This window comes from Psychrobacter sp. CX16 (assembly GCF_057396245.1).
On sequence record NZ_JBXYJF010000004.1, the window covers coordinates 115,343 to 158,398 of the forward strand.

Consider the following 43,056-nt stretch of genomic DNA (forward strand, 5'->3'; position numbering starts at 1 on the left):
GTGCAGTGACCATTGGTATTTTGGCTGTGACCCTTATTGCTGTATTAACCGGTCATGTGCCCTTCGATGGCGTGATGTCTATGCCGCCTGCAATTGCACCTACCTTTATGCAATTAGATATCGCCGGTGCATTTGATGTGGGCATGATTAGTGTGATTTTTGCTTTTTTATTCGTTGACTTATTTGATACCTCAGGCACGCTTATCGGGGTAACTAATAAAGCTAACTTAGTCGATGACAAAGGCAATATCCCAAACTTAGACAAAGCCTTATTGGCAGACTCTACTGCAACGGTAGCCGGTTCTTTATTGGGTACATCATCGACTACTAGCTTTGTTGAGAGTACAGCCGGTGTGGCTGCAGGCGGTCGTACCGGTCTAATGGCTGTAACTGTGGGTGTTTTATTCTTATTAAGCATCTTCTTTGCACCGCTGGCGGGCATGATTCCCGCTTATGCCACCGCAGGGGCTATCTTCTACGTGTCTGTTTTGATGTTATACACACTAAAAGATATCGACTGGGAGGATTTAACCGAAGCGGCACCGGTAGCGGTGGTTCTGTTATTAACCCCATTAACCTACTCAATTGCTGATGGTATTTCACTTGGATTTATTACCTACACTGTGGTGAAAGTGTTAACCGGAAAATTTGACCAAGTCAGCCCTGCGGTATGGGTATTGACCGCGATATTATTGGCCAAAATCATATTTTTATAAACTATAGCTTAGAGCTTGATAGTTGTGATAACATTTAGTTATCAAGCTCATAACCTCAAGCAACGCCGTAGAGGTTTTTCTTTTCAGGCTGACGTGTTAACTTCCTGTTAATGTTTCAGCCTGAATCTATAAAGAAGAAGGCATTAGTGAGTTTGTCGTTATGTATTTAGACCGCTATCTTTACGGGCGGTAACACTATAAGACGATTGCTTGTACTCACTACTGTTTGACCGTCTTAAATAGTATGTCTATATCAATCGAACTTTTATTAAATCCAGGCCCATCTTAAGCGGCCAGTGTGGTGCTTTTTTATAGTCTTTGTCGAACGACACCTAAACGGCTTACCATTCAGCTTGTTACTTATATTTATCGACTAATATAACTAGAGAATAATCGCCTTCTTACTTTATTTTAAAAGAAAGTGTTCTTAGTAACATAGCGAAAACAGGGATGCTTTAAAGGCTGTTATATGACGCTGACAATAGCAATGCAAACAACACTGTATTGACTTGAACCGGTGCGCTGTAATCACATCCTTTTTTTTATCCATGGAGTTGATATGAGTTTAACGAATCCGTTTTATCCGGAAAATCCTATTCAGTTTTCACCTCAAGAGGTCCTAGACCCTGCTTATATTGAGCAGTCTCCGAGCGAGCTATTTAAACGTATTTCTCCCCTTTATAGTATTGATGAAGATAAATGGCTAGGCGCGTTATTGCCGCTGGCTGAACCTGCCACTATGGAAGATGGCAGTAATGAGCGTGAAGCCATTGCATCGCAAACCGCAAGTTTGGTTGAGAATGTCCGCAATAATAATAAAGCGGTAAAAATGGTGGACTCGCTATTATTAGAATATAGCTTAGACACCCAAGAGGGCATCTTGCTGATGAGCTTGGCAGAAGCTTTGATCCGTGTGCCAGATAATGCCACGGCAGACGCGCTGATTCGCGACAAAATGAGCGTGGCGGACTGGAAAAAGCATTTAAAAGATGACAACGGATTTATCGTCAATGCCTCGACCTGGGGTTTGATGATGACTGGACGTGTGGTCAGTATTGATAAAAAAACTACCGCAGCCGGTTTCTTGGACCGTATGACCAAAAAAATGGGTGAGCCTGTCATTCGTAGCGCCATGCAACGCGCGATGAAGATTATGGGTCATCAGTTTGTGCTTGGTGAAACCATCGAAGAGGCGAGCCGTAACAGTCAACCGTATCGTCAAAAAGGCTATACCTATTCATTTGATATGTTAGGTGAAGCGGCAGTGACGCACAGAGATGCTGAAAAGTATTTTAGTGATTATCTACATGCCATTAAATCAGCGGCGCATATTCGTGTGAAAGAGGGTATGCCAAAGCCATCAGTATCTATTAAGCTGTCTGCTTTGCATCCGCGCTACGAAGCAACACAGATTGATCAAGTGTTGGGATTATTGCGTCAGCGCTGTGTTTTATTGATTGAAGCGGCACGTGATGTAAACGTCGATATCAGCATTGATGCTGAAGAAGCCGACCGTTTAGAGGTGTCATTAAAGCTATTTGAATCGCTATACCGAGACACCATTACCCAAGATTGGGATGGTCTAGGTCTTGTGGTTCAAGGCTATTCAAAACGTGGTCTTGCTGTATTGGCTTGGCTGGCAAGTTTGGCCAAAGAGGTTGGCGACCGGATTCCTGTGCGTCTGGTAAAAGGCGCGTACTGGGACTATGAGATCAAACTGGCGCAGCAAAAAGGCATTACCGGTTATCCTGTGTGGACACGTAAAGAGGGTACCGATGTTGCCTATCTGGCCTGTGCTCGCTTCTTATTAACCGAGCAAATCCGTGGTGTGTTATGGCCACAGTTTGCGACTCATAACGCCCATACATTATCGTCTGTAATGACCATGAGTCCGCATAGAGACTTCGAATTCCAGCGTCTGCATGGTATGGGCGATGCCTTATATGACCATATTTTACAGCAGTACAATATTCCTGTTCGTATCTATGCTCCAGTGGGCGCACATAAAGACTTGCTACCATACTTGGTGCGCCGTCTACTTGAAAACGGTGCCAACAGCTCGTTTGTGCATCAACTGTTAGATAAAACTTACCCAGTTAGCGAATTGACGGTACACCCATATGACACATTAACCAGCCATGCTACCTTGCATAACGAGCGCATTCCAATGCCGCTTGATATCTACAATGGTAGAAAGGCAAGTTTTGGTCCAAATATCTTTGTTGATTCTCAGTGGCGTCCTTTTAAAGCCGCCATTGATGCGCATTTACCAAACATATGGAAGGCCAACTCAATCATCAAGGGTCAGCAAATCACCCAAACGCTTAATGCTCAAGGTGAGCCTAGTGGTGAGGATTTAGAACGCTCGCCAGTGATTGCCCCTTGGAACCATGATGTGACTGCTGGTGAAGTGGTTTACGCCGATGCTGATATCGCTAAATTTGCGATTAAAGCGGCCAAAGAGGGCCAACAGCAATGGCAGGCGGTCAGTGCTGCTGAACGTGCTGCTATTTTGCGCCGTATTGCAGGCTTATATGAAGAACACTTTGCACAGCTTGTGGCCATGTGTCACAAAGAGGCGGGTAAAACGATGCAAGACAGCATTGATGAGGTGCGTGAAGCGGTTGATTTCTGTCGTTTCTATGCCGATGAAGCTGAGCGTCTTAGCACCCAAACCAATAGCTTTACTGATTTAAATGGCAATACTGTTACTCAAAAACGCACTGCACGCGGTACCTTTGTATGTATCAGCCCTTGGAACTTCCCATTGGCCATTTACACCGGTCAGATTACAGGTGCATTGGCTGCGGGTAACACCGTTGTCGCCAAGCCCGCTGAACAAACCAGCTTAATCGCTTATTTTGCGGTTCAACTTATGTACCAAGCTGGTGTACCTGATTATGCACTACAGTTCGTGACGGGTGCTGGTGAAGTGGGCGGCGCATTAACCTCATCAAATGAAATTGATGGTGTGGTATTTACCGGTTCTACTCATACCGCGCAGCTGATTAACCGTGCGCTATATGCTGACAAAGACAACAATCAAAACACGTCAGGCAAATTGCCGGTATTAATCGCAGAAACGGGCGGTCAAAACGCTATGATTGTTGACTCGACTGCATTGCCAGAACAAGTGGTGAAAGATGCGGTATTGTCCGCCTTTGGTTCAGCAGGTCAGCGCTGTTCGGCATGTCGTATATTGTGTCTACAAGAAGACGTTGCAGATACGGTGATTGAGCTTTTAAAAGGCAACATGGCAGAGCTGGTTGTGGGTAGCCCTGTGAATGTCTCTACCGATGTGGGTCCTGTTATTGACAAAGATGCCCAAAAAGGATTACGTGCGCACATTGAGGCGATGCGTCAAGACAGCCGTGCTCGCGTGATCGCTCAAACGCCTATCAGTTCTGAATTTGCAGATAAATTAGGCAACAGCACCTTTGTATTACCAACGGCTATTGAAGTTGATAGCATCGGCGCAATTGGTGGTGAGCACTTCGGTCCTATCTTACATATCTTGCGCTATAAAGCCGGCAAGCTTGATGACTTAATTGATGAGATTAATGCCACCGGCTATGGTCTAACATTAGGTATTCATAGCCGTATTGAGCACATCGCTGATCATATCGAGCGCCGTGCTAAAGTGGGTAATACCTATATTAACCGTAACCAGATTGGTGCTGTGGTTGATGAACAGCCATTCGGCGGTAGTGGACTGTCAGGCACCGGTCCAAAAGCGGGTGGTCCTCATTACGTGGCACGATTAACACAGTGGCAAGCTGTGTAAGCCCCTTATTGTCATGACTATGAGTCAAGTTGCCCAAGTTTATTAACCTATTATAGGGTGCGGGCAACTCGATCAACATCAAACCAATATTAAGATTAAGGACAGCTCATGAGTGATATATATAAAAAGAATCAGGCCAAGCAGAGTGAAGCATGGGCCCTAATGGGTGCGATTAATCGTGCTGCCTATTTAGAGAAAGCCAGTGCTGATTTAGCACAATTGACCAGTCACAGTGACAAAGCCAATCGTTTGTTTCAACACTTGACTGCCCAAGCAGAACGCTTAGATGAAGTGATTCATCTGACCGGTGCCACAGGTGAGTCAAACGATTTGTATTTAGCCCCTCGCGGTAAAGTAATGATTGTTGGTACTGAGCAATCGGACCCTATTCCAGTACTTGGTCAACTTGTTGCCGCTTTGCTGGCGGGTAATGAAGTGATTTTACGTTATCCAAGTCAACAAGCATTGTGCGAGCAAGCCATTGCCGCATTGCAAAACGCTGGTATCTATCCTGGTGTGATGAGTATTGCTAATGACTCACAATTAACCACCTTGCTTCATATCAATGGTCTGGCAGTGGTTGGCGTGGTCGGCACAGTCGCTGAAGCACGCGCTATTGGCCAAGACTTAGCCGAAACAGACGGTATCTTAACGCAACTTGTTGCAGTGACTGACATGCAGGGCTGCCAAGAGATGTTTGAACCTGAGTATGTTGAGCGTTTTACCACAGAGCGTGTGAAGACAGTGAATACCACGGCCATTGGTGGTAACGCTAGCTTGATTGAACTGGGTATGGGTTAGGTTAATATTGATCGTTCGATAATTAATTCCTATCTCTATACAAAAGAAAGCCCTCAAATTTGGGGGCTTTCTTTTGTGATAAGGCGAATGGACTAGCTGTTATAAACAAATATCTATTAGGGTCTGTTGAACATTCAAATGTGGAACTGGCGGAGGCTGTTTTTTAGGCAATATGCAGGGAAATTTTTGACGCTTAGTCATTCTAAGTTAAAAAATTTCGCAATATATTGACAAAAAACAGCCCTGCCCCTGAGAAAGGATTAAGCAAAGCACTGCTTTGCCCGTTCGCAAGGCGAGAGCTGTGCTCGAGAGAGGGCTGTTGCTAAAAATGCCCCAAACGTTGTTATAAACCTAGCTAAGGTCTAGACATTATCGTCGGTTTACACCTAGTTTGGAACAATTTTAGCTATCAGCAGTTCTAATATTTGAATGTTCAACAGACCCTAGTCTAACTGTTTGATTGCTATCTGGTTCTGCCTGAATAAATGCACTACTGTGCCTATTAAAGACTGTTTTAGTATAACCAATGCGGTCAGAGTAATAGACTGTGCTAATGAACAGTGTGCTAATATAAAGCGAGAAATTGTATATAAAATGGACTGTTAAGTATTAATAAGGATGTTCAATGAGCTTAAAAGAAATCGTCCAGCTTGAAGGTCATATCCAGACTATCTATCTAGCTGTATATGAGGACAAACTATTATTGCTTGATGGCTGCTGTCGACCTGATGTGGAACTGGTTTTAGATTATATTAAACACACATTATGTCGCCCAATTACAGACTTAAAGATAGTGATTGTGACTCATATGCATGCCGATCACGCCGGCGGTGCGACCTTCTTTAAACAAGCGACAGGCTGTCAGATTGTGTCCGCTGCCAAAAGCACGCAGTGGTATGCCCATATCGGCGGACGAATGATGCATACTATTTACATCTCATTGGCTTATTATGTGGCCAATAGGCTCGGCAAACCCGCCAAAAATCTCTGGTATCCTGCGCATCTAGACCCTGATATTACCGTCGGTGAGGGCGATACAGTGCCTTTGTTTGAGGATTGGCAAGTATTGGAGACGCCTGGGCATACCGATCGGGATTTATCTTTATACCATCCTGATACTGAGCAAGTTTACACTGCAGATTTAATAATTAAACTGCGTCATAAATTTGTCTCACCTGTGCCGATATATTTGCCAGAGACGTATCGACAGTCGCTAAATAAAATAAAACAGCTCGAGCCAAAACAAGTAATGATGGCGCATGGTGGGGCAATGTATGTCGACCCTGAAGTATTTGATATGCTGATTGAAAAATCGCCCCGCACGCCATTAACCATCAAAAGTACGATAGAGCATAAATTGTTCTGGTGGTTTAAAAAGGACGGTAAACGTCAGAGTAGTGCGCCTCAGAATAATGATACGCATAAAAAAGCCAAACACAGAGCGCTGCGTTTGGCTTTTAAATCAAAGCGACAGGGGTAATAAGTACTTACTTATTGATAGTTGGTCGCTATGACGACATTTAAGTCGCGGATGTAGCTAGCTTGGAAGTCAATTTCACTCTCCGCGCCATCAAGCGCATGAAAGCGATCTAGCCAGTGTTGCTCATCTTTTTGACGTTCCTCCAAGTCAGGTAATTCAATTCTACCTAGAATAACGTCACGGGCGTACCATGCCTGCGCATCAAACATATTAAAGGTGAAATACTGGTCTTGCATACCCAAGTAAATCAGCTGTGGATGTGACTGCCAGAAAATACCTTTACCACAATTTATAATTAAATAGTATTTAACAAAAAATACTTATTCCGATAATCGGTTTAAATAATATTGATAAGCCACACTAATTATTTACTATCGAATTGCACATTAATAGACATTAATAGATATGTAGATGAGTTTAGTCTGATACTAGAAATTCAGTTATTTTGAAAAATGGAATAGGGGTCACTGTACAACGACATTAACTGACGTATATAACCAATGTTAACGTTTATCATCTTGTATAGTGAGACGAAATTGCTTAATCTGCTTAACAAATATGAAGAAGGAAATAGCTAAACTATGGAACCAACCTCGTTAATACCCGTAACTTTAGCCTCAATTTTAGCCTCGTTTTCTGGCAATAATGGCGTTGTCGAAGAAGCTGTTATTAGTACTCATGTTAGCCCTGAGATAGCAGGCTTGTGGGAGTTAGAGCTGCAAAGCACTCCAGATTTTGTGCAAAAAGCACGTACGGCAAGTACCAATAAAAAAGGTGAGATGAGCCCTGAATTAAGCGAGCTTATCAGTGCCATCGAAGCGTCAGAGAAGTTATCTCAACTAAAGAGCGTTGAGCGAGACAATATTTATCTTGGCAACGCTCAAGACAATGACAAAGACAGTACTCAAGATAAGCCAGTTTTGACTGTCAATGCTGCAGCGCCTAATAGTCGTTGCCGTGAGCGCTATAACTTCGGCGCTGATAATGAAGTACTAACCACCAGCGGTGAAGAGTGGACTTTTGGTAAATATATCTATCAGCATCAAGCAGAAGGTTTGCCAGTTATTGCCATTAATACCACCTATGACAATAACAAAATGGATTGTTCAGGCGTGCAAATCGACCAAACTGGTGATTCTATTCTGGCCTTCGTTGATTATCAGCCAAAAGAGAATAAAATGTGTTGGTGTGTCGATAAAGACGGCGAAAACTGCTTTATGACCTTTACTAAGCTATTGCCATAATTGGCTTTGTTTGAAGGATGTCGACAGTCAGTGACGCATTGCTTGATAAAGTCGCCCACTTTATTTGCCTGTAATGATATGATAAAAAGCCACACACCTTTGTTGTGGCTTTTTATATTGTCGGTTTAATCTATCAGACGATATTGCAGTATTTAACCCTTAAAACTCCGATTATGGCAGCGCAAAGTAGGTAATCAACCTGCTTGTGACAAGGATTGAACCGCTGCCTGTTAATGACTCACCTTATTAAATAAAAGATACCATCCCTATGAAACAAGCGACTGCGTTGGATATTCTAAAAACCGGTAGTAATGTCTTTTTGACCGGCTCTGCAGGCTCAGGAAAAACCTATACTTTAAATGAATACATACATTATCTAAGAGCGCGGCGTGTGCCTGTGGCAACGACGGCCAGTACGGGTATTGCAGCGACGCATATGAACGGGGTGACCATTCATAGCTGGTCAGGGATTGGTATTAAAGATGAATTAACCGAACGTGATTTGGCCAATTTATCGCGTAAGAAGATTCTTAAGGACCGTCTCAAAGATACCTCAGTATTGATTATTGATGAGATATCTATGCTGCACGCCAAGCAGCTTAATCTGGTCGATCAAGTGCTCAAACACATGCGCAGTAGCGATAAGCCATTTGGTGGTATCCAAGTGGTGGTAGCCGGTGATTTCTTCCAGTTACCGCCTGTGGGTAGCCGCGGTGAGAGTAATCGTGAGAAGTTTGCGTTTATGTCACAGGCGTGGCTAGATGCTAAATTTAAGATTTGTTATCTGACCGAGCAGCATCGCCAAGAGGTTGATGAGGGTGATGATCAAAAGATGACTCTAGATACTATTTTAAACCAGATTCGCGGAGAGGGGGGTGTGAGTGCAGAGGCCATTGCTGCCCTACAAAATACCTTCTATCAAGACGTCGATATCAATCGTACGCGCTTATATACCCATAATGTGAACGTCAACAAAATCAATGAAAATGAACTGGCGTTATTAGATGGTGAGACGGTGACATATAATGCCATTGCTCATGGTGATAACAAATTGGTCGAAACGCTTAAAAAATCAGTACGTACCAGCGATGATCTGACCCTAAAAGTCGGCGCTAAAGTCATGTTTATTAAGAACAATAATGAGCTTGGTGTATCAAACGGTAGTATGGGGGAGTTGATTGGGTTTACCACCATCAAGCCGCTTAAATCTAGAACCAATAGTGATGAGACTGTATCGGATGATGATTCTGATGATATAGATACGGATTTGGATCATATTGATAATGAAGATGCTCTGATTGATATCGAGGAAGATGATTCAGAAGATAAGCTGCCAGTATCAACAGACAGATTCCCTATTATTAAGCTTAATACTGGTAGGCAGGTGATTGCCGAAGGTGAAGAGTGGGTAGTAGAAGACGAAAGCGGTGAGATATTGGCCAGTTATATGCAAATTCCGCTGACTTTGGCTTGGGCAATTACTATTCATAAATCTCAAGGCATGACCTTGGATGCTGCTGAAATTGATTTGTCGAAGACATTTGAGCTGGGGCAAGGCTATGTGGCTTTATCACGCCTGAAATCGCTTGAGGGTCTAAAGCTGCTTGGTATGAACGATTTGAGTCTACGCTTAGATCCGCTAGCGCGCGGTGCAGATTCGCGCTTTAAAGAGTTGTCGATTGAGGCAGAAGAAGCCTTTGCTAAGATGGAGCGTGAGATATTAGAGGAGTCGCATGAGCGATTTATCTTAACCTCAGGCGGTACATTAAGTAAGGCCAGTATTGCAGCATTTGAGGCACAGTATAAGAACCGTAAAAAACGTATGGCCAAAAACCAAGCATTAAAAGATAAGCTGAGTAATCAGCTCAATGACCGCTCAGATGATACCTTAATTGCGACCAAAATTTTATTAGAGGAAAGCCTAAGTATTGCAGAGGTGGCGGAGAGTCGCGGGCTGGCTCAATCAACCATTATGGGGCACGTGGCACGTTTGAAACGTCAAGACCCCAATTTAAGCATTGAGCATCTGCGTCCAGATGAGCAAATTGTTGAGAAGGTCAGTAAAGCGGTTGAGGTCATTGTTGCTGCTGCAGATCCTAATGATTTTAGCGATACGGCTGGCAGTGATAGTAAGGATGCCACTGAGCTGTTCACCAAAGAGCGTATCAAGCTGCGTCCTATCTATGAGTATTTAAAAGAACAAATAGATTATAATACGATTCGATTGGCACTCATCTTTGTGGATTAGATTAATCATCATGTCCCTTTAGTGTCTGACTCTTTTAATCTACCCTTATTAAGCTGTATTTATGTCATTACCTGATTTTACTGCACCTGTTTTAAATTCAACTGATAATCCACCATTGCGCATTGCTATCAATGGCTTCGGTCGTATTGGGCGCAATGTGCTACGCGCGCTTATTGAGCGATTTGAGGTGCTGGGTAAATTGGTACACATCGTTGCTATTAATGATATTGCCGATGTCGACACCCTATTGCATCTGCTTAAATATGACAGTACCCATGGTCGATTAAGTCGTCTTGGAGTGACGGCTACGATTGAACAGCGTGCAGCGTCGAGTGATGCGAGTCTTACCGATGTTGAAGGAATTGCGGATACTCAGCTGTATCTGGACAAAGAGGGCAGGCGTTACTGTATCAATTTATTAGGTATAGATAAACCAGAAGATTTGCCATGGGAGAGGTTAAATGTCGATGTGGTATTAGAATGTACCGGACATTTCCGCTCTTATGATGATGCCAGCCGTCATCTACAAGCGGGTGCAAAGCAGGTTATCGTGGGTGCAGCACCTTTTGATAAAGTTGATGCCAGTATTGTGATGGGCGTTAATGACAATGAGCTGACACGTGACTTACCTATCATCTCCAGCGTATCTTGTACCACACAGGCGTTAGTCCCGCTTATTTATGTATTGGACAAAGCCTTTGGTACGCAGTCGGTTATGATGACCGAAATCCATGCAGTTACTGCCGATCAAAACGTACTTGATCAGCCTCATCGTGATAAGCGCCGTGCTCGTGCATCAGGGCATAACTTTATTCCGACTACCTCAAGTAGTATTGCCGCCACTGAGCGCACTTTGCCGCATATGCTTGGTAAAGTAGACGGTCATTCTATCCGCGTACCGACCATTGACGTGGCAGCTATTGACGTAAATTTTGTGTTTGATAGAGTAGTGACACTAGATGAGGTACGAGAGGTGGTTCAAGCAGCTTGTCAGCCCAATAGCCGCTTAAATGGCATCATGGGCTACACAGAGGAGCCACTCGTCTCTAGCGACTTCATACATCAATCTGAGTCGCTGATTGTTGATGGTCAGCAATTGATGCAAGTGGGTTCGCAAGTGAAGGTGTTTGCATGGTATGACAACGAGTGGGGCTATGCCAATCGCTTATTAGATATGTGTTTGCATCTGCAGCGTATTTAATCCGTCATTCTATTAAGGGCTAGTCTTAAAATATAACGTAGTCTATAACGCATAGCACTCAATATAAATTGAAGACATAAAAAAGGTCAGCTTATTTAATAAGCTGACCTTTTTAGTATCTGGCGGAGTCGGAGAGATTCGAACTCTCGAAGGGCTATGAACCCTTGCCGGTTTTCAAGACCGGTGCATTCAACCGCTCTGCCACGACTCCAGTAGGTGGACTATTATAGAGAAAAATGATTCAAATGCAAGGCCTGTGGTAAATAATTCTTTTAAATTTATGGGCATGAATTTTGAGCACAAAAAAAGACCCACTTAATCAATAAGTAGGTCTTTTCAATATCTGGCGGAGTCGGAGAGATTCGAACTCTCGAAGGGCTATGAACCCTTGCCGGTTTTCAAGACCGGTGCATTCAACCGCTCTGCCACGACTCCGTAGGTGCAGTATTATAGAGATTTTGATTTCTAATGCAAGTACTATTTTTAATTTTTCGCAAAAAAGTTAGTAAGTCGCTTTTTGTCAGTGTTTGTTGCGTACTGAGAACAATCAGAGTAGAGCTGCTGGCAGCCCAAAAAGCCAATCAAAGTAAAAAGATAATGCTTATTTTTTAGGCTCAATTTGCTCTTCAAGCAAGCCTTTGGTGGCATAGCTGCTGTGAGTATCAATGATTGATTTTTCAATGATAGAGGTGCTTACACCGTTGGCACGTAATTTCTCAATAAATACTTCATCGTCGGCTAGGGTATAGCCATCATTGTCTCTATCTAACCCTTGACGGATATATAGACGAATAAGGCCCTGGATGCGCTTAAATCCATGCTCCTGAGCGGTCTCTGTTAGCAAGGTGATCATCTCTTCAGAGAGTCGAATGCTAATAGGGCGGGTAATCTTTTGAGGATGGTCCGAAAATTTATTACGTATGTGCGGAGGAATCATAGCCATATCAAGTTTTTAGTAAATTTAATCTATTATAGGTGAATTAGGGGATAACTTAAACCGCTAAGTAAGATGTAAAACACATACACAAAAAAGCCCTAATCACTGATTAGGGCTTTTTTAGGTTTTAATAAAATGTGCTGTAAGGGTATTAAAACCTTTTAGAATTTGGCTCCCTAACCTGGGCTCGAACCAGGGACACACGGATTAACAGTCCGATGCTCTACCAACTGAGCTATTAGGGAATAACTTATCGACTCATCTTTGCAGAAGCAGTCTTAACTAAGTGATGCGTATTCTAGCCAAGGTTAGGGTAGGTGTCAAGCCTTTGTATGATAAATATCGGTAATTAATGCGTTTTATTTATTATTAGGGCTGATTTCTATTTTAGTCGGCTGATTTCCTGTGGTTAATTTGCTCCCTTTATCCGCATAGGAGGTAGCGCTAGTATCTGCTTTATTAATGGCTTTCTCCACACGGTTATTGACCCCTGTTGGCAAATCTAATTGATGCAAGTTCGCTGTGGCTGGACTCGATTGCAACGTCTCAGTGTTTTTTGCCGAGGCGTGGGTCGATCCTGAAGGGCTAGCGTGTTCACTAGATGAGCTTGAGTTTTTATTATCGCGAGTGGCAGGCTCAAACTGCGAATCGACCAAGGTGCGAGTTAGGGCATTGATATCACCGCCTCCAGATAGCCCAAGCTCACCTAATAGATGGTCAATCAAAGGCGCTTGGCTACGATAGCGTAGCGCTGAGCTGACGACTTCATCTGCCAACGAGCCACCACCGTTGCCGCTATTTGAGGCGTTATTATCGCCGTTTGATCCGCCTAGCATATTATGACCATTGCCACCGACTTGTAAAATTTTAATACCATCGATGTTTTCAATAGGCTTAACCGATTCTGCAATGATAGAAGGCAGACGCTCAAGTAGTGATAGTCTTACTTGCATATCAATTTGATCTGGCGATAAAACGTTAGCCGCATTATTGATCGCTTCTTGACCTTCAGCTTCTACTCTATACTGTTCAGCTTTGGCTTTGGCAATTACTAATTGGGCATCAGCCTCACCTTGGGCTATTAAGCGTTGTTTATCAGCTTGTGCTTGTGCTTCGATACGTACCGCTTCAGCTTTATCAGTGGCCGCAATCTTCTCTGCTTGGGCAGCAACTTTGATCTCGATGGCCTCTTTTTCCGCCTCTTCGGTGGCTTTAATAAGTTGGACAGCTTTGGCACGTTCCGCAATTTCACGCTCACGAACGGTGGTTACATTTTCCGCTTGTTGAACGGCTAAAGCTCTTGCTTTATCCGCTTCTGCTTTGGCAACCGACTCTGCACGTGACTTCTCTGCAACAGCGATTTGACGCTCTTGTTCTGCCAGCTCAATCGCTTTTTGACGTTCAATATTGGCTTGTTCAAGCGCTTGTTCCTTAATGATATCTTGATTTTTGATATCACGTTCGGCATTAATGCGCTGTAAGTCAATTTCACGTTGTGCCGCAATCTTAGCTTCTTCCGCTTCTCGCTCTTTCATACTCTCTTCAGAAGCGATGTTTGATGATTGTTCAGCACGGCGAATAGAGATCTCACGTTGCTGCTCAAGCTTGGCATACTCTTCTTCACGAACGATATCGATACGGCTACGTTCGGCTTCCAAGTTTTTGGTTTTAATTGCTAAGTCTGTTTCTTGCTCGATATCATTACGTAGCTTTAATCTATCTTGAATGGTCTTAGTCAAGCGCGTCATACCCTCGGCATCGAACGCATTTTGCGGATTGAAGTATTCAAATTTAGTTTGATCCAGACCTGTTAACGATACCGTTTCGAGCTCTAGTCCGTTTTTTGATAAATCCTCTGACACGGCGCGCTGGACACGTTGCACAAAATCAACCCGCTTTTCGTGCAACTCTTCCATTTGCATTTCAGCAGCGACAGCACGTAGGGCATCAACAAACTTACCTTCTACCAGATTTTTTAGCTCATCAGGTGCCATGGTTTTCATACCCAGTGTCTGGGCGGCGGTGGCGATGGACTCTTTGAGAGGACTAACACGCACATAAAACTCAGCTTTGACATCGACCCGCATACGATCTTTGGTAATGAGTGCCTCTTCATTGGCACGACGAACTTCTAACCGTAAGGTATTCATATTAACGGGGATAACTTCATGCAGCACAGGTAGCACGAATGCACCACCGTTTAATATCACGCGCTCACCACCCATACCAGTACGTACGAAAGAGACTTCTTTGCTGGCGCGTGTATAAAGTCGAGTGAGTATAAAACCGATCAGTAACAGTAATACAAAAATGATGCCAGCAATGATGGCGTAGGTGATTAAGCCTGACATAAAACGTCCTTATATATTTCTTATGATACCTTTTCTATTAATTAACCTATCTTTGTGTCGCGTTTGCATTCGCCTTGTTTGATAGGTTGATTTTAAATGAGGTGTTATTGTAGGTGTAATAGTATTTTAAATTTTCAAAAATAATAGGGGGATACTGTAGCTGACTCTTGCAAACTTTAACTAAACCAAATTTCAGCTCAGCCGTTAAAAGAGTCATAAGTTCATTCATATTTTTTTGACCCAATAGCGATCACCAATTTTCTTAGTAATCACCAGCGTATCTTCATCCGTAATTTTATAAATAGTTTTCTCACTATTCTTATCAGTAGTTTGATCAGCAGCAGACATAGACACAGTAGGTTCTATTTTGGCTGTTGTTAAAGTGTCTAGTTCAGTAACTTCAGTCGCAACAGAAGGGTCAGGCTCGACCATAATATAATGAATCTGACCATGGATATCTTGTGTTTTGGCCTGGGCAGGTTTGTCTGCGCTTGCATACCCAATCACTATTTTTGCCGATTGACCTACCAATGAGTCGCCACTGACGGCCGTCGTTTCATCTTTAGGAAATATCGGATATAGCAGAGCAGCAGTGACTTTTAATGAGGGAATACTAATCACGAAAGCGTCTAAGCTTGCTAGCCAAGGCGCTATGTAATGTCCCAAAACTGATAAAGAGATCTGTTGCAATATAATGCCACTAATACAAAAGCTGCCTATAAATAGTATCAGCAGAATCATCGTGGGAATACGACCAACGTATAACCAATCTAAGGCTTTTAACCCCAAACTGATATCACTGTTAATATCCATATCAATATCGGCATCAAAATCAGCTTCAAGCAGCGAGTCAGGTACCAAATTATCTAAGAAACCACTTAAGCCACCAAATAAAAAGCCAACGATTTCTACCAGTAATAATATGATTAAAACGAAACCTGCGATGACAAAAGGGGCGAAAGCAGGTGTATCAAAAAGTGGCCACATGTTTTACCAAATAAAAGTTATGAAGAGGAAGGTGGGTAAAAAATTAAAAACAGTCTTATTAGAAAATTTAACAGTAGTTTACCGTAATTTCAATCAAAAGGTGTGAATTTAAAACAAGAAGAGAGGGTTAATTGCGGGAATGCAAATTTAAAGCGGCCCTTAGGGTAAGCTATAAGGTAGGACAAATGAAATGACAAGACAAAAAAATCCCTTATCAATCGATAAGGGATTTGGCATTTGCCATAAGGGAATTACTGTGTTGCTAAGGTAGTACTGTGTACTAGAATATGGCTCCCTAACCTGGGCTCGAACCAGGGACACACGGATTAACAGTCCGATGCTCTACCAACTGAGCTATTAGGGAATAACTTAAAAAACACACTAAGAACTAAGTGCTGTTTGCGTTAAGTGGGGCGTATTCTAGCAGATAAATTTTAAGCGTCAACCCTTTTTTGAAAAAAAATCGAAAATAATCGATTTTTTTTCAATTTAATCGGTTTATAGGTCGAGAAAAACAGATAATGAGCCAAAATCTCTCACTAATAATTTCACTAATTAACTTGTAAACACCAAAACACAGACGATAAGTGTTAAGTTAAATTGCTAAGCCAATTGAGGTTACGCTAAACTAAGGTTACTCTCACCATCATAAGCGTGTTTTTTACACTTATTTTGATTGTTATTGCAATAAGAGCACTTTTTTAGCCATACGATAGCCAAAATGAGTCTGTTATCGATCGATTATTTAAAATTTAAAGGAAGACTATGCCACAGCTTAACACCTCTAGCACCGCTGTTAGAGCGCCGCTAAAACACGAACTCTATATGTCCGTATTAATGACCCCAGATATGGCCAACTTTATTGGAAATGTCCATGGTGGTGACTTATTAAAAATGCTTGATCAGGTCGCTTATGCTTGCGCTAGTCGGTATAGCGGCAGCTATGTTGTAACGTTATCTGTTGATCAGGTGATGTTTTTAGAGCCTATTTATGTGGGCGAATTGGTCACCTTTGCAGCTAATATTAACCATGTCGGCCGTACCTCAATGGAAGTCGGCATCCGTGTTGAAGCTGAGAATATCCAAGAGCGTACAGTGCGCCATACCAATAGCTGTTACTTTACTATGGTAGCGGTCGATAAAAATGGTAAACCAACGCCAGTGCCGCCATTAGAGATTAAAGATTATCTGCAGCAGTGCCGATTTGATGCGGCAATTGAGCGTAAAAAAATGCGTATGGAGCAAGCGAATCGTCCAGGTTGTGAGATTGATAATGCCCCTCCTGGTAATCTTGAGGGTGCGTGCAAACCGAGTGATGACCTTAAGAAGTAATTAGTATGAACGTACTAATTTAACGTGCTTGATATAACAAAAAAATCGCCCTTAAATATTTAAGGGCGATTTTTTGTACGAGTTGTTCTATATACGAGCCAAATAGCTGATTAATCTATTCTCTATTATTTGTTTTCAGGCACATTTGCACCGATAAACCAAGCATCTTTATCTACAATACGGCTAACTTCTGTAAATAAATCTGCAGTGTCTTCATCGCCCGCTTCACCGGCTTTTTCAATCGCTTTACGAAGTTCTTCAGCGACTATTTTATAACGATTAGTCAGCTCACGAACGTGTTGATCGATTTTAGTAATCTCAGTAGGATAAGGCTCTAAAATAGAGTCGTCCGTCACACGGCGAGAAATACCATTTGCCTTACCACCTAAAATAACAATACGTTCAGCGACCGTGTCATAGGCTTCAGTAAGACGCTCATAGGTTTCATCAAGTAGCGTGTGAACACCGATAAAGCCTTTGCCTTGAAGATTCCAATGGCATTGTTTACTGTCCATACTTAGGTCAATCAGATTCGCTAGGTTATAGTTTAATAGCTCAATCATTTTTTTAGCAGTTTTGTCATCGATACCACTTGCGTAACGTTCTCTCATAATTTTATCCTTATAATTTAATTATTTATAATTTGAACTGAATTTGAATTGAATTTGAATTGTCGTAATAATAGATTTTATAACGGTGTAAACAACGATCTAAATAAATAACTAATTGAAGACAGTTTGAATGAACGACCATCTTGTTTGGCTTATTTATTATGCTGTCTATATTAACAGAGACAATGAGCAATAACTTCTAAGGTTTATAGTGTTTCGTCATACAGTTTGTAAGACAATGTAATAAATTGAAGAAAGCCCAAACCTAGGATCTTAAATCCTTTAAAACTTGCCTTAGTGCCCCCATAAATAGAGCATCAAGTGACATCCCTTAATACACCATTTAATACGAAAATTCCTATTTAATAAATTGTTCATCAGATTAAAAAGATTAATTATAAAAGACTCTATCTATGCGAATGCCCGAACCCAGATCCTCACGACAGTTAAACCAACTTGCCACCCAATTGCAAGGTGAAGCCGAAATTACCGGTGTTAACGTATCCGGCACCTTAATTTCCAGCCGTGCCTTTGAAATGGTGACAGACTTTGAACCCGCAGGCGACCAACCACAAGCCATTAAAAAGCTAGTCAAGGGCATCAATGCTGGCATGGATGCGCAGCTATTGTTGGGTGTTACTGGCTCTGGTAAGACCTATACGATGGCCAAGGTTATCAGTGAGACGCAGCGACCGACTATCATCATGGCGCACAACAAAACCTTAGCCGCCCAGCTATATGGTGAGTTTAAATCCTTTTTTCCAAATAATGCGGTTGAATACTTCGTCAGTTATTACGACTATTATCAGCCCGAAGCCTATGTCGCGGCCAGTGATACCTTTATTGAAAAAGACAGTGCCATTAATGATCACATTGACCAAATGCGTCTGTCAGCCACCCGTGCGTTACTTGAGCGCCGTGATGCCATTATCATCTCTTCGGTGTCCTCAATTTATGGTCTAGGTGATCCAGAGAGTTATTTAAAGATGCTATTGCACATTGTGGTCGGTGATATGATTGACCGCAATGCACTAATTAAGCGCTTGGTGGCGCTGCAATATACCCGAAACGAGCTAGACTTCGAGCGTGGGACGTACCGATTACGCGGTGAGCTATTAGATATTTATCCTGCGGAATCAGAACAGCTGGCGGTACGTATCAGCATGTTTGATGATGAAGTGGAAAAGATCAGCTGGTTTGATCCGCTAACCGGTAAAACGGTGCGTAGTGTGCCGCGTATTACGATATATCCAAAGTCGCACTATGTGACGCCACGTGAGAAGCTTGAGGCTGCCAGCAAGACCATTCGCGCCGAGCTTGATGAGCGTCTGGAGTACTTTCGGGAACATGACAAACTTATTGAGGCGCAGCGCATCAAAGAGCGTACCCAGTATGACCTTGAGATGATTCAGCAGCTTGGCTACTGTAACGGTATTGAGAACTACTCACAGCATTTATCAGGTCGCCCAGCCGGTGTAGCGCCTCCGACTTTGTTCGATTATATCCCTCCTGATGCGTTGCTGTTCATTGACGAATCTCACGTAACTGTGCCTCAAATCGGTGCCATGTATAAAGGGGACCGCTCACGAAAAGAGAACCTAGTCAATTACGGCTTCCGTCTGCCGAGTGCGATGGACAACCGTCCAATGAAGTTTGAGGAGTGGGAGAAAATCAAACCCACCACTATATTTGTCTCTGCGACGCCGGCGCTTTATGAGCTTGAGCACAGTGAGCAAGTGGTCGAGCAGGTGGTGCGTCCGACTGGTCTGATTGACCCTGAGATTGAGATTCGCCCGGTATTGACCCAAGTTGATGATGTGCTGTCTGAGATTACCAAGCGCCGTGAGGTCAATGAGCGGGTGCTTATCACCACGTTGACCAAACGCATGTCCGAGGACTTAACCGATTATCTGAAAGAATATGATGTCAAAGTGGCGTATCTGCATTCGGATATTGATACGGTTGAGCGTATGCAGATTATCCATGAGCTGCGCACTGGTGTGCATGATGTGTTAGTCGGTATTAACTTGCTGCGTGAGGGTCTCGATATGCCGGAGGTGTCCTTGGTGGCAATATTTGACGCTGACAAAGAGGGTTTTTTGCGCTCAGAGCGATCCTTGATTCAGACCATTGGTCGTGCTGCGCGTAACTTAAATGGTAAGGCCATTTTGTACGCTGATCGCATTACGCCAAGTATGCAAAAGGCGATTGAAGAGACGGATCGCCGCCGTGAAAAGCAAATTGCCTTTAACCTTGAGCATGGCATTACGCCGAAGTCTGCGACCCGCAGTATTACCGATAAGATTGATACCGGTGAGGTCGAGGAAGATCTCAATGACAATCAGGCCATACCGAGCAGTAGTGGCCTGCCCGATGTTGATATTGAAATACTGCGTAGTCCAGACTTACTCGCTAAAGAGATTAACCGCTTAGAGAAACAAATGAAGCAATTCTCTCGCGTGCTTAAGTTTGAGGATGCGGCGAAAACGCGTGATAAAGTGATGGAACTTAAAGCGTATATCGTTCAATAACTATTGGCCTATAAAAGCGCTAATTGTGTAAATCAAAGCTTGAACTGTCTCAATGAAAAGGTGCGTCATTTAAATGACGCATCTTTTTTGTTTTTAACCATCAGTGTATATAACTATAGCGACTTGCTTTAAAAGTAGAGTAGGGCGCAACGTATGTTATTTAAGATGCTCTTTTGCTTATACGTATTTTCATAGGCTATGAAAGTTATAGATAACCCGCGTCTACAGTAGCTTTACTTTACTGCTAGTTGACTATACGGCTTGAATTTAAGAGAAATGCCACTTAAGATAGCCGAATTAATTCACCACTTTAACCAATAGGTGTCCTTTATTTTGCAGACCTCAAGCTTATTAGAATTAAACTCAAACGAAAACTCTTTGGGCATGGCGCAGTCCGCCAGAGACGCGATTATGAATTCTCTAGATGTCGGTTTTCGTTATCCTGACGATCAACGTGCGGCACTGATTACTAAGATAGCTAAGCTTCAGCAGGTCGCAGAAAATCAGATATCGCTGAGTAACGGATCGAGTGAGAATATCCGAACCGTCGTGCAGATGCTGTTATTTAAAGCCTTAAAACAGGGCAGGGCGCTGCAAGTCATCGTACCTGATCCGACTTTTGCTTATGCGGAGAACTATGCCAATCGCTTAGATGTACCAGTGATGAAAGTGCCGCTGACTGAGTCAAGTTATGATTTGGATTTGGCGAATCTTAAAAAGGTAGCTGATGAGTTTGACGGATTAAGTCTACTTTATCTGTGTAATCCAAATAACCCAACAGCGACGATTACTGATACTCAAAAGCTAAAAGATTGGGTGGCGACTGCGTCTAAAGACCATTACTTCTTGTTAGATGAAGCTTATGCAGAGTATGTCACTGATCCAAGCTATGAGACCGGTATCGAATGGGTCAGAGAGGGGCTGTCAGATAATCTTATTGTGATTCGCACCTTTTCTAAATTGTGCGCGCTGGCAAGTATGCGTGTCGGATATGCGGTTGCCATGGCAGACACCATTACCGAACTTGAAGCGGTTATGACGGTAGATAATACCAACCTTGCCGGTGCAGTAGCAGTACTCGCCACGCTAGAGGACGAGGCATTCTTGCAGCATAGCCTACAGACTACCAAACAATCACGCCAGATGGTAGAGGAGGTACTTGATGAGCTGGGTCTACGTTATCTGCCATCACAAGCCAACTTTATTTTTCATGAAATAAAAGGTAATGTGCAGACCTATATTGATAGAATGAAAGAGCATGGCATTGTGGTGGGGCGTGCCTTTCCGCCCATTACCGGTTATAACCGTCTGACGTTAGGTACCCCTGAGGAAATGCGTGAGTTTATCAGTGTATTAAAGCAATTTCGTGAAAACGGCTGGGTGTGATTTCATACGTACCCAACCGCACTCGGATTAAAAGGCGTATTTAAACGCCCGTTAATAACTTAGACTTTTTCATGCCTACCGCTTTGTCATTCGGTGATAACGTAGAGACTTGAGCAATCGGTCTAGACTGCTCAGCATCGACTAAATGGTTGGTGTTCACCTGAGTCAGCAAGCCCTTAGCATAACGGCAATTGGGATCACGGCGCAGTAAGGTGTTGACGTAATACCATTCGCATTGACAAGCCTCTTGGGTGACATCAAGCAGCATATAACCATGATCAAATTGGTTATTAAACTTCTGATGTGGATTCAACCAAGGTCCAGCAATCTCTGGGAAAGTGCCAGAAGTTAGGGCAGGGCAGACAAACTCTACCGCAATAGCACCTTCACCGGTCTCTGGGTTATAGCTCTTTTTATCAAAGGGGTCCTGAGCAATATCGAAGGCAAAAGAGGCATGATAATCACCGGTTAATACCACGGTATTATTAATCTCATTTTCTTCAATAAAGTTGAGCAGGCGGGTACGCGCACTGGCATAACCATTCCATAAGTCACTAGAGCCAGTTGCTGAACTGCCTTTAAATGGCGCAAGAATCACTTGTTGACCCAGTAGTTGCCAAGTGGCCTCTCGGCGTTTGCCTTCTAAAAGATTTAAATAAAGCCAATTTTCCTGCTCTAATCCTAGTAGCTGTCTTCCGGGCTCGTTGCTTGCTGACGCATCGGGCTTTTGACGACCAAAAATACGTGTGTCTAGCAGCGTTAAATCAAATAATTTACCAAACTCGAAACGTCTGTAAATACGCAGATGGCTGTCTAGTGAGTTGCTGTCATTGCTACGAATGGGCATCCATTCATGGTAGGCACGTACGGCTGCCATTTTTCGATCAATATAACTGCCTTCACTGGGTTGGTGATTTTGCGCCCCTTCCATCCACGAATCATTGGCAATCTCATGATCGTCCCAAATAACGATAAACGGATGCTGTCGGTGGCATTCTTGCAAATCAATATCGGTACGATAACAGGCATAACGGCGGCGATAATCCTCTAAGCTGACGATTTCATGTTTTGGGTCAAGTTGGCGTTTATGCAGCAGTAACGGTTCACTATAAAAGCCTTGTGGGTGCTCGTAAATATAGTCGCCGAGATGAATGACCGCTGAAATATCTGGTTGTCTCGCAATATCAGCATAGCCATTAAAATAGCCAAAGCCGTAATTGGAGCAAGAAACCACAGCTAAGCGGACTCTATTAACATCGATGGCGGCGGTATCGGGATGCGGAATGGTTTTGGTGCGCCCAACTGGTGAGATGTACCCAAGCGCTTCAAAAGCGTAATAGTAGGTGCTATCGGCAAGCGGTAGGATAGGGTCGACTTTAACGGTAAAGTCGGTCTCCGCAGTGGCTTGGCTCGTTCCTTTTGCCACAATATTTTTGAAATCAGGGTCACTGGCGACCACGTAGCTGACTGGGATGATAGGTGCTTCGATACTGCCGTCATTAGTGATGCGCGTCCATAAAATAACTCTGTCATGGAGTGGGTCACCGCTGGCCACACCGTGTAAAAATGGCATTTCTCCATCATAACCTAAGTCATCTACTTCAGGCAGGCAAGCGGTGAGCTGCGACAGCATGATACTGGTTATGCCAATTTGTCCACCAAGTTTTAAAAAGTCACGTCTTTTCATTTGCAATCATCCTTATAATCTTTGAATCTCCATATAGTAGCGAGTGTATATCACATTAAGATGACAGTAATCAGATAGTTAGGTCGATTAATCTTGTCTATCTTAGAGTATTGAATACTAACGACTAAAGCGCAAACTAACCATTAACGAAAGCTAATTTGCTTAATACACTTTTATTTAGCCGAAAATTAAACTACTCTGTTAACCATACACTTATATTTGCACCAATATGGAAATATTAAATTTTAAACAAGGATGTCATTATGCCCCGCTCCATCTCTGATGCTGTATCGCAGCGTCGCCGTACCTCGCTTACCAAAAAAACACTATTGGCTTCGGTTATTGCAACGGCTATTGCCGCTACTGCTGTATTAACTCCGTTGTCTCTGCCGGCAAATGCCCAAAGCCAAGGCACACTAGAAACAGCGCCGGATAATGCCAAACAGGTATTCTTTGTGGGTAATAACTGGGATGGCACGGTCACTGTGATTCGTCCAGATGGTGACTATGGTCAGATTGGTACCATCAATGCGATACCAGATAAGCAACAGCGCTTACAGGAAATTTACTGGAATCCGATTAAGTGGATTGCCTTTTTCTATATTCGCAATAGCGCGGGTGAGGGTAATGATCAGTTGGTTGATGACATGTATTCCACCCCAGATGGTAAGTCGTTGGTGGTGTCTCGTCCAAGCTTTGCCGATGTGGTGTCTATTGATATCGAGTCTGGGAAGATTAACTGGCGCTTTGCGGTAAAAGGTCTGCGCGCTGATCACATGGCTGTATCACCGGATGGTCAGAGAGTTGCAGTATCTGCATCAACCGGCAATATCGTGCATGTATTAGACATTAATACAGGTAAAGAGCTTGGTAATTTTTCAACCGGTGATAAGCCTCATGAAAATATTTTCTTTGCCGGCGGTACTAAAATACTAAACTCATCTATCGGTAATGTAACCAGCAGTATGGATGCCCCGTGGCAAGATTTTACTAAGGGTAATCGCGTATTAACCATTGCCGATACCAAGAACGATTATAAAGTCATTAAAACCATTGATTTGCGTCCCGCCCTTGATGCGTATGGCCGTGATGATTTATCTAATGCGGTGCGCCCTGCGGTATTAAGCCCAGATGAGACTAAGCTATATGGTCAGGTGTCTTTCTTTAATGGTTTATTTGAATATGATTTAAACAGCGATAGTATTAACAAAATTGTTGAACTGCCCGGTAGCGATACGATTCCAGCTAAGCGTAAAGACTGGGTAAATGACTCTCGTCACCATGGCTTATCAATTAATTTGGATGGCAGCAAGCTTTGTGTGGCAGGCACGATGGATGATTATGTCACTATTGTAGATACGAAGACGTACGAACACACACCTGTGGTCTCGGCCAGTAAACCGTATTGGGCAACGATTACGCCAGATGGTCAAAATTGCCTGATATCAGAAAGTGAAGGCGATAGCGTAACGGTTATTGATTTTGAAACCGGTTCAAAAGTTGCCACAGTGCCCGTCGGTAACCATCCGCAGCGTGTGCGTGTGGGCTATGTGCCGCAAACATGGGTAAATGGCCAGTAAAATCTACCTATAAACAATCGCTGGGCAATATGGCGACTAAAAGACATAGTAAATAGATAGTATTCGCTTTGTCTTTTCAGGACTCAATAGCCGGTAATATCTTAATAAAAAGTGATTCAAAATGTTAGCAACAATAATAAAAAGTGTGTGATATGAAAAATAAACTAGGGGTGGTAATTGGACTGATTGTCGCTGTGGTTATCGCCCTATGGCTATACAACAGTGGCTTTAATAACAGTCCAGCCGATAGAAATAGTATTGATTTAAATCAAGAAAATACGTCTGAGCAAACAGAATCTGTCGTTATACCCGAATCTAATAATTCGGATAGTAGCCTGATAACGCAGCCGCTTAACTCAGAAATGAGCGATACAAGTGCAAATCAGCAGGCGATGCTGAACAAAGGTCAGGGCGCAGGCGATAATGATTCTGTGTATAGTACCGGTCTGCCTGCTGATAAGAACGATCCTGTCAAGCTGGCCGAGCGCCGAGAAGTTTATGAGTCGATTAATAAGGTGGTAAACGGTCTAGGTACAGGCGAGCTGCCTGAACTTGATGAGGTGCAGCATATTGGCAGTGAATTGGTTAGATTGACCAAAGAGGGGTATATCCCAGTTGAAGATGCGCAAAATACCTTAGAGTATCTAGAGCAAAGCATCCCTGTTATGGGGCAAGAATTAAACTTTTATGCGCGTCAGATTCAATAGTAAGATTTGATTCGAATAGAGGTAATGATTTAAATAAAAAAGGGTAAGTCGTCATGACTTACCCTTTTTCTGTTCAAAAACCCCTTAAAATAATTATGGATTTATTTAACAGACTTATTTAAACTATTTTAAAGTGTAGAGCTCTTAACTCAAATAAGCGGTTGTATTTTAAAATATAAAAAATCAGATGAAAACTATACTAAAGAAGAGAAGGTAATTTTAGATAGGCTGTGTAAGACAGATAAAACCGATGGACTTCGACCTAAAGTATATTATAAATGTAGCCATAGATTAATGGGACAGATTTATAAAAGCCGACCTACTGACAAACCCAATTATTCGTTGTCAAAAGGTCGTAAAGTCGAAATTAGAAAAGGTGGGACAAAAACTTACCGAGAGTATGGGAACCTTTTGTATTTACCGATGGCTGTTGCTGTCGATGTCGTAACTCTACCGTTGCAGTTGCTTTGGTTGGGCTATGCAGCGGTAGTATATAGTTCTAAAGGTGATGCCGATAATTATTAGTTCAGGCTTATACCTTACTTATTATTATCCCCCAAAAACTAAGCAGCAGCGTTATCAGCTAGTTTGATGACCACTTGATCGCCTTCTAAAGCGACCTCGTAGCTGTTTAACTTAACGGTTTCATCGTCTAAGCATTGACCTGTGGCTAAGTCAAAGCGCTGCTTGTAAATAGGGGAGGCGACATAGATGACTTCTCGCTGAGCACTGCTAGCATCATTGCTGTCGTTGGTGCTGTCCTCTTCTGACTCACTTTTGATGATTGTGCCACCAATAAGACCGCGCGATAGCACATTGGCTTTGCTAAAGGGATCAAAGTTGTCAATAGCGAATAGTTCGTCGTTTTTGGTGCGAAATACGGCGATTTGTTTGCCCTCAATGAGTGCGCAAACACCGCCCTCAGGGATAATATCGTCAAGTTTGCAAATAGGCTGGGTTATCATAGGGTATTCCTGTGTTTATTAAAATGGTGAGTAGTGTCGTCGTTTGCGCTATCCGGCAGTCGGCTCTAAGACCTTTTTCTCTTCTTCAGTCGCTGGACGGATTTGCTCACGTTCGGTCACAAACACCACATTGTCATCACCAAGCTCACTGTTTACGAAATGACGGAAACGTTTGAGTTTTTCTTTATCGGTGATGGTTTCTTTCCATTCGCAAACATAATTATCCACCAATAGCTGCATTTGATCTTCAAGCTCTTTGGCGATGCCTAGACTATCATTGATAATCACATCTTGTAAGTACTCTAGACCGCCTTCTAAGCTTTCACGCCACTTTGAGGTGCGCTGTAATTTGTCCGCTGTTTTAATATAGAACATGGTAATGCGGTCGATATATTTAATCAGGGTCTCGGTATCAAGATCTTTGGCGAATAACTCTGCATGACGTGGCACCATACCACCATTACCTGCAACATATAAGTTCCAGCCATTTTCGGTGGCGATCACACCAAAGTCTTTCGATTGTGCTTCGGCACATTCGCGCGTACAGCCTGAGACGCCCATTTTGATTTTGTGCGGTGAGCGCACGCCTTTATAGCGGTTCTCTAAGGTCAATGCTAAACCAACACTGTCTGCGACCCCGTAACGACACCAGTTGTTACCGACGCAAGATTTTACGGTACGTAGAGACTTGCCATAGGCATGACCGGTTTCAAAACCAGCCTCCACTAAGCGCTCCCAAATATCGGGCAATTGCTCAAGACGTGCACCAAATAAGTCAACACGCTGTCCGCCGGTTATTTTGGTATACAAATTAAAGTCTTTGGCAACTTGACCCAGTACTATTAATTTGTCCGCGGTAATTTCACCACCCGCCACACGCGGTACAACAGAGTAGGTACCATCTTTTTGGATATTACCTAAGTAATAGTCATTGGTTTCTTGAAGAGGGGCAAGTTCCGTTTTTAAGACATAATCATTCCAGCATGAGGATAAGATAGAGGCCACAGCAGGCTTACAAATCTCACAACCACGTCCAGAGCCATGTTGCGTTAATAGCTCATCGAAGGTCTTGATTTCATGGACACGAACTAAGCTGTATAGCTCTTGACGCGAATAAGCGAAATGCTCACATAAGTCATTATTCACCTCAAAGCCAAGTTCGGTCAGCTGATAAGCAAGTACATCTTTTACCATAGGGGCGCAGCCACCACAGCCTGTCCCTGCTTTGGTGCAACTTTTGACCTCAGCAAGCGAATAAGCACCCTCTTCAACAGCACCGCAAATAGCGCCTTTGGTCACATTAAAGCATGAACAAATCGTCGCTGTGTCGGGTAGATTTTCGACACCCATTGATGGTTTTTCGACATTGGGTAAGATAAGGCTTTCGGGATGGGCGGGCAGGTCGATGTCGTTTAAGAATAGCTGTAGTAAATTGTTATAGTCTTCGGTGTCACCGACCATAACGGCGCCCAGTAACTTCTTATTATCGCTACTGGTGACCAGTTTCTTATAAATACCCTCAGCAGGGTTCTGATAGACATAGCTTAAGCTGCCTTCAGTTTTACCATGTGCATCACCGATACTGCCGACATCTACGCCCATAAGCTTAAGCTTGGTGCTCATATCTGCACCGGTAAAGGTCTTATCTGTATCGCCCGCTATCTGTGCAGCACAAATGCTTGCCATCGTATAGCCTGGTGCTACCAGTCCAAAGACCTTGTTGTCCCAAACGGCGCACTCACCGATAGCATATATATCGCTATCGTTAGTTTGACACTGATCGTTAATCAAAATACCACCACGACCGCCAAGCTCAACACCACATTCTGGATTTTGTTTCATAATGCCATCTTGAGGACGGATACCCGCACTAAAGACGATAAGATCAGTATCAAGCTGAGTGTCGTCAGTGAACTGCATGGTTAAATAGGTATCTTTGTCTAGATGAATGTCTTGTTCATCTTTTTGATGAATATCATGATTGAGTGATACGCGGCGGTTATGAATGATCTCTTTGGTGTTTTTGCCGGTGAGAACCTTGACGCCTAATGATTCAATTTTTTTCTTAAGTATTTCACCGCCTGCTGCGTCTAGCTGCACGCCCATGAGCTGAGGGGCAAACTCTACCACATAGGTGTCAAGGCCCAATGTCACTAATGCTTTTGCTGCTTCCAGCCCAAGTAAACCACCACCGACAACCACGCCTTTTTTGACATTGGGTTTATCAGCAACTTTTAAAATACTATCTAAGTCAGCAATGGTGCGATAGACCTGACAATGCGAATGACCACCCCCTTCAATAGGCGGCACAAAAGGATAAGAGCCTGTGGCTAATACCAGCTTAGCGTAGGTTATTGTGTGACCTTCTTCGGTGGTAATGGTGTGACTGTCACTATCAATATCGGTGATGCGTTGGTTTAAATGCAACTTAACACCCGCAGCATCATAATCGGCGAGATCGACAAGGTTGAGTTTACTGGCATCTTTATGTTCAAAGTAACTAGACAGATAGACGCGGTCATAGGCGGGACGGTCTTCTTCGCCAAACACATGAATGTCGTATACATGATTTAGTCCAAGCTCGATGGCTTTTTCTACAAAATGATGACCGACCATTCCGTTACCGACGACGACTAAATTTGCTTTTGGCGTTTCGTTATTCTTTGTATTACTCATAGATGCCTTGCTCGTTGTTATTTATAAAGTGGGAGTCTGGTAAAGGAAGCGACTTATTTAAATGATGCACTTTACCAATTGCCTACCCTAATACATTCAATAATCGTGCCACTCTTAAACAATACAGCTAAATAAACTTTAAATATTACATTGAAATCTCATTTCAGCCGTTTCTGACTCCTTTACGAGCGCTTATTGAATTTTATAGCCTTTTAATTAACTCATTTTTCTTTAACACATTTTTATTGCGTATTTTATTTGGTCTTATTTGAACGTTATCGAGCGGTTTCTATAGAGCGGTATCTATAAAGGTATTTATTAATATTAAGAAAGTTTAAGTTTAATTTAATAATTTTTAAAGGTAATAACGGATGGATGGCATGGGGATTGCAACGACAGGGATAATAGAACCGTTTACTGAATAGCCTTCTAATCAATGCATAACTATTTAGTTAATTAAGACATTTGATAAATACTCGATGTTAAACGTTAACTTAATTTCTTAAAAATTTAATAGCTAGCTTAATAACGGGCTTAACAATAAGCATTTGAATAACCGTGTTATTGCAAGCAACCCATCCTAATTAAGGAAATCAAATATGTCTTCAGCCACTCCCGTACCCCCGTCGAAGGGAAAACTTAACCTCTTATCCTTTGCAGGGAAAAATAAAATTCTGCATTTAGGTTGGATGGCATTTTTCTTGACCTTCTTTGTCTGGTTTAACCATGCGCCATTTCTAACGGCCATCGGCGAAACCCTAAACCTAACCTCACAACAAGTTAAAACGTTATTGATCCTAAATGTTGCGTTAACCATCCCTGCACGTGTCATTATCGGCATGCTAACGGATAGATTCGGCCCTCGTATCGTTTATACCTGTATTTTAGCGCTGGGTGCCATACCTTGTTTTACCTTCGCATTTGCTCAGGACTATACGACGCTAGCCTTATCACGTTTCGTATTAGGTTTCGTTGGTGCAGGCTTTGTAGTGGGTATTCGCTTGATTAGTGACTGGTTTCCTGCCAATGAATTGGGAACGGCTGAAGGCGTCTATGGCGGTTGGGGTAACTTTGGTTCAGCAGCAGCGGCTATGATACTGCCTACCTTGGCGATTGGCTTTGCCGCTTGGTTCGGTGGAGATGAAGGCTGGCGATATGCTTGTGCGACCTCTGGCGTTGTTATGGGGTTATACAGTATTTTATTCTATGTCAAAGTGCGCGATACGCCAAAAGGGCATACCTATTTTAAACCTAAGAAACATGGCGCGATGACCGTAACCTCATCAGGTGACTTCTGGTTAATGATGATCTTTAAAGTGCCTATGTATCTAGCATTAGCACTACTTGCATGGAAACTCTCGCCAGCAGGTGTCAGTTTATTAAGTCAGTTTTGGGTTAATATTATCTATGTTGTGTTAGCTTTATTGTATGTTTACGAGTTTGTCAGTAGCTATCGCTTTAATAAAGAAGTGTTTACCACGCCAGTACCCGAAGCACAGCGTTATGACTTTAAACAAGTAGGTGTATTAAATATTTTATACTTCGCCACGTTTGGGTCTGAGTTAGCAGTAGTATCAATGCTACCGTTATTCTACCTTGAGACCTTTGAGGTGTCTGTGGTGGCTGCAGGGTTATTGGCGTCATCGTATGCCTTTATGAACTTAATGTCTCGCCCAGGTGGGGGTTGGTTAAGTGATCGGTTTGGACGTAAAAGCACGCTACTCATCTTAACGGCAGGGCTTGCGATTGGGTATTTCTTGATGGGACTGGTTGACTCTACTTGGCCAATTGCTTTAGCGTTATTGATTACTATGTTTTGCTCATTCTTTGTGCAAGCGGGTGAGGGTGCCGTATTCGCCGTCATTCCCCTTATTAAGCGCAGTATGACAGGTCAGTTCGCGGGTATGGCAGGCGCCTATGGTAACGTGGGCTCAGTGGTGTATCTTACTGTGTTAAGTTTGGTGTCTTATCAGATCTTCTTTATGGTCATTGCTGCTACGGCAGTCGTCGGATTCTTAGCTTTATTCTTACTAAAAGAGCCTTCAGGTGTTATTCTTGAAGAGATGCCAGACGGGTCGTTTGCTGAAATTAAAGTGAGCCATTAAGCCAACCGAAAACGAATAATTTAATTTTAATTTTTTAAGCGTTATATATAGAAGTTTAAGGGTTATTACGCATCAGGACATGTCCAAGGAGTAACAGTTGAATATTAGGAACAGTCGTCCTGATCAGCGTCATAAGACAGAAAACCAGTCTAACAATACATCAAGCCACCAATTTGCTTCGCAGGCAAGTTGGTGGCTTGATTTTTGGTCAATGGCAGGACGTAAGACTGAGAATCAGGACAGTTTGCTGATTACCAATTGTATGATGAATGAAGATTGGCAAGGTCCAGCGCCTCTTTTAGTACTATTATCAGATGGAGTGAGTGCTTGCCAATTTCCAAAGCAGGCCAGTAGACTAGCGGTACAAACGGTTGCAGAAACCGTGGTCAATCAGCTTCCTAATATTATTGAGCAAATTAATCATTCGACCAGTTCTGTACAAAGTGGAACCGGATTATTAAATGATGAATATGTCGCTATTATGCTAAAGAAGGCCGTCAATAACGCCAATGATGCGATGTATTTCTCACAGGTCTATCAACGCGTGCCACCCCTGTTATCAACCTTGTCAGGTTTACTGTGTATCAATGACCGTATACATCTATTTCACACAGGTGATTCTCGAATATATCGTCTCGGTGTCAATGAGCTGACTGCATTGAGCCATGACCATCGTATTCATAAAGGACAAGATAAAGGGGCATTATCGGCGGCTTTGGGTGCCGATACGACGGTGCATTTACAACAAGATGTGTTTACCTTACATCAAAATGAATACCTCGCCATTATGACGGATGGGGTCTACGAATTTATCGAGTCATCGGAGCTACAGTATGAAGTCAGTCAGTCCCTTTCGAGTTTAGAAACAACCTTAAACAATGGCGAGTTTGCATATAGCACTGATTCATTTGATCACTATATTCAACATTGGCAATTAAGTCGTCGATTATGTGAGCATGCGTTAAAAGAGGGCAGTAATGATAATCTGAGTATGATTATCCTGGGTATGCTCACTCCAGCCGCCACTTATCCATTGATAACAACCCCGAAGAATCAACCGCTTAATAACTTTATGGCTACTGATGTTAAACAGACAGTGGCTGCTAACAGGACGTTGGAGGATAATGTGGGTAATAACAGTGAGGATAAGATAAGTACCAATGATAGCAATAACGAAAGTGCTTACATAGCAATGCCAACTCAAATAGCAACATCTCCACAAGCCTCTAGCTTTAAGTTACCGAGCGGTTTTGAGGTAGGTGAATCGATTGACGGGTTCACAGTCACTAAAATTATCGCACGTACCGCTCGCAGTGAAGTGTATTTGGTGGTAGATAGTGAGGGGCATGAATATGTGCTTAAGTCGCCCAGTATTAATACGGTTGACGATGGAAACTATATTCGTGATTTCTTAAAAGAACGCAAAATTGGTCTTAGCTTATCCAAAAATCGCCGAGCAGGGGAGTCTTCTTATAACCAAATTGATCCTAATAGCCCTGTTATTAATAATGTGCACACTAAAGAGACAAAGGAGGGTCAGCAGTCAAACTCAACATTCAGTGACTCAGGATTACTTCGCTATTATCCAGTTCCCGCAAGTACCTTATATTTATATCACTTGACCGAATACGTTGAAGGCGAGAGTCTGAGGATGTTTATTGAGCGCAATGCGCCTTGTGATATTTGGCAAACTCATGACTTATTGACCAAGATTGGCATGGCAGTTCGGGTGATGCACCGAAACTACTTATTGCACCAAGATTTAAAACCAGAAAATATATTATTGACCAAAAGCGGAGCGGTTAAGTTGATCGACTTTGGCTCAGTAAGTTCTTCAATTTTAAAAGACAGTACCCGTCCGCCTGTTGGCGATTTGCATTACGCTGCACCTGAATACTACACGGATGCACCAAAAGGGGTGCATTCAGATTTATTTTCCATAGCGGTTATCGGCTTTGAGTTATTAACGGGCGAGTTGCCTTTTACCTCGCAACAGCTTATGTCGCCAACCAGTGCTCTGAAAGTGCCTACAGAATTACTACGTAAGCAAAACGTACCGTTTTCTAGCCAGCAAGCGCTATTGCGAGCTATGCACCGTAATACCAATGTTCGTTACCAAGCAATCGGTGAGTTTCTGCAAGAGTTCAATCCAGATAATATGGCCTCAGTAAATGATCCTGAACCGTTGATCAAACGTCATCCCTTAATGGTATGGCATGGCATTTGCTTGATACAAAGTGTCATTATTGTTTTTTTAATATTTAAGGTTTTAGGAACTCATTAATATTGCTAACTGTACTTTTTAAAATCACAAATTTTAATTAGCGAACGTTTTTCTAACCGAAGCTTTGTTAATTCGCGCTTTTCATAACCATTTTTTAATTGTAATTTCAATCGCTTATTTTATGTCTGCACACATCGCCACCACAATGGCTAAGGTCATCCCATGCCAGCTCAAGTAACTGCTAGCTCAAATTCGCAACTTTCTGATAACTCACTCAGTATTAATACTATCCCCAATGCTATCTCTAGTGGCATTGTGATTGTGGGTGCGGGTATGGCAGGCAGTCGTTTGGCTATTAAACTGGCAACTTTATGGCAGGAGTGTAAAGGGGTACACCCAGAAATTACCTTAATTAGTAAAGAGCCTCAAGTGGGGTATAACCGTATTATGCTGTCTCCAGTGCTGGCAGGAGAAACCTTATTTGAAGACACTTATTTGTATGATAAAAGCGAATACGAGCGTTTAGGAATCAAAGTATTAGCGGGGGTTAGTGTGGATACTATAGACACTGCAAGCCAGCAGTTAACTTTGGATAATAAGGATACTTTGAGTTATGACACGCTTGTTATTGCCACCGGCTCTACTGCTCGGGTGATTCCCTTTCCGAATCATGACGCCAAAGGGGTGCATGTGTTTCGAGATGTGGCAGATGTGACTCTACTCAATGAATATGCAAAGCAGGGTAAAAAAGGTTTGGTCATTGGCGGGGGTGTATTGGGATTAGAGGCGGCCTGTGCATTGGCATCTCAAGGTGCGCGTATGAGCGTCGTTCATGTAGATAGTTATGTCTTAAATCGACAGTTGGATCAGCCCGCTGCCTTAATGCTACAAAATGAACTTACCTTACGTAACGTCGGACTAGAAGTGTCAGCGATGTCTACGACTATTGAAAAAAATGATGTCGGAGAAGTTACAGGGTTAAGCCTAAAAGATGGTCGAACCTTACCGGCTGACTTTATTGTGATGGCAGTGGGTATTATTCCTAATACTAAGCTCGCCAAAGACAGTGGGATTTTGGTCAATCGTGGCATAGTGGTTGATGAGTATATGCAGACCAACTGCAACAACGTTTATGCCATTGGTGAATGTGTTGAAATTAATGAAGAACTCTTTGGCATGGTGTCCTCGGTCAATCAACATGTCGATACGCTTATCAGCGTTTTATGTTATCCAGATAATCAAAAAAAGTGGCAACCGTTTGTCAGTGTGCCATTATCCTTAAAGCTAAAAGTTTCTGGTATAGCCGTATTCTCAGCAGGACAAATTGAATTTGCAGATGATGAGATTAATGAGATTGAGCGTGTTATCTATCGGGACTTAGCGCAAAATCATTATCATTGTTTGTACATTGAGGACAATATGTTGATAGGGGTGGTGCTTTATGGAGAAACCAGTGATGGAAATTTTTACAGTCAGTTAATTAATGATAAAACGGACATATCTGGCTTTAAAGACTCATTAATATACGGCGCTGCTTATTGTCAACCTATGTTAGATGAGTCCACGGGTGAGCCGTTAACAAAAAACATGAATGATAATTCAGTAGTAAACCAAGAAGATAATCATTTAAACAGGAAGGCCACAACAAAAACTGACGCTTCAAGCAGTCATGCTGCACGGGAGCCTGCATAGGTATGAGTAACACTACCCATAGCGATACTATTGATGATTTAAATAACAATCTACACACCTATACCACCAGTCCGAAGCATATCTCTATACTAGTTGATAATGAGAGCACCAACCTTAGCGAGAATACTATTAATACCAGCCAACACAATCTAGCCAGTTTAATTCCCATAAAGCTTATCAATGAAGATAATCCATCTTTAAGTGCTCATTCAACAAGCGCGGAGCCAAGCAGCACAAAAACAATAAATGTAAAAACAAGAAACGAAAGGACAAGAAACGATAAGACGGATAAGTTGAAAACAGTGAAAACCACGTGCCCATACTGCGGCGTTGGCTGTGGCGTATTAGCCTCCATTAACACTGCAAATGGCGAGGTGAGTGTTGAGGGTGATCCTGATCATCCTGCCAATTACGGTAAACTGTGTTCGAAGGGTAATAACTTAGCCCAAACTTTAGGTACTGAACGACGTTTGATGACGCCTTATTACCAAAATAAAAAATTAAGTATGCAGTCGCCTGATGCCGCTACAGATTTATTAAGTGAGCCATTGGATGGGCGTTTAAATGAACATTCAAATGTGCCTATAAATAAGTCATTAATGACGACTCAAGAAAATAGCCTAAGCAAAGAAATCCAACCCTCTAATTGGGAGCCTATCCTAGACGATATTGCAGATCGCTTATCAAAAACCATCGAACAACATGGCCGTGATAGTGTGATGCTATATGTCTCAGGCCAGCTATTAACTGAAGATTATTACGTCGCTAATAAGTTTATTAAAGGCTTTATAGGCAACAACAATATCGATTCCAACTCACGATTATGTATGTCCTCCGCAGTGGCTGGGCATAAACGAGCTTTTGGCGCAGACTTAGTACCCGGTAGCTATACCGATTTTGAAACTTGTGATTTATTAGTACTAGTCGGCTCAAACATGGCGTGGTGTCATCCAATCTTATTTGGGCGTTTTTTAAAAGCGAAACAAGACAACCCTCATAAGAAGCTGATTGTGATTGATCCCCGGCGTACAGATTCGTGTGAGTTTGCAGATTTACACCTGCCTTTAGCACCAGGTACAGACACGCATCTGTTTAATGGTCTACTCAATTATCTAGAGACAAATGGATATCAAGATGCTGCCTATGCAAAGCAGTGTCTAGGCTTGAATGAGGCATTGGCCTCCGCAAGGTCATGGGATATTGAGTCCGTCGCCAAAGCTACCCAGCTTGATACTGACACTATCGAGCAGTTTTATGATCTATTTGCGAATAATGCCAAAACGGTTACTGCCTTTAGCATGGGGGTGAATCAGTCAAGCTCAGGTACCGACAAAGTTAATGCCATTATTAATACACATTTGCTGACTGGTCGGGTGGGAAAAGAGGGCGCCAGTCCATTTTCATTGACCGGTCAGCCTAATGCAATGGGCGGGCGAGAAGTAGGCGCTTTAGCCAATCTATTGGCAGGACATCTAGAGCTTGAAAATGCGGATCACCGTCACGCCGTAGCCGACTTTTGGCAAGCCCCTCAAGCTATCGCACCCAATGTGGGCATTAAAGCGTGCGATGCTGCTGATGCCATATTAGATGGACGTATCAAAGCCATTTGGATTATGGCAACCAATCCAGTGGTCAGCTTACCTGAAGCGGATAAATTCCGTCGAGCGCTTGCGGAGTGTGAGCTAGTCATTGTCTCTGAATGCTCTAAAGACAATGATACTATTAAGTGTGCCGATATCGTTTTGCCGGCTCAAGGTTGGGGCGAGAAGTCAGGGACGGTTACTAATTCTGAACGACAGATTTCACGTCAGCGTTCGTTAATGCCTGCCGTTGGAGAGTCTAAGCCTGATTGGTGGATACTCTCGCAAGTTGCCAAACACATGGGATATGCAGGGTTTGACTACCAGCATCCTAGTGAGATATTTAGTGAACATGCGGCACTGACCAGCTATCAACAGGATAACCATCCCAGACAGTTGGATCTATTGAGTGAGATCTCATCTAAACTTGAGGCCAATAACGAAAGCAGTTTTTTAAATAACGAGAGCCCTGTTTTAAGCGTAGACCAATATGATGCCATGCTACCGTTTCAATGGGGTGGTGCGCGTATTAATGTGGTGGATGAACACTTTAAGCATAATGCCCCTCGATTTATTACTATCAAACCGCCTGAGAAAGCAGGGGCAATAAATAGATTTACCCCTAAACAGGGCAGTTTGAGTCCTACCAAAATCAAAGCTGAAGCACAGACCACTAACAGCACTCAGACCCGCAAACAGACCCGCAAAGATATAGACCAGTTAACTACGTCTTCGAATAGATCCGCTAATGATGCCATCAATCTACGTCTGATTACCGGTCGTCTACGCGATCAATGGCATACAATGACCCGCACTGGTCTGGCACCAAAGCTTAACCAACAACAAACCATCCCAACCATAACCTTACATCCTAAGGACGCAGAAACTCTAGGCGTTGTTGATCAACAATTTGTGTCAATTTCTCCTGAGTCTCCTTTTGAGTATGAGGTACAGCCGTCAACTGAATCGAATGCTTCCAGTGTTGCTATTGCCCAAGTTGAGGTGAGTGATGAAATGCGCAGCGGCGATGCCTTTATGCCGATGCATTGGAGCAATGCATTTGCCAATCTTGCCAGAGTAGGCGTACTGATACCCACAAAAGTTGACCCAATATCCGCGCAGCCTGAACTTAAGAACTCAGCTATAACGGTCAAACCCTTAATCATGAAAACGGTTGGACGTTTACTGGTGCATCCAGATTGGTTAGACGCTGTTTTGGTGCAATTACGCGGTTTATCAGCTTCGATTAACTCTACTGATCAGGGTGTGTCTTCAACTGAATTACCCAATATAGTCTGGAGCCTGAGTCGCCAGCAGGACAGCATTTTAATTAATATCGCCACTTCAAAAGAGTCGGTCAGTTCAGCTTGGTTAACCTTACCATTTTGGCAACAGTTTGTCGCCTCAGTTGAAGAATTAGCAAACGGTGAATCTTCTGACTTAGAGAATAGCTCAATTGGTAATAACAGCTCGATTGCTAACGATATCTTTATTAAAAATGCCAGTTTTATAGCAAATATTAAGGCCAAACAATTTCGTATGGTAGTTATTAATGAGGCCAATCAGCATAGCAAACATGGACTACCTGACCAACCGCAATTAATGCTAGCGGTATATATCGCGCCAGAGTATGATCAGATGCCAAGTACGCATTGGTTAAACGAGTGCTTTGTCGATATGAGTACTGTACCTTCAACGAAGTGGTTGCTGGCTGGTCGTCCGGCAAGTGGTTATGTTGATCCCGGCCCTATCGTCTGCGCGTGTATGGGAGTCGGGGAAAATATCATTATTAATGCCATAAAAAGTGATAAGGCGACAGATGCGATTACTGTTGGCAAATTATGTCAAGCAGGCACCAATTGTGGCTCATGTGTGGGTCAAATCAATGAGCTTATTAAAGAATATGCGTAGCCTTAATAGATTTGGAGGGTGTTATGACCGGTTGGCATATCAATTGCAGCTTATAAGTACTGACACTGAAATGACGCTCAAATGTAATTAACTGATTCAAATGTTTATTTTCTCCATATGAATTAACTTGTAGCGTCAGTGTTCAGCCATTTATATGTTATACGCCAGGAGCGCCACCCAGCATGACCGACTCAATTCTATCAGCACTATCACATTTAGTCCCTTTATCAGACATATCATCATCGTCTAATTCATCTTCTTATACCCCAAATAATTTGCTACAGAGCTACAACGCTAAGACTTCGCAAAAACAGGCTCAAAAAGGGGCAGTGTATTTAGTTGGTGCAGGATCGGGTGATCCAGAGCTATTGACTCTAAAGGCGTATCGGGTGATGCAGCAAGCCGACGTCGTACTTTACGATAGCTTAGCGTCGCAAGATATCCTAGACATGTGTTCATTACAGGCAAAAAAAATATTTGTTGGAAAAAGACGGGACAATCACGCCCTGCCTCAGCAAGATATTAATCAGCTGTTAGTCACTCATGCTCAAGCTGGCAAATGTGTCGTGCGTCTAAAAGGCGGCGATCCCTTTATATTTGGTCGTGGTGGCGAAGAGCTACAAACGGTAGTTAAGCATGGGATTTGCTTTGAATCTATTCCGGGTATTACCGCTGCAAGTGCTGCCGCCAGTAGCACTGGCATTCCGCTGACCCACCGTGACTGCGCACAGTCGGTTAAATTTGTCACCGCTTATAAAAAAACCAATGCACCGAATGAGGACTTCGCTGAGATGCTCGATCCGACACAAACGGTTGTGCTATATATGGGGTTGCATCGATTAGAGAGTTTAACACAGGGCTTAATACAAGCGGGCCGTGATCCAAAAACGCCCTTTGCGCTGATTAGTCATGCCAGCCTGCCAACTCAACAAATCTTAGTCGGCACTCTAGAGAGTATCACCGCTCAGCAGGCGACAGTGAATCTACCTACGCCAGCACTGCTTATTATGGGAGAGGTAGTGAGTCTATATAAACAGTTATCGCCTTATAACTTAGCAAACTTATCTAGATTGACATTAGATGACAAGCTGGAAGTAACAGCAGATACGAATCATCAAAGAAAGATATTGTTAGAGCAAGCCGTGTCCGTTTAACTACTAAAAGACTTATTTCGCAGCCGCTCTAACTATTATACTGACATACAGAGTATTTACGCACTTGGCTTGGTAAAATTGGCATAACAAGTTTGTAGTGATTTAGCCACAACTTTAGTAACCAACTGCGAGCGATATTTTGAGTCGATTGCGGCGTTAGTCATGTCCATAACCGTGACTTGCTGAGGTGCTTGCTCGCTCACGCAGCCACAGATTTTGGTTTTAGCGGCTTCTTCTTGCTCTGAATTCATAGCAACACGGGCAATACGCCACGCATTTTGCTTCTCAATCTCACTACGGCACTGATTATCTACCGCAGATTTAAAGATATTCATACCCATGTTGGTGGCATTACCCACAGCAGTGCCAGCTTCACCAGTATTGCTAAGGACTGTTCCTGTTGAGCTACATCCGGCTAAAGCAACGGTCATAAGTAGAGTAGCATTGGTCAAAAGCTTGTTCATAAAAAATCCTTAAAAGTATATTAGAGCCGATTAGGCTACTTAAAAAAAGGGAGATTATCAATAGATAATCTCCCTTTTTGATTTCATATTACAGGTGGCGAGACTCTTCGATGCGTTTTTCCTCAGCTTTTATCATAGTGGCAAACGCATTAAATTCCTGACCGGCGGTCATCGGCACTGCCACTTGTAAATGAGTGCGTCTAAATCATAACAGGCTGCGACAATGGCATCTTTACGCAGCTCATTTAATACGCCAACAGTCAATTAAGAGAGAAGATGAGTAAACACCCACAATAAGCCATTTAATGCAGCAATGCCTACAATCATACTGACCAATAACTGACGACTAATGTGATAAACAAGCAGCACTAAAATAAGCGCGCCAATTTGTGCCAATAATAAATGCAGTTCCGCACTGTGCATCCCTGTGACAGTGGATAAATCTTGATAAGACAGACTGGTTAAAATCAGTAGCACCATCACTGATAGTGGCAAGCTTTCGTTTAAGCGATGTAGCCAAGGCGTATCGAGTATTTGTTTAGGAATAAGAGCAGGCAGGGCACGGATGATAAAGGTCACGCCCGCCATCGCAAAGGTCGCAAGAATCAGATAGCTACTGGTCATTGCAATCTCCTTTCTCGCTAGCAGCATCGAGCGTATGACGTCCTACCCAAAATCCACGTGCCAAGATAAGCAGCATACAAATGGTAATAGCCATCAATAATAACCAGTCACTGGTAAAAAAAGAAGCAATGATTAAAGAAATCACTGCGATACCAATCGGGAAGTAGCGCTTGATGCTTTGAAACTGCTCATACGCCAAAATAGCAAACAGACAGACTAAGGCAAAATCCAAATGCGGTATCAAATTGCTTAACGTCCCACCAAGCAAAAATCCAATCGCCCCTGCAATCACCCACCAGCTTTGATTGAATAAGCTAATCGGCAGAATTAACGCCTTACGTGATGCCTGCGGTAGGCTCGTCATCACCGAAAATGTCTCGTCCGTGAGCGCAAACAAACAGTAGGTCTTAGCCAACTTGTTGTCCGGTAAGGATTGTAATAACGGCATCCCATAAAAGATATGACGCAAGTTAATAGCCGCAATGTTGGTCGCTATCGTGCCAATGGGCAAGCCGGCACTGAGCATGGGCAAACAGGCATATTGAGCTGCGCCTGCATAGAGCACCACGCTTAGCATCACTGTCGCCCAAAGCGGAATGCCGGCTACTTGTGCTAATACGCCAAATGCGATGCCGGCAGGCAAATACCCCATCGCAACGGGTAAGCTTTTCTTAAATCCTGATGCCCAGTCATACTGGGACGTAGCCTGTGGAGGTGGGGTTTTAGAATGGGTTGTCACGCAGTATCCTAATATTTATCATCAATATTGTTATTAAGTGTTTATTAATTCTTATACTGTGGATAGAATTGCATTTTATTTGCTAGACGCCCAGCAGTGGGAATAGTATAACCCTGTTGGACTTATTTATATTTAATCGTCTTATTTTAAGGACTTGGAAAATGGTATTATCGCACGCTTATAAAGCGATACCATTGGTCTTTATAAGGAAATTATATGCAACAGTCAAATAATAAAGGACCATCTGTACGGTCAGATACGGTAAAAGAGATGGATAATCTCAACGCGCATCTGCCCAATGATGGCAATGAGTATTTATTTACCGATACTTTTCCTAAAGGCACGGTCAAAGGGTTGGTCATCACCGCGATAGCCGCGATTATTAGTATTATTCTATTTAATATATTACCCTTTGAGAACGAGGTAAATAAAGGGCTTGCGATGCTGGTATTTATCGGTGCACTTTGGCTAACCGAGGCGCTGCATGTGACCATTACCGCTATTTTAGTGGTGATTATTGGGGTGGCAATTGGCATTCCAGAATTTGATACCAAAAGTGCGCTATCAAGCTTTGCTAGCCCTACGATTTATCTGTTCTTCGGTGGTTTTGCCTTAGCGGCAGCGCTGCATGTGCAAAAACTGGATGAGAAAATCGCTTTAAAAATGATTTCTATGTCAGGCGGACGCTTGGGTAATGCAGTGATATTAATATTCTTAGCCACGGCGCTGCTGTCGATGTGGATTTCAAATACCGCCACTGCAGCCATGATGTTGCCTCTGGCTATTGGTATGTTGTCACAAGTGGACCGTGAAAAAGACCGCGGTACCTTTGTGTTTGTCTTACTGGGTATTGCATATTCGGCAAGTTTGGGCGGGTTAGGTACTATTGTTGGCTCACCTCCGAACGCCATTGCGGCTAAAGCTTTGGATATCTCATTCGTTGATTGGATGAAATTTGGCTTACCATTGACCTTTGTATTAACGCCACTATTATTGGGTGCGATGTATTTGGTTATAAAGCCAAATCTAAACGTGCATATCATGTAACTATCCCCTAAAATAACACAGCTCAAACGTAGAATTTCTTATAAAATACCCATAAGGAGTTTTGATATGAGCAAACGAATGACTGAGACCCAAATCGTATCGATATTAAAAGAAGCAGAAGCTGGAATACCTGCTAAAGAGCTGTGCCGTAAATACGGGATTGCTAGCTCGACTTTCTATAAATGGCGTTCCAAGTACGGTGGTATGGAAGTCTCTGATGTTAAGCGATTAAAAGAGCTTGAAGAAGAAAACCGTAGGCTTAAACAGATGTTTGCTGATTTAAGCCTCAAAG

Annotated in this window: 29 protein-coding genes, 4 tRNA genes and 2 pseudogenes (1 of these 35 running past the window's edge); 19 read left to right on the plus strand and 16 right to left on the minus strand. The window is 42.9% G+C overall.

Features of this window, described 5'->3' with window-relative positions; all coding sequences use genetic code 11:
* From AC2SLM_RS02695 to AC2SLM_RS02710, 4 genes are all read left to right on the plus strand, one after another.
* Positions 1–716: the 3' portion of an NCS2 family permease gene (locus tag AC2SLM_RS02695; RefSeq protein ID WP_486551823.1), read on the plus strand. Its footprint begins 580 nt before the window's first position; 716 of the gene's 1,296 nt are visible here — the last part of the coding sequence; its start codon lies off the left edge, out of view; the stop codon is at positions 714–716.
* A 559-nt stretch (positions 717–1,275) separates the two neighbouring features.
* Positions 1,276–4,500 carry a bifunctional proline dehydrogenase/L-glutamate gamma-semialdehyde dehydrogenase PutA gene (putA, locus tag AC2SLM_RS02700; protein WP_486551825.1) on the plus strand — a complete coding sequence of 1,075 codons (3,225 nt, stop codon included), beginning with the start codon at positions 1,276–1,278 and terminating at the stop codon, positions 4,498–4,500.
* A 108-nt stretch (positions 4,501–4,608) separates the two neighbouring features.
* The gene (locus tag AC2SLM_RS02705; protein ID WP_486551827.1) at positions 4,609–5,301 is read left to right on the plus strand and encodes an aldehyde dehydrogenase family protein; all 693 of its coding nucleotides are present in this window, start codon (positions 4,609–4,611) and stop codon (positions 5,299–5,301) included.
* Between the two features lie 625 nt (positions 5,302–5,926).
* On the plus strand, positions 5,927–6,781 hold the full coding sequence (locus AC2SLM_RS02710) for an MBL fold metallo-hydrolase (protein ID WP_486551829.1): 855 nt from the start codon (positions 5,927–5,929) through the stop codon (positions 6,779–6,781).
* 11 nt (positions 6,782–6,792) lie between these two features.
* On the opposite strand, the gene AC2SLM_RS02715 is transcribed toward AC2SLM_RS02710, so the two are convergent.
* Positions 6,793–7,023, minus strand: a complete 231-nt coding sequence (locus AC2SLM_RS02715; protein ID WP_486540298.1) for a hypothetical protein — start codon at positions 7,021–7,023, stop codon at positions 6,793–6,795.
* Between the two features lie 339 nt (positions 7,024–7,362).
* On the opposite strand from AC2SLM_RS02715, the gene AC2SLM_RS02720 reads away from it, so the two are divergent.
* The 3 genes from AC2SLM_RS02720 (at position 7,363) to AC2SLM_RS02730 (ending at position 11,474) form a co-directional block, all read left to right on the plus strand.
* Complete coding sequence (locus tag AC2SLM_RS02720) at positions 7,363–8,025, plus strand: hypothetical protein (protein ID WP_486551831.1); 663 nt, start codon at positions 7,363–7,365, stop codon at positions 8,023–8,025.
* A gap of 268 nt (positions 8,026–8,293) precedes the next feature.
* A complete protein-coding gene (locus AC2SLM_RS02725; RefSeq protein ID WP_486551833.1) occupies positions 8,294–10,273 on the plus strand; it encodes an AAA family ATPase in 1,980 nt (659 codons plus the stop codon).
* 61 nt (positions 10,274–10,334) lie between these two features.
* Positions 10,335–11,474 (plus strand): type I glyceraldehyde-3-phosphate dehydrogenase, encoded by a 1,140-nt coding sequence (locus AC2SLM_RS02730; protein WP_486551834.1) that lies wholly within the window; start codon positions 10,335–10,337, stop codon positions 11,472–11,474.
* A 120-nt stretch (positions 11,475–11,594) separates the two neighbouring features.
* Here the strand turns inward: AC2SLM_RS02730 and AC2SLM_RS02735 are convergent.
* From AC2SLM_RS02735 to AC2SLM_RS02765, 7 genes are all read right to left on the minus strand, one after another.
* Positions 11,595–11,685 (minus strand) — tRNA-Ser (locus AC2SLM_RS02735).
* A gap of 133 nt (positions 11,686–11,818) precedes the next feature.
* Positions 11,819–11,909, minus strand: a tRNA-Ser gene (locus tag AC2SLM_RS02740).
* Positions 11,910–12,075: 166 nt separating this feature from the next.
* The gene (locus AC2SLM_RS02745; protein WP_486540620.1) at positions 12,076–12,411 is read right to left on the minus strand and encodes a CopG family transcriptional regulator; all 336 of its coding nucleotides are present in this window, start codon (positions 12,409–12,411) and stop codon (positions 12,076–12,078) included.
* A 169-nt stretch (positions 12,412–12,580) separates the two neighbouring features.
* A tRNA-Asn gene (locus AC2SLM_RS02750) sits at positions 12,581–12,656 on the minus strand.
* 114 nt (positions 12,657–12,770) lie between these two features.
* A complete protein-coding gene (locus AC2SLM_RS02755) occupies positions 12,771–14,762 on the minus strand; it encodes a flotillin family protein (RefSeq protein WP_486551836.1) in 1,992 nt (663 codons plus the stop codon).
* Positions 14,763–14,987: 225 nt separating this feature from the next.
* Entirely contained in the window at positions 14,988–15,749 is a 762-nt protein-coding gene (locus AC2SLM_RS02760; protein ID WP_486551837.1) for a YqiJ family protein, read from the minus strand.
* Between the two features lie 288 nt (positions 15,750–16,037).
* A tRNA-Asn gene (locus AC2SLM_RS02765) sits at positions 16,038–16,113 on the minus strand.
* A 401-nt stretch (positions 16,114–16,514) separates the two neighbouring features.
* Here AC2SLM_RS02765 and AC2SLM_RS02770 point away from each other — a divergent pair.
* Positions 16,515–17,081 (plus strand): acyl-CoA thioesterase, encoded by a 567-nt coding sequence (locus tag AC2SLM_RS02770; RefSeq protein WP_486551838.1) that lies wholly within the window; start codon positions 16,515–16,517, stop codon positions 17,079–17,081.
* A 125-nt stretch (positions 17,082–17,206) separates the two neighbouring features.
* Here the strand turns inward: AC2SLM_RS02770 and dps are convergent, their stop codons facing one another.
* A complete protein-coding gene (gene dps / locus AC2SLM_RS02775; protein WP_486551840.1) occupies positions 17,207–17,692 on the minus strand; it encodes a DNA starvation/stationary phase protection protein Dps in 486 nt (161 codons plus the stop codon).
* 413 nt (positions 17,693–18,105) lie between these two features.
* Here dps and uvrB point away from each other — a divergent pair, with 413 nt between their 5' ends.
* Positions 18,106–20,223 (plus strand): excinuclease ABC subunit UvrB, encoded by a 2,118-nt coding sequence (gene uvrB / locus AC2SLM_RS02780; RefSeq protein WP_486551842.1) that lies wholly within the window; start codon positions 18,106–18,108, stop codon positions 20,221–20,223.
* Positions 20,224–20,556: 333 nt separating this feature from the next.
* Positions 20,557–21,609, plus strand: a complete 1,053-nt coding sequence (locus AC2SLM_RS02785; protein WP_486551844.1) for a pyridoxal phosphate-dependent aminotransferase — start codon at positions 20,557–20,559, stop codon at positions 21,607–21,609.
* Positions 21,610–21,649: 40 nt separating this feature from the next.
* Here the strand turns inward: AC2SLM_RS02785 and AC2SLM_RS02790 are convergent, their stop codons facing one another.
* Positions 21,650–23,296 carry an alkaline phosphatase D family protein gene (locus tag AC2SLM_RS02790; RefSeq protein WP_486551846.1) on the minus strand — a complete coding sequence of 549 codons (1,647 nt, stop codon included), beginning with the start codon at positions 23,294–23,296 and terminating at the stop codon, positions 21,650–21,652.
* 263 nt (positions 23,297–23,559) lie between these two features.
* Between AC2SLM_RS02790 and AC2SLM_RS02795 the strand changes: the two genes are divergently transcribed.
* Both AC2SLM_RS02795 and AC2SLM_RS02800 read left to right on the plus strand, forming a co-directional pair.
* A complete protein-coding gene (locus AC2SLM_RS02795) occupies positions 23,560–24,876 on the plus strand; it encodes a YncE family protein (protein WP_486551847.1) in 1,317 nt (438 codons plus the stop codon).
* Between the two features lie 152 nt (positions 24,877–25,028).
* Positions 25,029–25,583 carry a hypothetical protein gene (locus AC2SLM_RS02800; protein WP_486551849.1) on the plus strand — a complete coding sequence of 185 codons (555 nt, stop codon included), beginning with the start codon at positions 25,029–25,031 and terminating at the stop codon, positions 25,581–25,583.
* A gap of 563 nt (positions 25,584–26,146) precedes the next feature.
* Here the strand turns inward: AC2SLM_RS02800 and AC2SLM_RS02805 are convergent.
* Both AC2SLM_RS02805 and nirB read right to left on the minus strand, forming a co-directional pair.
* A complete protein-coding gene (locus AC2SLM_RS02805) occupies positions 26,147–26,548 on the minus strand; it encodes a nitrite reductase small subunit NirD (RefSeq protein WP_486551851.1) in 402 nt (133 codons plus the stop codon).
* Positions 26,549–26,596: 48 nt separating this feature from the next.
* Positions 26,597–29,224, minus strand: coding sequence for a nitrite reductase large subunit NirB (gene nirB / locus AC2SLM_RS02810; RefSeq protein WP_486551853.1), 2,628 nt, complete (start codon positions 29,222–29,224; stop codon positions 26,597–26,599).
* Positions 29,225–29,823: 599 nt separating this feature from the next.
* Here nirB and AC2SLM_RS02815 point away from each other — a divergent pair.
* The 5 genes from AC2SLM_RS02815 (at position 29,824) to cobA (ending at position 39,890) form a co-directional block, all read left to right on the plus strand.
* The gene (locus AC2SLM_RS02815; RefSeq protein WP_486551855.1) at positions 29,824–31,329 is read left to right on the plus strand and encodes a NarK family nitrate/nitrite MFS transporter; all 1,506 of its coding nucleotides are present in this window, start codon (positions 29,824–29,826) and stop codon (positions 31,327–31,329) included.
* A gap of 97 nt (positions 31,330–31,426) precedes the next feature.
* Positions 31,427–33,613: a bifunctional protein-serine/threonine kinase/phosphatase gene (locus tag AC2SLM_RS02820; RefSeq protein WP_486551856.1), complete on the plus strand. Its 2,187-nt coding sequence runs from the start codon at positions 31,427–31,429 to the stop codon at positions 33,611–33,613.
* A 162-nt stretch (positions 33,614–33,775) separates the two neighbouring features.
* Positions 33,776–35,245, plus strand: a complete 1,470-nt coding sequence (locus AC2SLM_RS02825) for an NAD(P)/FAD-dependent oxidoreductase (protein ID WP_486551858.1) — start codon at positions 33,776–33,778, stop codon at positions 35,243–35,245.
* Positions 35,246–35,247: 2 nt separating this feature from the next.
* Complete coding sequence (locus tag AC2SLM_RS02830) at positions 35,248–38,736, plus strand: molybdopterin-dependent oxidoreductase (RefSeq protein ID WP_486551859.1); 3,489 nt, start codon at positions 35,248–35,250, stop codon at positions 38,734–38,736.
* A gap of 182 nt (positions 38,737–38,918) precedes the next feature.
* The gene (gene cobA / locus AC2SLM_RS02835) at positions 38,919–39,890 is read left to right on the plus strand and encodes a uroporphyrinogen-III C-methyltransferase (RefSeq protein WP_486551861.1); all 972 of its coding nucleotides are present in this window, start codon (positions 38,919–38,921) and stop codon (positions 39,888–39,890) included.
* 56 nt (positions 39,891–39,946) lie between these two features.
* Here cobA and AC2SLM_RS02840 read toward each other — a convergent pair whose 3' ends face one another.
* The 4 genes and pseudogenes from AC2SLM_RS02840 to AC2SLM_RS02855 all read right to left on the minus strand — a co-directional run bounded on the left by AC2SLM_RS02840 (position 39,947) and on the right by AC2SLM_RS02855 (position 41,717).
* On the minus strand, positions 39,947–40,354 hold the full coding sequence (locus AC2SLM_RS02840; protein ID WP_486551863.1) for a hypothetical protein: 408 nt from the start codon (positions 40,352–40,354) through the stop codon (positions 39,947–39,949).
* Positions 40,355–40,442: 88 nt separating this feature from the next.
* Positions 40,443–40,541: pseudogene (locus tag AC2SLM_RS02845) on the minus strand (hypothetical protein); the annotation flags it as partial.
* Positions 40,542–40,618: 77 nt separating this feature from the next.
* Positions 40,619–40,978 (minus strand): AzlD domain-containing protein, encoded by a 360-nt coding sequence (locus AC2SLM_RS02850; protein WP_486551864.1) that lies wholly within the window; start codon positions 40,976–40,978, stop codon positions 40,619–40,621.
* Positions 40,968–41,717, minus strand: coding sequence for an AzlC family ABC transporter permease (locus AC2SLM_RS02855; RefSeq protein ID WP_486551866.1), 750 nt, complete (start codon positions 41,715–41,717; stop codon positions 40,968–40,970). The genes AC2SLM_RS02850 and AC2SLM_RS02855 overlap by 11 nt, the downstream gene beginning before the upstream one ends.
* 270 nt (positions 41,718–41,987) lie before the next feature.
* Here AC2SLM_RS02855 and AC2SLM_RS02860 point away from each other — a divergent pair.
* Together AC2SLM_RS02860 and AC2SLM_RS02865 are read left to right on the plus strand one after the other, a co-directional pair.
* Positions 41,988–42,758 (plus strand): annotated as a pseudogene (locus AC2SLM_RS02860) (DASS family sodium-coupled anion symporter); the annotation flags it as partial.
* Between the two features lie 72 nt (positions 42,759–42,830).
* The coding region (locus tag AC2SLM_RS02865) for a transposase (RefSeq protein WP_486551868.1) at positions 42,831–43,056 on the plus strand (226 nt) is incomplete at its 3' end.

Coding starts and splice junctions, on each gene's coding strand:
- putA (WP_486551825.1), top strand. CDS start 1,276: ATGAGTTTAACGAATCCGTTTTATCCGGAAAATCCTATTCAGTTTTCA.
- AC2SLM_RS02705 (WP_486551827.1), top strand. CDS start 4,609: ATGAGTGATATATATAAAAAGAATCAGGCCAAGCAGAGTGAAGCATGG.
- AC2SLM_RS02710 (WP_486551829.1), top strand. CDS start 5,927: ATGAGCTTAAAAGAAATCGTCCAGCTTGAAGGTCATATCCAGACTATC.
- AC2SLM_RS02720 (WP_486551831.1), top strand. CDS start 7,363: ATGGAACCAACCTCGTTAATACCCGTAACTTTAGCCTCAATTTTAGCC.
- AC2SLM_RS02725 (WP_486551833.1), top strand. CDS start 8,294: ATGAAACAAGCGACTGCGTTGGATATTCTAAAAACCGGTAGTAATGTC.
- AC2SLM_RS02730 (WP_486551834.1), top strand. CDS start 10,335: ATGTCATTACCTGATTTTACTGCACCTGTTTTAAATTCAACTGATAAT.
- AC2SLM_RS02745 (WP_486540620.1), bottom strand. CDS start 12,411: ATGATTCCTCCGCACATACGTAATAAATTTTCGGACCATCCTCAAAAG.
- AC2SLM_RS02755 (WP_486551836.1), bottom strand. CDS start 14,762: ATGTCAGGCTTAATCACCTACGCCATCATTGCTGGCATCATTTTTGTA.
- AC2SLM_RS02760 (WP_486551837.1), bottom strand. CDS start 15,749: ATGTGGCCACTTTTTGATACACCTGCTTTCGCCCCTTTTGTCATCGCA.
- AC2SLM_RS02770 (WP_486551838.1), top strand. CDS start 16,515: ATGCCACAGCTTAACACCTCTAGCACCGCTGTTAGAGCGCCGCTAAAA.
- dps (WP_486551840.1), bottom strand. CDS start 17,692: ATGAGAGAACGTTACGCAAGTGGTATCGATGACAAAACTGCTAAAAAA.
- uvrB (WP_486551842.1), top strand. CDS start 18,106: ATGCGAATGCCCGAACCCAGATCCTCACGACAGTTAAACCAACTTGCC.
- AC2SLM_RS02790 (WP_486551846.1), bottom strand. CDS start 23,296: ATGAAAAGACGTGACTTTTTAAAACTTGGTGGACAAATTGGCATAACC.
- AC2SLM_RS02795 (WP_486551847.1), top strand. CDS start 23,560: ATGCCCCGCTCCATCTCTGATGCTGTATCGCAGCGTCGCCGTACCTCG.
- AC2SLM_RS02800 (WP_486551849.1), top strand. CDS start 25,029: ATGAAAAATAAACTAGGGGTGGTAATTGGACTGATTGTCGCTGTGGTT.
- AC2SLM_RS02805 (WP_486551851.1), bottom strand. CDS start 26,548: ATGATAACCCAGCCTATTTGCAAACTTGACGATATTATCCCTGAGGGC.
- nirB (WP_486551853.1), bottom strand. CDS start 29,224: ATGAGTAATACAAAGAATAACGAAACGCCAAAAGCAAATTTAGTCGTC.
- AC2SLM_RS02815 (WP_486551855.1), top strand. CDS start 29,824: ATGTCTTCAGCCACTCCCGTACCCCCGTCGAAGGGAAAACTTAACCTC.
- AC2SLM_RS02825 (WP_486551858.1), top strand. CDS start 33,776: ATGCCAGCTCAAGTAACTGCTAGCTCAAATTCGCAACTTTCTGATAAC.
- AC2SLM_RS02830 (WP_486551859.1), top strand. CDS start 35,248: ATGAGTAACACTACCCATAGCGATACTATTGATGATTTAAATAACAAT.
- cobA (WP_486551861.1), top strand. CDS start 38,919: ATGACCGACTCAATTCTATCAGCACTATCACATTTAGTCCCTTTATCA.
- AC2SLM_RS02840 (WP_486551863.1), bottom strand. CDS start 40,354: ATGAACAAGCTTTTGACCAATGCTACTCTACTTATGACCGTTGCTTTA.
- AC2SLM_RS02850 (WP_486551864.1), bottom strand. CDS start 40,978: ATGACCAGTAGCTATCTGATTCTTGCGACCTTTGCGATGGCGGGCGTG.